This is a genomic window from Promicromonospora alba, assembly GCF_042654905.1.
Lineage (GTDB): Bacteria > Actinomycetota > Actinomycetes > Actinomycetales > Cellulomonadaceae > Promicromonospora > Promicromonospora alba.
The window spans coordinates 607,700-664,515 of record NZ_JBHSFI010000004.1; the positions used below are offsets into that span (position 1 = coordinate 607,700).

A 56,816-nucleotide genomic window follows, 5' to 3' on the forward strand; every position below is an offset into this window, starting at 1 on the left:
CTTGCATGACAAACCGCATGACATCCGTCGCTCGCCGCCCGCTCGACACAGCCTGGCGCCTTGCGCTCCTTGGCGACGTGGCCATCGCGCTGGTTGCGGCCCCCGCCAGCTCGACACGATGCAGAGCGCGCGGTCCACAACGGCTGCGACAGACGTAGCGGACCGGATCCGCCCTCGTTGACGCCTACGCGCCAAGGGCTGGCAGGGTTCACCCACCCAAGTGCACCGTCCTCCGGTTTCCTCGCACCTCAGACATAGGGCCACCCCTAGCATGAGTTCGGAAGGCCGCGGGTCGAAGCACACCGCACGCATCGCGTCTGCCTACTGCAGCTCCGTCGCGTTCGACAGGTGCCGCTTGATCGTGCCCGGCCGCGTTCCGAGGGTTGCCGCGATCTGCGGCACCGTCATGTCCTCGAAGAACCGCAACACCACCACCTCGCGCTGCCGCGGGGAGAGCCGTGAGCTGGGGACTGTCCAGATCGACGACCTGCCGTCCGCCGTCGCCCATCTCGGGCGGACGGCGGAGGCGGGAGTAGACCTTGACCAGCGCGTCCTGCACCAGGTCCTCGGCCTGCCGCTTGTCCCGGGTCAGCGAGTACGCATACCCCACCAGCGCACCGCTGCGCCGCATCACGAGCTCCGTGAGCTCCGTCTCCCAGTGCGCCATGTCGGACGCCCCTCTCCCTCTCATGCATCCTGACGGGTGGGGAGAGGAGAACGATGATGCTCCTGACGAGAGTGTCTACGAGCACGCCGGATCGAGCCCACCCTCGGCTGGCGGGCACCACTCGTCGTCGCCCTCGTAGAAGGTCGACCAGGTCGGCCCGTATCCTCCATCGCTCCGGATGCTGAGCTGCCACCCCGTGTACGTCCCGGCGGCACGGTCGACGTCGGCCTGCTCCGCACTGACAGCCCCCGCGTCGACCGCCTCCTGCCATGCGGTCTCGTTCTTCACGTACGTGGCCACCCTGGGCCAAGTCACGGCGTCCCCGTCGTCGGCGTTGACCGGCTCGGTCTCGGTCAGGAGCCGCGCGATCGTCGCGTAGGGAGTGCGATCACCCGACTCCGGTAGCGCGAAGACGTCATTGACCGATCGGGCAGCCTCCCACTGGGATCTCGGCGCCGTCTCCAGCTCGTTGCCGGCCAGCTCCACGGCCAGCCGCTCGTCGCAGGTGGTGACCGCCTCCAGCAGCCGCGCGGCGACGGCCCGTAGGCCCTCAGGTGAGCCCGGCGCGACCAGGTCCCGCCCGGCATAGGCGGCCCCGCTGCAGTCGTCGGACGGCGGGGCGAACTCCGGTGGTGGTGCCACGCCGCTCCTCAGGTTCACGGTGACCGGGTCACTGACGAGCAAGCGCCGTGCGTTGTCCTCCGGTTTGTCGGCTCGGTCGGGGTCGGCGACGATCGCGATCAGCTCGTACCGCCCACCCGCGCGTTCATTGTCGTAGTAGCGGGCGAGCGGCTCGTCCTCCTCCCCTACCAGGGTGTCCGCACGGCAGGACGACGCGTTATCCGCCTCCGCAAGGCCCGTCCAGGTACCGTGCTCGACGAGCTCCGGGGGAGCCTCGGCGTTGGCAGCCTCTGCCCAGTAGCGCGGGAGGTCGACGATCCTCCCCTCGTGCGTCCAGACGATCAGCGGATAGGTCATGGAGGCGAACTCCTCGTCGAAGACGCCGTCCGGTACCTCGCCCGAGATCGTCACAGGCAGGCTCCAGAACGAGGTGAGCCCGCGCGGGTTGGCCGCCAGGTCGCCGCTGATCTCGATGTCGAGGGTGCCCGTGTCCATCGCCAGGAGCTGCTCGACGGGCATGCCGCAGTAGACGCCGGTGCTGTCGTTCCAGTGGACGGGCACGTACCCCGGCGTGTACTCGACGCTGTCGATCGCAGGCAGCGGCTCCGACCGGATCCACGGCTTGACCGCGAACGCGCCCCACGCGAGCGCCACGGCCAGCACCATCGAGACGCCTGCGACGGCGCCCACCTTCGCCGTCCGACGGCGACGCACCGCACCCGTCACGGCGTCCAGCCGCTCGTCCAGCGAGGTCTCCAGCTCCGGCGTCGCCATCTCCACGAGCGCCGTGCGCAGCAGCTCGATCGCGTTCGACAGGTACCGCTTGATCGTGCCGGGCCTGGTCCCCAGGGCCGCCGCGATCTGCGGCACCGTCATGTCGTCGAAGAACCGCAGCATCACGGCCTCGCGCTGCCGCGGGGAGAGCTGGGCCAGCGCGGCTCCGACGTCGACCCGCGCGGTGGCCACCCGGTCCGCGCCGGGCGACCAGTCGTCGTCGGCCAGGAGGTGCTTGAAGCTGGACCAGCTGCTCTGCCGCCGGTAGCCGTCCAGGTAGATGGTCAGGATCGCCCGCCGCACGTACGCCTCGGCGTTGGTCAACCGGGGCTGGTCCAGGTCGACGACCTGCCGCCCGCCGTCGGCCGTCCCGGGCAGGCGGCGCAGGCGCGAGAACACCTTCACCAGCGCGTCCTGCACCAGGTCCTCGGCCTGCGCCCGGTCGCGGCACAACGAGTATGCGTACCCGACCAGTGCCCCACCGCGACTCGTCGCGAGCTCCGTGAGCTCGTTCTCCCACTGCGTCATCCGAAGACGCCTCCTCTCCCTGCTCATGCTCCCTGACGGGCCGGGAGGGAAGAACGATGCTTCCGGCGGCGAGAAAGCTCACCGTCAGCCTCCGATGACGTACTCGGACGAGACTTCCACGGACATGAACTGCCGGTCGCCGCCCGAGCCCGGATCGAGCTCTGTGAGGACATACAGGACGTATTTACCGCTCGGCAGACCGGCCTCCGGGTCTTCCAGGCAGGTACTGTCGGGCTCGAGAGGCACGGTGGTCGACACCTTTCCCTCGGCGCCGACCTGGAGGTCCTCCGCGGGATCGGACCAGACATCACTGCCGGCCCCAACCACGCGCCCATTCTTGAGCCAGATCTGCGATATCGGTGTGCGGGTCGTGTCGACGGGGTCGCCCTCGGTCTCGGTGAACGTGACCGTTACCCCGACGGCGGTGTCTCCGTCGTCACCGGTCGCCTCGGCCTCGAGTCTCAGGCCCGAACGCTCTGAGCGCACCTGCGGGCCGCCCGGGATACTGCTGTGCCCGAGGGTCCGAGACACCTCTTCCAGCGGACCCTCTCCGGCCGACATCACCGACGTATAGGTGTGTCGCCAGCCGCGCGGCGTCCACTCGTCCGGGGACGATCCCCGGCACCTTGGCGAGCGCTCGGCGAACGTTGCGGGAGGCGTTCCGGGAACTCATCATGGCTCCGTTGCGGGTAGAGACATCACCCGCCCGAGCACTCCAATGGGATGATCGTCCTCGGGCAACTCCAAGGCAATTCCTTTCAGTGAATGTCCATTCGCGCACGGTTCCCTTCATCGCTTTTCCTCGGAGCCACGCCGCGCCAGGAATTGCCCCATGCGCACTTGACCTGTTGAGTTGTCCTCAGCGGCGCAGTTACGAAAACGGCGGCACGGGAGGGCAGATGATCGAGAACGTGAAGATCGACAGCCACACGGGGGCAGCAAGCGGCGCCCCGACAGGTACGCCGGAACCCGAGCGACCCGCGTCACTGGGGAAGCTCGTCGAGCAGATCTCCGACCAGGCGTCCCGGCTCGTACGCGCGGAGATCGCGCTCGCCAAGGCGGAGCTGGCCGAGAAGGCGAAGAAGTCCGGCATCGGTATCGGACTGCTGGTCTTCGCGCTACTGATCCTGGTCTACACCGTGGGCGTGCTGCTCCTGGCCGCCGTGTACGGCCTGGGGACCGTGTGGCCGCTGTGGCTGTCCGCGCTCGCCATAGGCGGCTTCATGCTGCTCGTCACGGCCGTCCTGGCACTGGCGGGCGTGCAGCTCCTGAAGAAGGGCACCACCCCGCCGGAGAGCGTCCAGCGGGTGAAGGACGACATCGCGTCGATCAAGGAGGGGATGCACCGATGAGCACTCCGACAACACCGCCGCCCAGCAGCCACGAGCTCGAGGCCGAGGTTCTCCGCACCCGTGCGGAGCTCGCTGCGGCCATCGACGAGCTGACCACCCGCCTGAGCCCGAGCTATCAGGCCTCCCGCATAGCGCGCGAGGCCAAGCAGGCCGCCAGCGACGCCGGCGCGATGGCCACCGGCACGTTCGGCAACAAAAACGGCCCGGCGCAAGATCCGCGCCGGGCCCGCAACGCCAAACTCCTGATAGGAGCCACGCTAGGTCTGGTGGCCCTCGGTACGGCAGTTGCCGTGACCGCTGTACTCAGGCGCGCGCGGGGCTGAGCTGGGGGGCAGCACCCGGCGCGCCTTCGTTCTGCTTGCCGACCAATCCGTCAACGACGCCTGACTAGTTGTCAGAGTCGCCCGAGCTGTCCGCTGCCGCACCGAGCAGCGCCCGTACCTCGGACTCCTTGTAGCGGCGGTGACCGCCAAGTGTCCGGATCGACGAGAGCTTTCCCGCTTTTGCCCAACGCGTTACTGTCTTGGGGTCAACACGGAACAAGCTCGCTACCTCGGCGGGCGTGAGCAGGACCTCGGATTCTCCGTGGATGGACATCCCCGCACCTCCTCCGGAACGGTGTCGGCCTGGCCGTACCAGGCGGTTGACGACACCCGCTCTTGCACCATTGTTAGCAGCAAACGGGATTTAGGCGACTTGGGGGAGCGGTTTATTTCCTCACTTTCTCCAGGCCTCGCCACGCGCGCCCGTTTCGGGCGTGTCTCGGACACGTGCGACACGCCAATGGCACTATCCGACCGCACCTCGTCGCCGCGTACGGTCCGCGGCAGGGGCGGGACCGGTCTACATCCGTGCGTCAACCAGGAGTCGGCAAAGCGCCAGAGAAAGACGTCCCGGCCCGGCGAGCGGGAATCTCCCGGTAGGCGGCACCAGTACTGACCGGCGGCCGGCCATGGTAATGCGTCAGTCTTGTACCAGTCATCCACCCGTCAAGGCATGGAGAGCACCCGAGCGAGACGCGCTGGGCCCGGTGATCCGAATGTCACATCAGGCGATCGGACGAATCACGTCCACGGACTGGAAGAAACGCCGTACCAGCATGTAACGTTGGAACCTGGACAGACGAAACGCTACGGGGCCGCACGTCCATGCACGGTGCCGCCCCGCTCCTACGTTGAGGGGGGTCGGAGCCATGGGCCGCGGCCGTCAGAAGGCTAAGCAGACCAAGGTTGCTCGCGAGCTGAAGTACTACAGCCCGGACACCAATTATCACGCCCTCGAGCAGGAGCTCAGCGGAAGCTCCCGCACGGATGTTGCGACACAGTCGCGGTGGGACGCCCCGGAGGACGAGGAGTACGACAATAGGTACTCCGACTGGGTAGAGCAGGACGGCAACACGCGTTAAAGGTGCCGGCGCCTTAGCGCCGGCACCGCGCTCAGCCCTCGATGAGGTCTCGGCTCCGCATCATCAGCGGTAGTCGTTCACGAGCCTGACAGCGCCGCCGGAAACACCCTTTGTCCCTGCGACCAGGTCTTCCTGCGCCACAGAGGCATCCAGGGTCTCGACGCTCCCGAGCGTCCACGCGGGCACGCCCAGCGTGGACAGGCGGGAGAGAGCCGCGGCGGCGCCGTCAGCGCCCACTACCGCCACCATGCCCACACCCAGGTTGAGGGTGTTCTCCAGGTCGCGGTTCGGCACGCCGCCGAGATCGCGCACCATGCGGAACACCGCCGGCACGTCCCAGGACGCACGGTCGACCGTGGCGACCAGCCCCGCGGGCAGCACGCGCGCCAGGTTCGCGGCGAGGCCGCCACCCGTCACGTGCGTGAACGCGTGGACCTGTGCCGCCTCGTCCGCAGCGAGGGCCAGGCAGTCCGTCGCATAGACGCGCGTCGGCTCCAGGAGCTCCTCGCCCAGTGCCCGACCGAGGTCGTCCACGTGCCGGTCGAGGGACCAGCCCGCGTGCTTGATCACCGCGCGTACCAGCGAGTACCCGTTGGAGTGCAGACCGCTGGACGCCATACCGATCAGCACGTCGCCGGGCTGGACCCGGTCCGGGCCGAGGACCTTGTCGGCCTCCACGATGCCTGTGGCAGCCCCCGCGACGTCGTACTCGTCCGGCTTCAGGAGGCCGGGGTGCTCGGCGGTCTCGCCACCGACCAGCGCGGTGTCGGCCACCTCGCAGGCCTGCGCGATGCCGCGGACGATGTCCGCGATCCGCTCCGGCACCACCTTGCCCGTCGCGATGTAGTCCGTCATGAACAGCGGCTTGGCGCCGATCACGACGATGTCGTCGACGACCATGCCCACCAGGTCGAACCCGATGGTGTCGTGCTTGTCCATCGCCTGTGCGATCGCGACCTTGGTGCCGACGCCGTCGGTGGACGTCGCCAGCAGGGGCGCGCGGTAGCCCTTGAACGCCGACAGGTCGTAGAGGCCGGCGAAGCCGCCCACGCCGCCGAGCACGGCCGGACCCTGCGTGCGGCGCACGGCGTCCTTCATGAGTTCGACGGCCTTGTCGCCCGCCTCGGTGTCGACGCCGGCGGCGGCGTACGTCAGGCCTTCGGATGTCACTGGTGCTCCATGAGGGTGGTCGGGGCGGGTGAAGCGGTGTTGCTGGTGAAGCGGTGTGGTCACGGGTGTTCGAGCGCGGTCGAGCCGCCCCTGCTCACGGCGAGCTGCTTGAGCCCGTCCTCGGGCGGGCCGAGCGGCAGCTCCGCCTGCTCGAGCAGGTGCTTGCCGAGCTGGTCGTCCGGGGGCAGCTCGATCGGGTACTTGCCGGTGAAGCATGCGGCGCAGAGCTGCGAGCTGGGCTGCTCCGTCGCGGCGATCATGCCCTCGGTGGTGATGTAGCCGAGGCTGTCGGCGCCCAGCGACTGGCCGATCTCGTCGACGGCCAGCCCGTTGGCGATGAGCTCCGCGCGCGACGCGAAGTCGATGCCGTAGAAGCACGGCCACTTCACCGGCGGCGAGGAGATGCGCACGTGCACCTCGGCGGCGCCCGCCTCCCGCAGCATCCGGATCAGGGCGCGCTGGGTGTTGCCGCGCACGATCGAGTCGTCCACGACCACGAGGCGCTTGCCCTTGATGACCTCGCGCAGCGGGTTGAGCTTCAGGCGGATGCCGAGCTGCCGCAGCGTGTCGGACGGCTGGATGAACGTGCGGCCCACGTACGCGTTCTTCGTGAGGCCCTGCCCGAACGGGATGCCGGACTCCGCCGCGTAGCCGACGGCGGCCGGGGTGCCGGACTCCGGCGTCGGGATGACGAGGTCGGCATCGACGGGGTGCTCGCGCGCCAGCTGGCGACCCATCTCGACGCGCGCGGCGTGCACCGAGCGGCCGTTGATGGTGTTGTCGGGGCGAGCCAGGTAGACGTACTCGAAGACGCAGGCGGCCCGCTCGACCTCGGCGAAGCGCTCGGAGCGCATGCCGTCGGCGTCGATGCAGATCAGCTCGCCCGGCTCGACGTCCCGCACGTAGGACGCACCCACGATGTCCAGGGCAGGGGTCTCGCTGGCGACGACCCAGCCGCGGTCGAGACGACCGAGGACGAGCGGGCGCACACCCTGCGGGTCGCGTGCCGCGTACAGGGTGTTCTCGTCCATGAAGACGAGGGAGAAGGCACCGCGCAGACGCGGGAGCACCTCCAGCGCCGTGGCCTCCAGGGTGCGGTCCGCGTCGCCGGCGAACAGTGCCGTGATGAGCGCTGTGTCGGTCGTGTTGCCGCGGGCGAGCTCGCCCCGGCGCTGCGCGCCGTAGCGCTCGGCCACGAGGTTGACGAGGTCCGCCGAGTTGGTCAGGTTGCCGTTGTGGCCGAGGGCCACCGTGCCGGACGCCGTCGCGCCAAGGGTCGGCTGGGCGTTCTCCCAGGTCACGCCACCAGTGGTGGAGTAACGGCAGTGCCCGACGGCGATGTGGCCGGTCAGGGCGTTCAGGGCTGTCTCGTCGAAGACCTGGGAGACGAGTCCCATGTCCTTGTAGACGAGGATCTGCTCACCGTTGCTGGTGGCGATGCCCGCGGACTCCTGTCCGCGGTGCTGCAAGGCGTACAGACCGAAGTACGCGAGCTTGGCGACCTCCTCGCCGGGTGCCCAGACCCCGAAGACGCCACATGCGTCCTGGGGGCCCTTCTCGCCGGGCATGAGGTCGTGGTTGAGTCGGCCATCTCCGCGCAGAGGCATGCCCCGAGTATCCCATGCGGTCGGATCGAAGTCGTCTGCCCGACCTGTGACCTCTGTGTCAGCGGCCCGCCGCGTCAGCGACCGCGCAGGCTCCGGCGGTCGGCGATCACCGCGAACAGGCCTGCCAGCAGCGTGGTCACCATCGTGACAAAGGCCGTCAGCACCGTGACGTACACGCCGGGCTTCATCATGGCCGCGCCGGAGGGCGAGTTCACCAGGTAGAGGGACAGCGCCAGCCCGAGAACTATCCCGATCAGCGCGCCGGTCCAGAAGAAAGCCTTGTACCGCGGAGCCCGGCGAACGCTGGCCGGGTCGATGACGTCGCGCACCTCCACGTCGTCGGCGGAGTCGCTCGGTGCCTGGGTTTCACTCACGAAACCAGGGTACGCGCCGCCCGGAGTGCCGGAGTAGAACTGTGGCGAGGTAGAACCCTGACGAAGTAGAACCGCAGCGCACCCGTCGAGGGTCGCGCTGCGGTTCTATTTCGCTGCGGTTCTACCTCGCCACAGTTCTATCTCCGCGAAGGCGGCGGGCTAGTCGACCAGCTGCCAGGGGCTGCGCTTTCCGACGCCCGGGATCTGAAGGATCGTCGGGCGGGTCGCCTCGTAGACCAGGCCCTTGTAGGTCACCAGGTCACCCCACCAGTAGAGCTTGAACGGCCGCCAGGCGGGCGCCTCAGGCTCCACCGGATCCGCTGCCTCGACGGTCAGCGGCAGGCGGGCGGTGGTGCCGGACGGCGCTGCCTGCACCAGGAGCTGGTACGCCCCGGGTGCCGTGCCTGCCGGGACGGTGACGGTCGCCGACGTCGCGCCGCCGGTGACCGGGCTAGTGCCGAGAGAGACGCCGTCGGCCGCCGCGCCGCCCGACGGGACCAGGAAGGTCTCGACGGCGGTGTTCTGCGGGGAGCCGAGCGAGGTCAGGTCCAGGCCGGACAGGCTGACGTCGGTCGAGGCACCGGCCTTGACCGTGCCCGGCAGCGCCGGGGTGACCGTGCGGGTGCGGGCGAAGCTCGGCGTGATCGGCGAGGAGCTCTTCAGGTACGAGATCCAGGCCTCACGGTCGACGAGACCCGAGTCGCGTCCGTCCGTGCCCTCGGTGAAGACCCGGAAGTTGTCGCCTCCCGAGACCAGGAAGGAGAACGTTCCGACGCGGTACTCCGCGGCCGGGTCGACGGGCACGCCGTCGATGGTGATCGACGAGACGTTGTCGCCCGGCGTCGCGTTGGGGTCCGCCGTCCGAGCCGTGTACGAGACGTTGTCCGACAACCCCAGCGCCAGGAACGGGCGCGAGGGGCGGTTGCCGTTGGCGTCCGTCTGCCACTGCTGCTCCAGCAGCGTGTCGAGCTGCGCGCCCGTGAGGGTGGTTGTCCACAGGTTGTTGACGAACGGCAGCACCGCGTTGGCCTCGGCGTAGGTGATCACGCCGTCCTCGCCGAAGTAGAGCTCGTTGCGCAGGCCGCCCGGGTTCACGACGCCGATGTCGGCGCCGCCCCGCTCCTCGGCGGCGAGCGACTCGCGCAGCGAGTTCGCCACCAGGTTGCCGAGCGCCGACTCCGACGAACGGTCGTCCCGGTTGCCGCCGGTGTAGACGCCGTCCGTGTAGGAACCGCCCGCGAACGCCGTCGTGACGTCGGCCGTGACCTTACCGACCGGCTGCGCGCCGATCTCCTGGGCCTCGGCCAGCGCGGCGTCGACGATCGAGTCGACCTCCGCGACCGCCGGGTACGTCGCGATCAGCTCGGCGGCCGGGGTGGTCGTGCGCGCCACGTTCTCGGCGGTGTAGTCGGTGACGTCGAACGTCTCCGTGTCCACCGTGAGGGAGACGTGGCCCAGGAACTCACCGTAGTTGCCGGTCTGGATGATCGGGCGGGTCTCCCCCGCCGCACCCGGGACCGGGGCGTCCCACGCGTACTGCTTGTGCGTGTGGCCGGTGAAGATGGCCGCGATGCGCGGGTCGGTGTCCTGCACCAGGGCGGCGAAGGGGCCGCCGGCGGCGATCTCCTCCTCGACCGTGGCTCCGTCGGGCGTGCCCGCGCTGGCACCGTCGTGCGCGAGGGCCACCACCACGTCGGCCTCACCGTTCGCGGCGTCGCCGTCGAGCAGCTCGTCGGTGACGCGGTTGAGCGCCTCCACCGGGTCGCCGAACTCGAGGCCCTCGATGCCCGTGGGCGTGACCAGCGTCGGGGTCTCCTGCGTGACGACACCGACGAAGCCGACGTCGACACCGTTCACCGGCACCACGTCGTACTCCGGCAGCGCGGGCTCGCCCGTCGCCTCGTCGTAGACGTTCGCGCCGAGGATGCTGAAGTCCGAGGCGGGGACGACGCGGTCGGTCAGGTCCGTCATGCCCTGGTCGAACTCGTGGTTGCCGACCGCAGAGGTCTTCAGACCCAGCGCGTTCAGCACGTCGAGGGTCGGCTGGTCCTGCTGCAGCGCGGAGGCGAACAGCGAGGCGCCGATGTTGTCACCCGCCGAGACGAAGGCGGTGCCGTCGGGGTTCTGCGCCCGGATCTGCTCCACCGTGCCCGCGAAGTTGACGGTGTTCTGGTCGATGCGGCCGTGGAAGTCGTTGATGGCAACGAGGTCCAGGTCGACCGAGCCGGGCTCGGAGGCGCCCAGGTCGAGCCCGACGATCGCCGGGTCGTGGTCCGAGGACCGGAACGGCGTCTCGTCGTAGAGGATCGACGCGTTGTAGTTGTGGCGGCTGTACTCGTTCGCCACCGGCTCGTACGCGTTGATGTTCCAGATGTCCACGCCGGTGACCAGCTCCGCCGCCGCGGGCGAGGCCAGCTCGTGGTCGAGCGAGCCGACCATGCCACCGAAGTTGTAGGAGTACTCACCGGTCTCGGCCGCGAGGTCGACGTAGCCGGCCTCGGCCAGGACCTGGATCGGGTCCTCGTGCTCGTAGGCGTTGAAGTCGCCCACCAGCAGGACCTTGTCCGTCCCTGCGGCCTGCGCCTGGGCGTCCGCGAAGGCGACGAGGTCGTTCGCCTGACGCACGCGCGACTCGTTCGAGGCACCCTGGCCGTCGCCCTGGTCGGCGTCGCCCGGCCACGGGCCGGCCGAGCCCTTCGACTTGAAGTGGTTCGACACCACGAGGACGTCGTCGGCCGCGTCGGCCGCACCACCCGCGGGCTGGAAGACCTGCGCGAGCGGACGCCGGGCGTTGTCGAAGGCGTCGCCCGTCAGCAGGATGTGCGACTCGCCCACCGGCTCGGCAGAGGCCGTGCGGTAGATGAACGCGTTACGGATCACGTCCTCGTCGGCCGGTACCTCGGCGGGCGAGGCCACGTAGGCCCAGGTCCCGGCACCCGCGGCGGCGTTGAGCGCGTCCACCAGGTCGGACACCGCCTGGTCCCGGGACTTGCCCAGGAAGTAGCGGGAGTTCTCGACCTCGAGCAGCGAGACGACGTCCGCGCCGAGCGCGTTGATCGCCGCGACGATCTTGGTCTGCTGACGCTGGAAGTCCTCCTCCTCGGCCGCGCCGCGGACGTCGCAGCCGCCCGAGACGGTGACCGGGTCACCGGCACGGTCCGTGTAGTAGGTGCAACCCGTGAGCTCGTCGCCCGTGGTGCTGAAGTAGTTCAGCACGTTGAACGTCCCGACCTGGAGGTTGCCGCCCACCTCCGCGGGCGCGTCCTCACGCGTGTCCTCGAAGGTCGCGGGCTGCACGGCGTCGGCGACGTCGGGCGTCAGCTGGGACGTCGGCTGGAAGCCCCACGCGTCGAACCGGTAGTCGAGCACGACAGGACGCGTGAACGTGACCGCGGCGCCCACGCGCAGCGGCGCACCGCCGGTCAGGTAGGGCAGCGGCTTCGACTTGTTGGCGGTCGAGTTGTAGTTCAGCGACGAGCCGTCGTCGAGGAGCACGCTGCGGGCCGCGTTGTCCGCGATCTGGGCGTCGTACTCCGCCGACCCAGGCCGGCCCGCCGTCGTGGGCTGCACGAGCGGGCTCTCACCGGCCGCCAGGCCGATCGTGCCGTAGTAGTTGGTGTCGTAGTTGTCCGTCACCGTGAAGGAGCCCTGCGGGGCGAGGAGCATGCCCTCGAGGGCCTCGCGCTCGGCGGCGGCGGCCGGCCAGGCGGTCACCGTCGGCTCGACCGTCGCGGGCTCGCTCAGCGCTGCCCAGCCGCCCGACGACGGGGTGATCTCCGTCAGCCCGTTGTGCTCGGAGACCGCGCCGGTCACCTCCACGTGGTCGCCGGCCGAGAGGTCGGCGGCTGCCGCCGCGGAGAACACGAAGATGCCGTCCGACGCACCGGGCGTCGGGTCCTGGCTGCCGCCCGTGCCGGCGGTCTGCAGGTACAGGCCGTTGAACCCGCCGGTCGGGTAGACGGCGGTGACGACGCCACGGGTCGTCACCGTCTTGCCCGCGAGCGGCGAGGCGTCGCCGGTACCCTGGATCTCGGCGATGGGGGTGACCTCGCCGGGCTCGGTCGGCACCGACGGCGACGGGGTGGGGCTGGGCTCGGGCTCGGAACCCCCGCTGTTGACGGGGGTCACCGCGGTGGAGAACACGAAGTCCGCCGAGTTATCACCGGCGTCGCCGGTGCGCTCCAGGGACCCGACCACGCCGGTGCCCTGGCCGGCCGGACCCTGAGCGGTCTCGAACGTGTCGGCGGTGCCGTAACCGAGCAGGTCGACGACGCCCGCGGCGCCCTCGGCCGGCACGGCGCCCTTCGCGGGCGTGACCGCGGTGGCCTGCGACGCGAGCGCCACGACGCCGGCCGTGCCACTCGGGTTGAGGGTGCCGACGGCGTCGGGCGTGGGGAGCGGCTCGCCGTTGGCCGCGTTCGAGGCGCCCTGCACGAGGTAGCGACCGCCGGCGGCGATGGTGCCGCTCAGCGCGGTGACGCCGGAGAACGTCGCGCCCGTCGCGGACTTGTACTGGACCGACCAGCCGTCGACGCTGACTGGCTCGTCGGTCGGGTTGTACAGCTCCACGAACTTGTTCCGGTACGGCTGGCCGGTGCTGCCACCGACGAGGTAGGCCTCGCTGATGACGACGTGCCCGGAGTCCGGGCCGTCTGCGCTGGCCGCGGGTGCGGCGAAGGCCGCCGTCGCGGGCACGGCGAGCGCTGCGGAGAGGGCCACTGCGACTGCGGCCCTTCCACGGTGGTGGGGGTGCGGTCGCGGGGACCGGAGCGTGGTGGGTCTCACGCTGACTCCTTCTGCAATAGCCGACCGAAGGCCGGGCTGGGAGTGCACTGCTGCTGGACGTCTTGTTCGGCGGCATCGCCGTGGCCGGGCGCGCATCAGTTGCGCAGGCGGTCCGGCACGAGTGTCACCAAACCAATCACTGCCTCGTGAACCAGCGGTTACAACTGGGCACCTGTCGGGAAAACTGCTGTTCCAGCACCGGGTGAACCTGCCGCAGCCGATCTACGAGATCGACGCCGAGGCTAACGGGTGTCACCGACATCCGTTACCCCGCGCGCCCCGGTTCACCCGGGAGCGACCGGGGACTCCGGGTCTCCGGCCACCCCGGACACCGCCCGACGCCCGACCGTCAGCGGCAGCAGGTCCGAGATGTCGGAGCGCTCGCCCGAGGCGTGCACGCGGCCGTCCGCGACGGCGTCCGCCCAGGTCACGGTGCCGGTGGCGAGGCCGAGCCAGGTGACCGGGTCGGTCTCGACCACGTTGGGCGGCGTGCCGCGTGTGTGCCGCGGCCCGGCCACGGCCTGCACCGCGCCGGCGGGCGGCACGCGCACCTCCACGGAGTTTCCGGGGGCGGTGTCGGCCAGCTCCTCCAGCGTGAACCGGACGGCGGTCGTCACGTCACGCCGATCCACCTCGCCCCGTGCCCATGCGGCAACGGCGGTACGCCCGGCCGCCGGGTCGGTCCGGCGCCGCGGGGGCACTACCGCACCGCCGGTAGGTCGCCGAGCCGCATCCGGGCGGCAGCGGGAGCTGCGTGCTTCATGGAGCCAGTATCGCGGACCGCGATGTCAGTAGCGGTAGACGTCCGAGCCCGGGCCCTCGACGGCGAGCAGGTCCGCCGCCACGACCATCGGCAGCTCGAGCGAGGCCACCGACGGGTAGTCCACGTGCGTCACGTCCGGGAACGCGTCCCCGCGTACCGCGGCCACGGGCTGTGACGGCGTCGCGAGCCGCCGGGGCGACCCGCTCTGCGGTGCGTGCCGCGGCCAGGGCTCGGACAGCGGCATCTCGTCGCGGACCTGAGGGCGCACGGGCCGCCGCATGGGCGGGTAGCTGATGCCGTGACCCGGGTGCCGTGGAGCCGCCTCCACCTCGCCGTCCGGCCGCGGCTGCGGGGTCGGCTGGGGACGCTGCGGGACCGGTCGGGGCCGGGGAGTCGGACGTGGCCCGGGGCTCGGGCTCGGCTGCGGGGCCGGCTCGGGGCTGGCCGCGAACGCGGGTTCGACGGTGGACCGCAGGACCCTGCCGTGCGCCGGTACCGGGCCGTCGGCGACCGGGACCGAGAAGGCCGCGGGATCCGCCGCACGTCGTGCCACGCCGGCTGCGGAGCGCGGGCCGGTGGTGGAGCGCGGGCCGGTGGTGGAGCGCCGTCCGCCGCCGTCCCACGTGTCGGCCCGACCAGCTGCGGTTCCGGCGCCGGCACCCGTACCCGGGTCGACCGCGCCGTCACCGAGCAGCGTGAACATCACTCGGCGCTCGGACACGTCCGCCTCGGCGAGCTTGACCCGCACCTTGTCTCCCAGCGGGAGCCGCGGACCCGTCACGCGCGCACGTACGGCGGGGTCGCGCAGCACCACCAGGCCGCGCTGCATGTCCTTGGTGTCGTCCTCGACGTCGACCACCACGCCGTCGAACTCCTCGCCGATCCGGGCGGCCAGGAGGGACGCCTCGACGATGTCCACGCACTCACGCTCGAACGACGCGGTCCGCCGGCCGGTCTCCGCCATCACGGCGGGCAGGTGCGGCAAGGCGTCGAGCACCCACCGGGGGACGGCGGTGCCGGCAGAGATCGCGAGGCAGACCTCCGTCGCGTAGCGGTCCACCAGGCGCCGCAACGGTGCGGTGACGTGCGCGTAGTCGGCGGCGATGGCGGCGTGGCGCGTGCTCTCGGGCGGCGGGACGGGGGCGCCGTCGGGCCCCGGCATGCCGAACGCGACGTAGCCGGCACCACGGAACAAGGTCGTCGCCTCGTTGAGGAACGCCGCGTGCTCCGGGACCCGCGAGACGAGCGTCGGAACGAGACGCGAGTACGGGACGCTGTCCGCCCAGTCGATCCCGAGTGCTCGGGCGGTGCGGTGCAGGCGGGCCAGGTCGCGCGGATCGGCCTCGGGGAGGGTACGCAGGATGCCGACACCCGCCTCACGCATGAGATGGGCCGCGGCGATGCCCGTGAGCAGGGAGATCTGCGCGTTCCACTCCTCGACCGGCAGGTTGCGGCGGAACGAGAGCGTGTACGTGCCGTCCTCGCGCCGCTCCACCTCCTGCTCGGGCACCTCCAGCGAGACGCCGCCGCGCGCGGCCTCCAGCGACTGGCGCAGGCGGCCGACGTCGGCCAGCAGCTGGAGGGACTCGCTCGCCGTGCCCGCGTCGAGGGCCGACTGGACCTCGGCGTAGGTGAGCCGTTCGCGGCTGCGTACGAGCACCCGCTCCAGCGAGGCGCCGGTGATGATGCCGCGCGCGTCCAGCGTGACGGTCCACAGCACCGCCGGGCGGTCCTCCTCGGGCAGGAGGCTCGCCGCACCCTCCGACAGGATCTTCGGGTGCAGCGGTGTCCGGGCGTCCGGCCCGTAGACGGTCATGCCCCGCTTGCGCACCTCCATGTCGAGCGCGCCGCCGGGTGTCACGAAAGCGCCCAGGTCCGCGATCGCGTAGTGCACCACGTAGCCCTCGCCCGACTGCTCCACCTGCACCGCCTGGTCCAGGTCCTTCGAACCCGGCGGGTCGATGGTCACGAACTCGATGTCGCGGCGGTCGTTCCGGCCGACGGAGAGGTCCTGGTCGGCTGCGGCCCGAGCCTCCTCGAGAACGTCTTGCGGGAACATCGCGGGCAGGCCGACCTCGGCGCGGAGCGCCGCGAGGGCACTGCTCACGTCGTCGGTGGCGGCGGGCGCGAGGCGCATCTGACGAGTGGGCACAACTGCGAACATAAGCCGGTTTCGCCCTCCCCGCGCGGTGTCGCTGTGTTGCCGGCCGTGCAACCGGCCGCTCGGGCGGCCGCGCTACTCGACGACGACGGTGGCCAGGACCGCCCGGTGGTCGGTGCCCGGCACCTGCATCGTGACGACGTCGGAGACCGGCATGTCCCGCTCCACCACCACGTGGTCCAGGGCGAACAACGGGGGCACCTGGCTGCCTTCCGGCCAGGTCACGGCGGGTCCGGCGCCCCACTCGCGCGTGGCGTCGGAGAAGCGCGAGCCGAGCAGGTCACGGAACCCGGCGTGGTCGTAGGTGGCGTTGAAATCGCCGGCCAGGATCTGCCGCGCGTCGTCCGCGTGGACGTGCTCGGTGAGCTGGGCCAGCTCCGTACGCCAGGCGGTGATGTCCGTGGGCATCGGCGGGTGCGGATGCACGACAGTGACGCGAACGGAGGTGCCGTCCACGCCGACGAGCGCGGACGGCATCGCGAAGCTCGTGCCGGGCAGCTCTTCCTCCTCCGCCAGCGGCGTGGAGGACCAGAGGCCGCTCCCCGCGGGGCTGTCGTCGGCGGCAACCGTGAAGCTGTGCGGGAGCAGCTCGTCGAGGCCCGCGGCCGTCAGCGCCTCCTCGAAGGCGGGCGTCAGCTCCTGGACCGCGAGCACCTCGACGTGCTGGGACTCCACGAGGCCGACGACGGTCTGGGCGTCGGCCTGCCCGTACAGGACGTTGACGGTCATGACCCGGAGCGTGCCGGGGTGGGCGGGGTCGGCCGGCGACGACGTGCTCGGCGGCACGAAGAAGGGCGCCAGCCAGTACACGTAGCCGGCCAGCGCGGCCGCGAGCAGCACCGCCAGTACCTTGCGCCGGGCGAAGAGCGCGACGATCAGCAACGGCAGCGTCGCCAGTGTCGCCCACGGCGTGAGTGCCACGAGGTGCGGCAGCGGGATCATGCCGTCGAACGGCAGGAGCCGGGCGACGGCGATGAGGAGCAGGGGGATCGCGATGATCCAGAGCACTGACGAGATGAAGCCGTGGACGAATCGCACTCCAGGACCTTACCGGCATATGCCGAAGTAGAGCGTATGTCCGGACACCCGCTCTACTTCGGCGGCGCTGATGCACCGAAGTAGAGCGGGCGTCCGGACGCCCGCTCTACTTCGGCGTCAGCGGGTCAGCCGAAGATGCGCGGGAGGGTGGCCTCGTGCGCCTCGCGGGCCTCGGCCAGCGGGATCTCGAACTGGCCCTCGATCACCACGGCGTCGCCGCCCGTGGTGCCGAGGCGGAGCACCGGCACACCGGCGTCCTCGGCGAGGTGCGTCAGCTCGCCCTCGTGCTCGGGGTCGACCGCGACGATCACGCGCCCCGTCGACTCGGAGAACAGCGCCACGAACGGGTCCACCTTGTCGCGACCGGTCACGCCCTCGAGCGCTACCGACGCGCCGACGCCGAAGCGCAGCGACGCCTCGAGCAGCGCCTGGACCAGGCCGCCCTCGGACAGGTCGTGCGCGGCAGCGGCGAGGCCGGTCTTCCGCGCCTCGACGAGCGCCGAGGCCAGTGCCTTCTCGGCCGCCAGGTCCACGCGCGGCGGCAGACCGCCGAGGTGCGAGTGGACGACGTCGGCCCACGCCGAGCCGTCGAGCTCGTCCCGCGTCGTGCCGAGCAAGAGGAGCGACAGCCCCTCGGTCCGCCAGCCGGACGAGAGCGCCGTGCTGACGTCGTCGAGCACGCCGAGCACGCCTACCACGGGGGTGGGGTGGATCGACGAGTCGATCTGGCCGGGCTCGCCCGTGCCGTTGTAGAGCGAGACGTTGCCGCCGGTCACCGGGACGCCGAGCTCCTGGCAGGCGTCGGCGAGGCCCTCGATCGCCTCGACGAGCTGCCACATGGAGTCGGGGTGCTCGGGCGAGCCGAAGTTGAGGCAGTCCGTCACGGCGAGCGGCTCGGCGCCCGACGTGGCGACGTTGCGGTACGCCTCGGCGAGGGCCAGCGCGGCGCCCGTACGCGGGTCGAGCTTGCCGTAGCGGCCGTTGGCGTCGGTCGCGAGCGCGACGCCGAGTCCGGTGGACTCGTCGACGCGCACGACGCCGCTGTCGTCGGGCTGGGCGAGCGCCGTGTTGCCCTGGACGAACCGGTCGTACTGGTCGGTAACCCACGCCTTGGAGGCGAGGTTGGGCGAGGCCAGCAGCGTCAGCGCGGTCTCGCGCAGCTCCTCGCCGGACGCCGGACGGGCGAGGCCCGCCGCCGTCGTCGAGTCGGCCTGGAGCGCGTCCTGCCACTCCGGACGCGCGTAGGGCCGGTGGTAGACGGGCCCTTCGTGCGCCACCGTCTTCGGATCGACGTCCACGATCCGCTGGCCGTGGTGGTCGATGGTGAGGCGGCCGGAGCCGTTGACCTCGCCGATGACGGCGGTCTCGACCTCCCACTTGCCGGTGATCGCGAGGAACGCGTCGAGCTGGTCCGGCCGCACGACGGCCATCATCCGCTCCTGCGACTCCGACATGAGGATCTCGCCGGCGTTCAGCGTGGGGTCGCGCAGCAGGACGTCGTCGAGGTCGACGTGCATGCCGCCGTCACCGTTGGAGGCGAGCTCCGAGGTGGCGCAGGAGATGCCCGCGGCGCCGAGGTCCTGGATGCCCTCCACGACCTTCGCCTGGAAGAGCTCGAGGCAGCACTCGATGAGCACCTTCTCCATGAAGGGGTCGCCCACCTGCACGCTCGGGCGCTTGGCGGGAACGCCGTCCTCGAATGTCTCGGACGCGAGGATCGATGCGCCGCCGATGCCGTCGCCGCCCGTGCGGGCGCCGAACAGCACGACCTTGTTGCCGAGGCCGGTGGCGTTGGCGAGGTGGATGTCCTCGTGCCGCAGCACGCCGAGGCACAGCGCGTTGACCAGCGGGTTGCCCTGGTAGGAGCCGTCGAAGACGAGCTCACCGCCGATGTTCGGCAGGCCGAGGGAGTTGCCGTAGCCACCGACGCCGGAGACGACGCCGTGGACGACGCGTGCCGTGTCGGGGTGGTCCACGTCGCCGAAGCGCAGCTGGTCCATGACCGCCACGGGGCGCGCGCCCATCGAGATGATGTCGCGGACGATGCCGCCCACACCGGTCGCGGCGCCCTGGTAGGGCTCCACGAACGAGGGGTGGTTATGCGACTCGACCTTGAAGGTGACGGCCCAGCCGTCGCCGATGTCGACGACGCCGGCGTTCTCACCGATGCCGACGAGGAGGTGCTCCTTCATCTCGTCGGTCACCTTCTCGCCGAACTTGCTCAGGTGCACCTTCGACGACTTGTAGGAGCAGTGTTCGCTCCACATCACCGAGTACATCGCGAGCTCGGCCGCTGTGGGGCGGCGGCCCAGGATGTCCTTGATGCGCTGGTACTCGTCCTCCTTGAGGCCGAGCTCTCCGTACGGCTGCACCTCATCAGGGGTGGCCGCGGCGGTCTCCACCGTGTCCAGTCTCGGGACGGCGGGAGTCGTGCGGGAGGGTGCCTGGGACGCGGGCGCGGTCATGTAGTTCCTCGCGTGCGGGGTAGGTTTCTTGGCGCCGGAGCGCCCCGCCAGTCTACGACGCGTCACGTGCCGGGGCGGTCGACCGCCATCAGATGTGGTCGGGGTCAGAGCTGGGAGTCGTAGACGCGGACGTAGTCGACCACCATCTGCTGCGGGAGCTGCGTGGTCCCGTCGGGGTATCCGGGCCAGTTGCCGCCCACTGCGACGTTCAGCAGGAAGAAGAACGGCTGGTCATAGACCCAGGGGTTACCACCGACGTCGGCGGTGGTGCGGGTCTGGTAGACGGTGCCGTCCACCGACCAGCTGATCCGGCCGGGCGCCCAGTCGATGGCGAAGGTGTGGAAGTCGTCGGCGAAGGACCAGCCCTGCGGGTGCGTGTACGCCGCGCCGATGCCCGCGCCGCCCGAGTAGCCAGGGCCGTGCAGGGTGCCGTGCACCATGTGGGGCTCGAAGCCCACGTTCTCCATGATGTCGATCTCGCCCGAGTCCGGCCACGGGACGCCGTTGCCGATCTGGCCACCGAGCATCCAGAACGCCGGCCAGATGCCCTGACCGCGCGGAATCTTGATCCGGGCCTCGAGGTGCCCGAACTTCGGCTGCACCTTGCCCTGTGTGGTCAGCCGGGCCGAGGTATAGCCGCCGTTGCCGTCGCGGCGCGCCGTGATGACGAGGTTCCCGTTGCCGTCCAGCGCGGAGTTCTCGCGCGAGCTGGTGTAATTCTGCAGCTCGTTGTTGCCCCAGCCGCCCGCGCCCGTCTCCAGGTTCCAGTTCGCGGGGTTCGGGGCGCTGCCCGCTGCGCCGTCGAACTCGTCGGACCAGCTCAGGGCGCCGACGGCGGCGGGCGCGGCGGCAGACGCCGGTGCCGAACCGGCGTCGGGTGCCTTGGGCGCCGCCGCGGAGGCCACGAGCGACGCCGCCAGGACGAACGTCATGGCAGCGGCGGCCGTGGCCGTGGTGCGGATGGTGCGGTGTCTCGTGCTACGCATCGGACGCTCCTTCGCGAAGATGTGTTTCCCCCGCCACACGGGGGCGGGACGTGCATGCGGCCGGTCGCACCGGCATGGTGGGGCGACGCTACTTTTCACCCGGTCGGTGGGACAAGATGGTGAAAACACGTAGCCAGAGCCGCCGCCGACCCTTCAGTCCGGCTGAACGGTCAGCCAGTGATATGCGATAGACGTGCACGGTTGCTCGGAACGACGATGGCCGCATGCCCCTGCGCCACTCGCTCCTCGCCGTGCTCGTCATGATCATCTGGGGCGTCAACTTCCTGGCCATCGACTTCGGCGTCGACGACGTACCGCCCGTGCTGTTCGTCGCGATCCGCTTCGTCGTGGTCCTGATCCCGGCGATCTTCCTGGTACCCCGGCCGGCGGCCGCCCTCAAGGACGTGCTGGTGGTGGGCCTGTTCCTCAGCCTCGGCCAGTTCGCCCTCCTGTACACCGCCATCGCGCTCGACCTGCCACCCGGCCTGGCCTCGCTCGTGCTCCAGGCGCAGGTGGTCCTCACCGTCCTGTTCGCGAGCGTCGCGCTCCGCGAGCGACCCACGACGCCGCAGCTCGTCGGCGTCCTGCTCGGCGCGGTGGGCCTGGTGATCGTCGGTGTCGGCCGCTCGGCGGCGACGCCTGCGCTCGCGTTCCTGCTCGCCATCGCGGCCGCGGCGTCGTGGGCGACCGGCAACGTGATCGTGCGGCGGCTGGGTTCGGTGACGCAGGCGGCCGGCACCCGGCAGAGCCCGCTGGCAGGCCTGTCGATGACCGTGTGGTCGGCGCTCGTCGTGCCGGTACCGATGTTCGCCTTGTCCCTGGCGCTGGACGGTCCTGCCGCCGTGGGGTACTCGCTGACACACCCGACCTGGGCCGCCGTGTTGTCGACCCTGTACACCGCCTGGCTGGCGAGCCTGGTCGGCTACGGCATCTGGAACACGCTGCTGGACCGGCACCGGGCGAGCGCGGTGGTGCCCTTCACCATGCTGGTGCCGGTAGTCGGGATGACGGCGGCCTGGCTCGTGCAGGGTGAGGTGCCCAACGTGGCGGAGGCCGGCGGTGGCCTGCTGCTCCTGCTGGGTGTGGCGATCACGTCGGGGCTGCTGCGGTGGCCGGACCGGCGGCGCTACAGCCCCGGCACGTAGCTACAGCTCCAGCACGTAGACGAGCAGGTCGACGCCGGGCACGGGCGCCCAGTCCCGGCTGGGCTCGCGCACGAACCCGAGCCGCTCGTAGAGCCGGTGCGAGCCGTGCGCGACGGGCTGGGTGGACAGGACGATCCGGCGTGTCCCCGCGGACCGCGCCATGCACTCGCGCATCAGCGCGGTCCCGGCTCCCCGGCCCTGGGCGTCCGGCGCGACGCCCAGCATGCGGACCTCGGCCTCGCCGTCCCGGGCGATGTCGGTCATGGGACCGCCGTGCGGCACGAACGTCACGCCGCCGACCACCACGCCGTCGTCCAGCGCCGCGATGATCTCGGCGGCGTCCGCCCGGCTCGCGACGTCGCGCAGGACGTCCGCGTAGAACTCGGAGCCGGGGGCGTCGAGCTGTCCGTCAGCGAAGAACGCCTCCGCGACGATCTTGCCGATCGCCTCGTACTCCGCCGGCACGGCGTCCCGCACCTCGATGGGCCTTCGTTCGCCGGCCCGCACCTCGCCGGTCCGCACCTCGATCGCCTGTCCCTCGTCGCTCATGCGACAAAGGTAGGCCGCGCCTCTGACAGTGTCCGCCGCATATCCGGTGCAGCACTCCTGCCCGCGCCGCGGGGCGCGCCCTGCGAGCGCCGCCGCACGCGGCCGCCCGGCTTGTACACGGAGAGCACGGTCGCGACCGCGAGCAGGGTGAGCGACACCGCTGGCGGAAACACGAGGAACGAGATGTCCGTCGCGGGGAGCCTGCCCGCCTCCGTCGCGACACCGGCGGCGCCGACGTCGGCCATGCCCGGCCGCAGCGCCACGACGATCAGGACGCACAGCAGCACGTTCAGGACGAGCTTGACCGCGACCCACCAGTAACGAACCAGGCCCCACTTGGTCGCGAGACCGAGCAACAGGCCCGAGCCGAGGCAGACCAGTGCCGAGACGAGCATCGGGGTCACCACGAACTCGGCGAGAGCCCGCAGGGCGAGGCCCCGGACGGCGTCCGAGCCGCCGCCCAGACCCACCCCGACGAGCACGGCCACCAGCACGTCGATGCCGATCCACGCACCGGCGGCCACGAGGTGCACGGTGAGCACCGCCTTGCGTGCCCGTGGCGCCAGCCTCATGACGTCACCTTCCGCGTACGAGGTGCGGAGTCCGGCCGTACCACCAGCAACGTCCCCGCCACGAGCACGACCAGGACGCCGATGGCCCGCAGTGCGGTACCCGCGCCGAGCAGCGGCTCGGCGAAGCCGAGGTTGCCGAGGCTCCCCGTCAGGATCACGCCGGCGGCCTCGGCGACCGCCACGACCACTGCGACGACGGCGGGCCAGGTCCGGGTGCGGAACACGGCGAGCAGTACTGCGGCGACGACCATCAGCACGACGGCCGGCGGCACGATCGGCACCGGCGCCCCGCCGGCCCGCACGACGTAGATGCCGATCGTCGCGACGACGAGGCCGGCGACGGCGACTCCCCTGAGATTCATGATCCTGTCCCTCCTCGGACGCCGGGCGGCGCCTCTGCGTCCCAGCCTCCCGGCCAGGGCCCGGCACGGAATCGGCTGTGGGACGGCAGTCGCGCTGCGTCGTCCGACGTGGTGGCGGTGGCCCGTCTACGCTCCCGGACGTACGGCGGTGTACGGCGCGCAGGGGGTGACGCCCGGTCCGCCGTCGGACACAGTGGGGCCGGAGGTGAGGAACATGGGGAAGCCACGTCTCGTGGACGTAGGAGTGACAGCCGCGCTGACGGCGCTCACGCTGGTGTCGTTGCCGTTCCTGGAGGCGTCGGCCGGGGTGCGCCCGGTCGACGGCCTCGCGTACGCGCTGGCGGTCACCGCGGCGGTGGGGACGCTGTTCCGCACCCGCTGGCCGGTGGTGACGCTCGGTGTGGTCACCCTCGCGACGGTCACCTACCTGCTCCTCGACTTCCCGTACGGCCCGGTGATGGTGTGCGTCGTGGTCGCGGTCTACTCCCTGGCCCGACGGCGTCCGCTCCGCGCCGCCCTCCTGTGGGGCGCTGCGACGCTGGCCCTCCTCCTGCTGCACGTCTTCACGCATCCGGGCGCGCTTCCCCTGCCGACCGGGCTGATCCCGGCGAGCGCCATCGTGGCGGTGCCGTTCAGCATCGGCGTGGCCCGGCGGATGTGGCACGAGGCCCGGTCCGCCGAACGGGACGCGGCGGAGCAGCAGGCGCGCGACGACGAACGGCTGCAGCTCGCGCACGAGGTGCACGACGTCGTCGGGCACGGGCTCGCCGCCATCCAGATGCAGGCGGACATCGCGCTCCACCTGGGCCGGCCGGAGGACGCCACCACCGCGCTGGAGGCCATCTCGAAGGCGGCGAACGAGGCGCTGACCGAGCTGCGCACCACGCTTGCGGAGATCCGACCGGGTACCGCGTCCGGCACGGGTCCCGAGCGTGCGCCGACGGCCGGGCTCGCCAACCTGGAGGTGCTGGCGCAGCGGGTGCGTTCGGCGGGGGTCGCGGTCGACCTCGCGATCGGCGGCACGTCCCGGCCGCTGCCCGACGCCGTGGACCTCGCCGCCTACCGCGTGCTCCAGGAGTCGCTGACCAACGTGGTCAAGCACGGTGCCGGGGCGGCGGCGCGGGTCGAGGTGGGTTACGAGCCGGACCTGGTCCGGCTGTGCGTCAGCAACCTGCGCGTCCGCGACCCGCGCGCCCCCGACGGCGGCTTCGTCGCCGGTTTCGGCATCACCGGGATGCGGCATCGGGTCGAGTCCCTGGGCGGACGGCTCGACGCCGGCCCCGTCGACGAGTATTTCGAGGTGCGGGCGACACTGCCCGCCGGAGGTGTCGCATGATCTCTGTACTGCTCGTGGACGACCAGGACCTGGTGCGGATGGGCCTGCGCGCCCTGATCTCCGGCGAGGCGGACGTCACGGTCGCCGGTGAGGCCGCCGACGGCATAGCCGCCGTCGCGGAGGCCCGCCGCCTGCGGCCCGACGTCGTGCTCATGGACATCCGAATGCCCGGCATCGACGGCATCGAGGCGACCCGGCGGATCGCCGAGGACCCTGCCCTGACCGCAACGCGCGTCGTGGTGCTCACGACGTTCGAGCACGACCAGTACGTGGTCGACGGCCTGCGCGCGGGGGCCAGCGGCTTCCTCCTGAAGAACACGCCGCCGGCGGACCTCGTCACCGCGATCCGCACGGTGCACGACGGCGGCGCGCTGCTGGCGCCGTCGGCCACGCGCACGCTGATCAGGGAGTTCACCGCCTCGTCGCCGCGCGCGCCCGTGCCGCACCCCCGGATCGGGGACCTGACCGATCGCGAGCACGAGGTGGTCTGCCTCGTGGCCCAGGGGATGAGCAACCACGAGATCGCCGAGCACCTCGTCCTGAGCCCCGCGACCGCGCGGACGCACGTGTCGCGCGCGATGATCAAGCTCTCCGCGCGGGACCGCGCCCAGCTCGTCGTGTTCGCCTATCAGTCGGGACTCGCGTGAGCCCATGCCGCTCTGGGTGCCGCTATTGAGTAATCGCGTAACAAAGATGTCATCGGGGGGTTCCCGGCGTTTACCCGACAGTGGTTTCATTCGGACATGAAGCTGCTTCGAACTTTTCCGAAGGTTTCCTTCGAGTTCGGGCTCTCCTCATGGCAGTGGTTGGGGCTTCGCGAGCAGACCCCGCGCTTCGCGACCTGTTTCGGCGACATCTTCCTCGAGTCGCTGGACGGATGGTGGTTCCTGGACACGGTCGAGGGCACGCTCGAGCTCCGCTGGGCCTCGGCAGTCACGATGTACGCCGAGCTCGAGTCGGCAGAGGGCCGCGCCACGTATCTCATGGACGACCTGGTCCGCGACGCCCGGAACCGCGGCATCCACCTCGGCGAGGAGGACGTCTACGCCTTCAACCCGCACCCAGCCCTCGGCGGTGAGCTCGGCGTGAACGGGCTCAGCGCCGTGCGTTTCGAGCTGGCGGTCAACTGGGTCGGGCAGATGCACGACCAGCTGCTGCACAGCCCGGGCGAGATCCGCCTCCCCCCGATGCCCGACGACGGCCGCCGCACCGGCGCGTCCCGGGCCACCGCGGCCTGGGACGGCGCGTGGTCGGAGGACGAGACCTTCGACGTGCCGTTCGAGCAGTACCTCGCCACCACCACCTTCGCTGCGGTCGCCGCGCCGGGCCAGAGCACCGGCACCCGGACCGACCGCACCCGGCCGTACAAGGCCAAGAGGTACGCGGCGCCTGCCGAGCCGGAACAGCCCGCGCCACTCCCTTCCTCGCCCGCGCCGTCCTGGTCGGGACAGAGCGAGGCCGCCGCCTGGTCAGAGCAGACCGAGGCCACCGCCTGGCCGGGACAGACCGAGACGGCGCAGCAGTGGCCGGAGCCGAGCCAGGCGCACGAGCTCGCGACGCCGCTCGACGGGTACGCGGTGGAGTACGACCCCTCGCACCCCACCGCATACGCCGCCGCCGAACAGTACGGAACGGGATCAGACGATCGGTGGACCGGCGGGTCCGACGCACCCCAGGACTGGCTCCCGTACAACAACGACCAGGGCAGCGGCGGCCAGGATCACCCCGGCCAGGCCGGCGCCACGTGGAACAGCCCCGGCTGGGGCAGCTCGCCGTGGGCCGGCACCACGTGGGACAACCAGGCACCGGCCGTGGCGGCCGGCGGCAGCCCGCAGCAGGCGCCACGGACCGCCGACCCGTTCACCGCGTGGGACGACCTGTGGGGGAAGCGCTGAGCCGCTGCCGCCGAGCGGCCGCTGCTTGACGTACCACCGGTGCCGCCGTCGGCCGTTCCGGGCGGAGTCGACGCTCACGTTCGATCCGCGCGACAAGGCTCAGCTCGCCCGGCGTGGTGCTGCGCGCGTGCTTCAGCAGGCGGGTCTCCAGCGCCACCCGGTTGCTCCGCCCCAGCCCGTCCGTATAGCCGAGGATGGTCTGCGCATGCGCGTGGGTGATGTGCCCGCCGCGCAGTGCGGCAAGCGTGCGGGGATGCTCGTGCACCAGCGCACGGGACTCCTCGATGAGCGCGATCGCCGAGCTCTCCGGCATCCGCAGGACCCTGGCCAGCCGCTCGACGAGCTCGGGTGCCAGCCCGGCCGGTTCCTCCGCGTCCACCTCAGGAGCGTCGAACAGCTCGGGCTGGTCGGCCACCCACTCCCGGACCGATTCCATGAGAACTGCCCGGGAGGCAGCGAGCGAGGCAAGGAGCGCGTCGACCGCAGCCACGGCGTCGACCGCCTCCGTAAGATCCGCGAACCCGTTCGCGAACCCTGACTCGCGCGGTGCCGCAGCACCACGCGGAGACTGGCCCGGCACATCGGCGGGACCACGAGTCACCAGCACCTTGTTCGAACGCATGTTCTAAAGATAGGGGCTGACGCCGACACGCGCCACCCAGCGCGCCGTCCCGTGTCGATCACCCGCACAATGGGGAGGTGCCGATCCGACGAGCCGCCCAGTCGCCCCTCGCCGCGTGCGTCGCACTGGCCACGCTCCTCGCCCTGAGCGGCTGCGGCCTCGCCGACCGGGCAGGCGGCGCACGGGGCGCGGACGCGGAACCGACGCCCACGGCGACGCGTTCGGCACAGCCACCCGGACGGTCGCAGACACCCGCCGGCGGCCGGCCCGAGCAGCGCACGACCACGGTCACCCTGGGCGACGTGGTCCTCGAGGTCGTCACCCTGAAGGCCGCCGACGTACGGGCGGACGAGGACGGACCGGGCACCCGGACGGTCACCCTCACGCTCGCCCCCGGACGCTCAGCACGCCTCGCGCTCGCGTCCCCCGGCGCACTCGACGTCGACACGGACGGCAGCATCACCGTGCTGGACGGCGACGGCGACCCTGTCGCGGCGATCGGCCCGCCCGCACCGCCGTCGGACACGGAGGACGACGCGCCCCGCATCGAGGTCACCGACGTCGACGCCACCCACGCCCTCGTGGAGGTCGAACCGGTCGCGCCGCTCCAGGAGTCGGAGTCCCCCGCGCCCACGGACCGGGCCGAGCTGCTGCCCGTCACGTTCGTGGTCGGGACACAGGCGATCGAGAGCGCGACCTGGGGCGAGAACGAGGGCGGACGCTCGCTCGCCGTCGACCCGACGGACTGGGCGCGGTACGCCGGCCAGGCGGGGCTGGACCTGATCCGCACCCAGCTGGTGGCCGCCGAGCCGGACGCGGACACCTCGACGATGGGCGACCAGCTCGTGTGCCACGCGGTGGGGGCACCCGACAAGTCCACGTGGAACCTCGAACCTTGGCGGCCCGACGTCGGGCTGATCCTCACCGCCACCGCCCAGTGCAACCCCGTGTGATCACGACGGGCAACCAGTCCTGGCGACCCGCGCCGTGACCTGTTCGTGACCATCGACGTCGCGGTTCGGCGTGCGAAGGTGCCCGGCTTGAGGTTTCCTGGAAACGAGGCGAGGCAGGCTCGCCACACAATCTGATGAGCCCCAGCTCGGCCGGACCCCGCTCATGTGGTCGTGTGCACCAGGCGTCCGACCGCCATCCGCAGGCGCCCAGCGATCCACGGGAGTCCCCTGGGGTCAGGCATTGCTCCTCGGAGATACCTTGGCAGGGAGGCTCCTGATGACCCGTGTACTAGTCCGTGGATCAGTCGTCGCGGTAGGTTGCGGCGCACTGCTCGGATACACCGTCGCGTACCAGCTCGTACCGCTCGCCGTGCTCGCCGCCCTCCTCGGGCTGGCGGGCACCTTTTTCGCCGTGCGGGCGACACCTGAGCCGACGACGGAGCCGGGCGAGCCCGTGACGCTCGGCGGGCCGCTCGCGCGCGGGGCCGAGGACGACGAGCCCTCGAACGAGCCCGTCCAGGCTCCCGTGCAGCAGCTTCCCGTGCCCGTCGTGGCGGCGGTACCCGACGCCGCGTGACCCTGCCCGGAGCATGACGAAGGGGTCTCGACGGGCTCGACCACCGGTGGTCGAGCCCTTCGAGACCCCTCGCCTGCCGCGGCCGCGACGCCGTCAGGCGCTCTTCGCGTCCCGCTTGCGCAGCTCCTTCTCGCTGACCGGTGCCGTGCCGCTCGCGCGCAGCTGGCGGTAGTACGCGGCCGCCTCGTCCTGCCGGACCTTCTCGGAGCCGTCGGCGATCGGGGCGCGCAGGTGGTCCTGCGTGAAGCCCCAGGCGTCGATGACGTCGAGCACGTGGGGACGGAGCTCCTTGAGCATCCGGTCGATCGTCGAGGTCACCGCCTTGGCGCGGCCCGTCGAGAGGCGGCCGTTGGTCAGGTGCCAGTCGAGGTGACGCTCGATGGTCGTGAGCCCGTAGATGTCGCGGAGCAGGGTGAGGACCTTGCGGGTGCCGGCGTCGGACACCTTGCCGATGGCCTTCGTGAACGCGTCCCAGCGCACCAGCTCTGCCCACGCGGCGGCGGACCCGATGAGGCTCACCTGGTTGTCGTCGAAGATCTCCTGTGCACGGATCGAGTCGGCCTTGAGCGCGGGGCGCATGCCCATCGCGGTCGAGGCGACCATGCCCTCGAAGCGTCCGGCGATCAGCTCGCGCTGCACCTCCGCGTCCAGCAGGCGGCCCGCGGCGCGCGCACGGCCGCCGTCGGCCACGGTCTGGCCGAGCCGCTTCAGCGGGAGCTTGTGCAGCACCGCGTCCTTGGCCTGCCCGGCGACGATGCTCGCCACGCCGCCCGGCGACTTCGCCACGTCGGCCATCCGCTTGCCGTGGTCGCCGACGAGGCGCTTGGCCGCGAGCTGCAGCAGCACGTGGTTGTCGCCCTCGAACGTGGTGTAGATGTCGAGGTCGGCACGCAGGCTCGTGAAGCGGTTCTCCGAGAGGAAGCCGGCACCTCCGCAGGCCTCGCGGCACTCCTGCAGCGTGTCCAGCGAGTACCAGGTGGAGGTCGCCTTGAGCGCGGCGGCCGTCGTCTCGAGGTCCTCGCGCATGGCCGGGGTGTCCTCGCGGCCGGAGAACACGGCGTCGAACATGTCGAGCAGCTCGTCGTGCGCGAAGTGCATCGCGTACGCCTCGGCGATCCGCGGGAAGAGACGGCGACGGTGCGTGGCGTAGTCGAGCAGCGTCAGCTCGTCGGCGCCCGCGGACGGCGAGAACTGGCGGCGCTGGTCGGCGTACTTCGTGGCGATCGCCAGGCCGATCTTCGCCGCGGAGATCGCCGCGCCGTCGAGCGATACGCGACCCTGCACCAGGGCACCCAGCATGGTGAAGAACCGGCGGCCGGGGCTGTCGATGGTGGACGTGTAGGTGCCGTCCGGGGCCACCTGGCCGTAGCGGGCGAGCAGGTCCTGCCGCGGCACGCGCACGTTCGTGAAGTGCAGCTTGCCGTTGTCGATGCCGTTGAGGCCGCCCTTCTGGCCGTCGTCCTCGCCACCGACGCCCGGCAGGAACTCCATGGTCTGCGGGTCACGGATCGGCACGTAGAAGCAGTGCACACCGTGGTCGACGCCGTTGGTGATCAGCTGGGCGAACACCGTCGCCGCGACGCCGTGCTTCGCCGCGTTCCCGAGGTACTGCTTCCACGCCCCGCGGAACGGGGTGTTGAGCACGAACTCCTCGGTCTCGGGGTCGTACGTGGCGGTCGTGCCGATCGAGGCGACGTCGGAGCCGTGGCCGGTCTCCGTCATCGCGAACGCGCCGGGCACGCTCAGGTCCATCGCGCCGGGAAGCAGCCGGTCCTGCTGCTCCTCGGTACCGAGGTGCAGGATGGCGGAGCCGAACAGGCCCCACTGCACACCCGCCTTGATCTGCAGCGACGGGTCGGCGGCGACCAGCTCCTCGAACCCCACGAGGTTGGCGCCCGCCTGCGCGCGGCCGCCGAGGCGCTCCGGGAACGCCCGCAGGACGTGGCCGTAGGGCACCATCTGCTTCATCTGGGCGAGGGCGATCTCCCGGTGCTCCTCCTTGGTGATCCCCTCCCGCTTCCAGAGCTCGGGGTGCGTGGCCACCATGTGCCGAGCCTCGGCACGCTCCTCGGCCCAGCGGCCGAGCAGCATCTGCTCCAGGGCAGGCACGTCCACGCGGGTACCCGACGCCGGCCGGGTCGCCACGGGTGCGGGCGCAGCGGCCTCGGTGGCCGTGGGGGTGGTCACGGGCTCGGAGGTGGTCGTCATCGGGTTCTCCTCGGTATTTCGGCCGGCGGGCCAGGTGCTGGGTTTCGGGAGGGTGGGTCGAAGAGCGTTCGGGGTCAGGCGGTAACTGGTGCGGAACCAGGACGGTTGTGGTGCAGCACGCCCACCGGGCCGGTCCAGAGCCAGAGCGTCACGCGCTCGGTGAGCTCTTCCCGGGTCAGCGGGCTCGACTCGACGTTGCGGTGGCCGAGCCACCACTCGCCGGAGCCCCGCACGAAGCCGACGGCGCCGGCCGCCCAGGCGGCAGCATCGGCCTGGGGGACGTCGGTGGCCCGCGCGAACGGCTCGGCGACGAGCTCGATCACCGAGTCGAGGTAGGCACCCAGCGGGTGCAGGTCGACCGGCGTCGTCGGGACGGCGGCGTCGGCCGCCTCCTCGGCGGCCGTGGCACGACGGCCACGACGTCCGCTCTCGACCGGCGCCGGCTCGTTGCCGCCGATGGCGGTGCGGGTGACGAACCAGTAGACGTTGGGCGAGCTCTCGATCATCTCGAGGTAGACCCGTACCATCTCGCGCAGCGCCATCTCAGGGTTGTCCGCGCGCTGCGCCGCGGCGCGCAGCGCGTCGTGCATCTGCATCACCACGGTCTCGGCGACGGCGAGCCGCAGGCCCGCCTTGTCGTCGAAGTACCGGTAGACGATTGACTTCGACGTACCCGCCGCGGCGGCGATCTCGTCCATCGAGACAGCAGGTCCGAGGCGGTGCACAGCCTTGCGCGCGGCCCGGACGAGCTCCGCCCGGCGTGCCGTGCGGTGGTCGTCCCAGCGGGTCGAACGACCGTCGACTCCGATGCTCATCGGTCCGCCTCCCCACCGTGACTCGCTAGAGGTCTTGTGATTCGTCTCACGAGACTGAGAGTATCAGGTACTGTGAGTCCTGGGCACCACCCCGGGTGCGAACCGGGTAGCGGCCTGTCCTGGCCTCGACGAGGCTCGATCTACGAAGCCACTTGCCCGACGACGAAGTGAGAAGGAACAGCGACGTGTCCACTACCCCCTCCCCCGTCCCGTCCACGCGCGAAGCCGTGATCATCGGCGGCAACCGCATCCCGTTCTCCCGCGCCGGCAAGAAGTACGTCCGGACCAGCAACCAGGACATGTTCACCGCAGCGCTCGAGGGCCTCGTCGCCCGGTTCGGCCTGCAGGGCGAACGCCTGGGCGAGGTCGCGGGTGGCGCCGTCCTCAAGCACAGCAAGAACTTCAACCTGATCCGCGAGTCGGTGCTGGGCTCCTCCCTGTCGCCGACGACGCCCGCCTACGACGTACAGCAGGCGTGCGCCACGGGTCTCGAGGCCGCCATCGCGGTGACCAACAAGATCAAGCTGGGCCAGATCGAGTCGGCGATCGCCGGCGGCACGGACACCGTGTCGGACGCGCCGATCGTCGTCAGCGACCGCCTGCGCGCCGCACTCCTGGACGCGAACCACGCCAAGACGACCAGCGCGAAGATCAAGGCGCTGCTCAAGGTCCGCCCGAAGGACCTGGCCCCCGCCACCCCCGGTACCGGCGAGCCGCGCACGCACCTCTCCATGGGCGAGCACCAGGCGATCACGACCGCCAAGTGGGGCGTGTCGCGCGAGGCGCAGGACGAGATCGCGTTCAACTCGCACCAGAACCTGGCCCGCGCCTGGGAGTCCGGCTTCTTCGACGACCTGGTCACCCCGTACAAGGGCCTGACCCGCGACGACAACCTGCGTCCCGACACGTCCCTCGAGAAGCTCGCGAAGCTCAAGCCGGTGTTCGGCACCAAGCTCGCCGAGCCGGCGAGCATGACGGCCGGCAACTCCACGCCGCTGACCGACGGCGCCTCCGCCGTCCTGTTCTCCTCGCGCGAGTGGGCAGAGGAGCGCGACCTCCCGATCCTGGCGAAGTTCGTGGATGCCGAGACGGCCGCCGTCGACTTCGTGCACGGTCACGAGGGGCTCCTCATGGCGCCGGCCGCCGCCGTGCCGCGTCTGCTGGCCCGCAACGGCCTGACCCTCGAGGACATCGACTTCTTCGAGATCCACGAGGCGTTCGCCTCCACGGTGCTGACCACGCTCGCCGCGTGGGAGGACGAGGAGTACTGCCGCACCGAGCTCGGTCTCGACGGCGCGCTCGGCAAGATCGACCGCAGCAAGCTCAACGTGAACGGCTCCTCGCTCGCGGCGGGCCACCCGTTCGCGGCGACCGGCGGACGCATCATCGCCACCGCCGCGAAGCTGGTGGCCGCCAAGGCCGCCGAGACCGGCCGTCCGGCACGCGCGCTCATCTCTGTCTGCGCGGCGGGCGGCCTCGGCGCAGTCGCCGTCGTCGAGTCCGTCTGAGCCCAGCGCGCAGCGAAGGGTGAGGGCCGAGGAACGGGGCACTCGCCCGTAGCGAAGCAACGGGCTCAGACGGTAAACGACACTGCCTGACCCTCGCTCCACAGATCGGAAGGAATTTCGTGGCTGACCAGCCCGCCCCGTCAGACAAGTACACGGTGGCCGTGAACCGCGGCTTCACCAAGACCATCGCCAAGAAGCTGGGCCTCCCCCGCCCGGCGATCCTGCGCCGCTACGCCGCCGACGCCCCGCTCACGGTGGGCCCGGTGCTCGTCGTGTCGGACGGCGCCTCGGCCGGCGACGCCGACGCGATCGCCAAGTCACTCGGATCGTGGGACGTCGACGTGCGTCGTTCCACCGAGGGCGCCGACGACGTCCGCTGGGGCGGCGTCGTGCTGGTCGGCACGGCCGCCGAGTCCCCGGAGGCCGTCTCGGAGGCGGTGCTCACCCTCGGCGGCACGCTCCGCAGGCTCGCGGGCAACGGCCGGGTGGTAGTCATCTCCCGCGCGCCGGAGGCCGGCGACTCGCCGGCCGTCGCCGCCACCCGGGCCGGCTTCGAGGGCTTCACGCGTTCGGTGGGCAAGGAGCTGCGGGCCGGCGCCACGGCGAACGGCGTGCAGCTCACCGGTGGTGCCGCCGCCGACTCGATCTCCGCGCTCGGCGCGCTCCGCTTCTTCCTGTCCGCCAAGTCGGCGTACGTCGACGGCCAGGTGCTCCCCGTCGGTCCGGCGGACGACCTCGACGACGTCGACTGGCAGCAGCCGCTGGCCGGCAAGGTCGCCGTCGTCACGGGTGCCGCACGCGGCATCGGCGCGGCGATCGCGCGCACCCTGGCCCGGGACGGCGCCAAGGTGGTGGTCGTGGACGTGCCGGCCGCCGGTGAGTCGCTGGCCGCCGTCGCGAACGAGATCAAGGGCACCGCCGTGCAGCTCGACGTGACCGCCGCCGACGCGGGCACCAAGATCCTGGAGGCGACGCGGCACCTCGGCGGCCTCGACATCCTGGTGCACAACGCGGGCATCCTGCGCGACAAGCTGCTCGCGAACATGAAGCCCGCCCAGTGGGACGCCGTCATCGCGGTGAACCTCGCGTCGCAGCTGCGGATCAACGAGCAGCTGCTGGCCGCCGGGGTGGAGGGGCTGCGCATCGTGTCGCTGGCCTCGACGTCGGGCATTGCGGGCAACAAGGGCCAGACCAACTACGCGTACTCGAAGTCCGGCGTGATCGGCCACACGGCCGCCACCGCGCCGCTCGTGGCGGAGCTGGGCGGCACGGCCAACGCGGTGGCGCCGGGCTTCATCGAGACGGAGATGACCCGGTCGATCCCGTTCGCGACGCGCGAGGTGGGCCGGCGCATCATCCCGTCGCTCCAGCAGGGCGGTCTGCCGATCGACGTCGCGGAGGCCATCGCCTTCCTGTCGTCCCCGGTGGCTCGCGGCGTGAACGGACAGGTGCTGCGCGTCTGCGGCCAGTCCATGCTGGGCAAATGACAGAGCTGACAGTTCCGGGAGCACCGGCGTCGTACGACGTGACAGAGCTGGCCCAGCTGCCGAGGCTGGGCGGCCTGTTCGCCAAGGGCCTCGCCGGCTCCGCGAGCAAGCGCCCGAAGGGCGCTGTCCGGCTGCCCAAGCTGGCATACCAGGTGGCGGACGTCGACACCGCGGGCGAGGTGGCGCACCTCGCGGCGTACCAGCGGCTGCTCGGTGAGCCGTCGTCCGAGGTGCTGCCCGCCGGGTTCCTGCACGTGCTCGCGTTCCCGCTGGCGACCGCCGTCATGGTGCGCGGCGACTTCCCGCTGCCGCTGCTCGGCATGGTGCACCTGCGCAACACCGCACGGGTGCTCCGGCCGGTGCGGCTCGGCGACGCCCTGACCGTGCGGGCCTGGGCGCAGGACGCCCGGGCCCACCGCCGCGGCGTCCAGGTGGACCTGGTCGCCGAGGTGCTGGTCGGCGGCGAGCTCGCCTACCAGAGCGTGTCGACGTACCTCGCCAAGGGCTTCAGGGCGCCCGACGGCGCAGCACCCGACGCTGAAGCCCCGCGCGAGGAGTGGACGGCGCCCCTGCCGACCGCACGCTGGAAGCTCGGCGCCGGCACGGGCCGGGCCTACGGCGCGATCTCGGGCGACCAGAACCCGATCCACACGTCGAGCCTGGGCGCCAAGGCGTTCGGGTTCCCCCGGGCGATCGCGCACGGGATGTACACCGCGGCCCGGGCGCTGGCCGAGGTAGGACCCGCACGCCGCGGCGAGACGTACGAGTGGACCGTCGAGTTCTTCAAGCCGGTCCTGCTCCCGAGCACGGTAGACGTGGCGATCCGCTACGCCTCGGAGGTCTCGACAAGCTCGACCAACGGGGTGGGCTCGACCGAGGGAGCTGGTTTCGTCTACGAGGGCTGGCGCTCTGGCAAGAACACCCGCCACTTCCGAGGCACCGTCACCCCCCTCTGACCACCCCAGGGATCCACGAAGTAGAGCGCTTGTCCGGACGCCCGCTCTATCTCGGCGCAGCACGGCGCGCGAGGTAGAGCGGGCGTCCGGACAAGCGCTCTACTTCGCGGAGGAGGTGGGGAGGACGGGGAGGAGCACCTCTTCCCAGAGGATCGCCCGCTTCGGCCGGAAGAAGCCCGAGTGCCCGATCCGGCTCAGGCCATGATCGGCAGCCCGCAGCTCGACGAACTCGATCGGCGCGTTCGGGAACTCCTTGCTCCAGTACCGGATCGACTCCGGGGAGATGAGCTCGTCGTCGGCGGTCCAGAGGGCGGTGACCGGCGTCTGCACCTTCACGAACCGGTCCCGCAGCTCGGGGTGCTCGCTGAACAGGTAGTCCCGGTGCAGGCACCAGCGCCCCCACTGCCGCATGACGCCGGCCGGCAGGTCGTCCAGGATCCGGAGGCGCCGACCCGGGTAGTAGCCGACGGCGGCGATCGCCACGGGCGCTATGGCTCGCCACAGGAGCGGCGACCAGCGCTTGATCATCGGCACGGCCTTGCCCCGCCAGCCCGTCCCCGAGGCGACCATGACGCAGCTGTCCACGCCGACGTCGGACAGGAAGCCCAGGCTCTGGCCGCCGAACGAGTGCCCCACCCAGGTGAGCGGGACGCCGGCGGCGTCCGCCCGGGCGTGGGCGTGCCCGGCCGCGAGCTCCGCGTCGTGGTACCAGTCCAGGGCGGTCGCCGACGAGTCCCGCATCGGGCCGTAGAGCTCGGGCTCCGAACCGCGGTACGAGAAGGTCAGCACCGCGAAACCGCGTTCCGCGAGCCAGGCCGCGAGGTGCCGGTAGAACCGCATCGGCATGGCCATCGCGGGCGCGATCGTCACGACGCCGACCAGGTCGCCGTCCGGCAGGAACCAGCGGGCGGCGACCGACTCGCCGTCGTCCGCGGGAAGCCTCACGTCCTCGGTGCTCACGTGCCGGAGGGTATCCCGTATCCTCGCCAGGGCGCTGCGAACTTCATCCGGCGGGAGGACCCCATGCTCGGCGACGTGCTCGGCCTGACGAAGTCGCAGTCCCTCGCGTACCGCGACCTCGTGGCTTCCCCGTCCCTCGACGCGGCGGAGCTGGGTCGCCGCCTCGACTGCGACCCCGGCGACGCGCTCGACGTGCTCCGTGCGCTGGAGAGCCACGGCCTGGCCACCCGGCAGAGCGCCGACGACTCCCGCTTCCAGGCAGCGCCGCCCGAGATCGCGCTGGGCGCGCTGCTCGCCCGGCGCAAGGACGAGATCCGCGCCGCGCAGGTCGAGCTGATCGAGCTCGAGGAGGAGTTCCGGCGCTCGTCCGCGCTGCGGCCGGCCACCGACGTCGTCGACGTCGTGCGCGGTGCCGACGCCGTGAAGCACCGCATCATCCAGCTCCAGCTCGGCGCACGCGAGACCGTCGAGTCGTTCACCAAGCCGCCGGTGTTCGTGATGCCAGCCGACGAGAACACCGCCGAAGACCAGGCGGTCGCCCGCGGCGTGCGGTACCGCGTGGTGGTCGACCGCGTCTTCCTCGACACCGGTGTGCTGCGGGTGGACGACATCGCCGAGGCCATCGAGAACGGCGAGGACGTGCGGTTCTCGGAGCGGGTGCCGATCAAGCTGTTCATCATCGACCGCCGGCTCGCCTTCGTGCCGATCCAGACCGTCGTCGAGGCGGGCACCGAGGGATCCGACCTCGCGCCCGACCTGGTGGGCGCACTGATCATCCATCCGTCCGGGCTGCTGGACGCCCTGATCGCCCTGTTCGAGAGCGTGTGGCGGGACGCGACGCCCTTCGCACCGCCGGGCGAACGCGCCGAGACCTCGGAGCTCGACGAGGAGGACAGCCGGATCCTCGCGCTCATGCTGGCCGGTCTGACCGACCAGTCGGTGGCCAACCAGCTCGGGCTGTCCCTGCGCACCGTGCAGCGACGTGTCAAGGTCCTGATGGGCGTCGCCGGCGTCTCGACCCGCATCCAGCTCGGCTGGCACGCCGCACGTAAGGGCTGGATCTGACCGGTCGCTCCATGACAGCGTGAGTCCATGACCACGCTGGCGTGCATCATCCGCCCCTCGACCCCGCCGTCTCGCATCGTCCCGCTCGCCCGCGCCGTCGAGTCGGCGGGCATCAAGGAGATCTGGCTGTGGGAGGACTGCTTCCAGACCGGTGGTATCTCCGCTGCCAGCGCGATCCTCTCCGCCACCGACCACGTCCGCGTCGGGATCGGCGTCATGCCGACGCCCCTGCGGAACGTGGCACTCACCGCGATGGAGGTCGCGACCGTCGAGGGGATGTTCCCGGGCCGGCTCGTCCCCGGCATCGGGCACGGCGTGCAGTCGTGGATGGCGCAGGTCGGCGCCAAGGCCGCGTCGCCCCTGACCCTCATGCGCGAGTACTCGACGGCGCTGCGCGCGCTGCTGGCGGGTGAGCGGGTGACGACGTCGGGCCGGTACGTATCCCTCGACGACGTCGCGCTCGACTGGCCGCCGGCCCAGCCCGTGCCGGTTCCGGTGGCGGCCACCGGACCGAAGTCGCTGCGGCTCGCCGGCGAGATCGGCGACGGCGTCGTCCTGGAGGGCTCGGTCGGCCTGGCCGGGCTGCCCGCCGTGCTCGAGCGGGTCGCCGAGGGCCGGGCGGCCGCAGGCCATGACGCCGCCGCACCGTTCCCGGTCATCCAGAACGTGTCCGCCGCGACCGGCCCCGACGCGGCCACGCGGCTGCGTGCCGAGCTCACCGCCTGGGGCATGGACGTGGCCGGTGACGACGGCCTCGGCTCCTACGCCCTGTGGGGCGACGCTCAGGCGCTGGCCGACGGCGTGCTGCGGTACGGCAAGGCGGGCGCGAGCACAGTGGCCCTCCAGCCGACGGAGGACGAGCCGGACATGGAGCGGTTCATCGAGGTGGTGGGCGCGGCTCAGGAGCTGCTGGCCAGCGCCTAGCACACCGGCGCCGTCGAGGCCTCGACATTCGGCGTCGGCCAAAACTCGTTGAGTCGCGGGGCGCCTTGCCTCAACGTGGTCGCGCCGGGGGACCGCCCTTCCGGCGACGAAGGAGGCGCACCATGAAGAAGTCCGCACGAATCGCTGCCGCGGGCGCCGCAGCTGTCCTGACCGCGGCTGTCGGTGTCCTGGGTGCTGCGTCGGCCACGGCCGCCGACATCTGGGAGTGGAGCACCGACGGCACACGCGTGACGTCAGTTCCGGACAACCGGGAGTTCGGGGACAACCGGGAGTTCGGCACGGACGGCACCCGCGTGACCTCGGTACTGGACAACCGCGACTTCTGAGTCGCACACGACACGACGCCGGGGTCGTACCGTCACGGACGGTGCGACCCCGGCGTCGTGGTGTGCCGGCCGGTCAGGCGATCAGACGTCGCGCGGCGGCGGCGCGAACGAACCCGCCGTACCGGGAGCACCGTCCGGGGCGGCGACAGGCTGGGCCACGGGTGCGGCTGCGGCGCCGACACCCGACAGGTTGTCGAGGACACCTTCGACACGCGAACGCATCGGGCCGATCAGCGCACCGCCGACACCGACGATCAGAATTCCCGCCACGGTAGCCAGGAATGCCACGAGCACAGGCATTGTCACGGTGGTACCGATGCCGATCTGGTTCACCGCGGCGATAACACCGAGCGCGATGATGAAGAACGAGACGACCTTCGCGACGAGCGGGCCGTAGGAAACGCCGCCCATGGAGCCCTGAATGAGGTCCTTCACCGCATTCGCGATGGCACCGGCGATCACCACGATCACGATCGCGACGACCAGGCTCGGGAGCCAGGCGACTATGTCGTTCACGATCGCGCTCACCGGGTTGGTGGGCCCGAACGCGCTCAGCGCGAGCTGTAGCGTGATCAGCAGGATGAAGTAGTAGATGATCTTCGTGAGCAGCGAGATCGGCTCGATGCCCGAGCCGGCGAGGAGCCTGTTGGCCCCTGCCCTCTCCAGCACCCTGTTGAAGCCGATCCGCGTCAGGATCATCCCGACGAACCGGGCGACCGCCTTGGCGATGAAGTACCCGATGAGGAAAACGATCAGGAACACGAGCAGCTTCGGGATGAAGCTTGCGATCGCACCGAGAGCGCTCGTGAGCGGCTCCAGCCAGTCGACCGCGCCCGGCACAACGAGACCTGTATTCAGGAATGGCATATTTCTCTCCCCCTTGCGATCTTTCTCGTCACCTCCTGCACACCGCTGTGGTGCGCCTTAAAAGGTGACAGCACTCCACGAACATATGCCGCAGAAGCACATTCTGCGCGACGGGATTTGCCGCCGCGGCGCACCATCAAGACATTCAGGATCTTTCTCCGTGCGTCAGCCGAGCGCCCGGCCGACGGCGGCGGAACACATAGCCTGGCCGGATGGATGCCCTGCATGAGCGGACCGCCGTCGAGCTCCGCGACCTCCTCGCCTCCGGAGAGCTCACCCCTGCCGAGGTCACCGACCATTTTCTCGAGCGCGTGGAACGGCTGAACCCCGGCGTCGGGGCCTTCGCGACGGTCACTCCGGAGCTCGCCAGGGAGCGGGCGGCAGCACTCCTGCGGGACGGCGACGGGCCGCGCCGTGACGCGTCCCCGGCGTCGGGCAGCCTGTGGGGACTGCCCACCGGCGACAAGGACCTGTGGAACCGCGCGGGCGTGCCCACCGGATTCGGGTCGCGCGCGTTCGCGGACCTGCCGCCGGCCCAGGAGAGCGACGAGATAGTCCAGATCCTCGATGCCGCGGGCATCGTCAGCCTCGGCAAGACCGCAGCGCCCGAGCTCGGTTTCCCTGCCTACACCGAGCCGGTCCACGCCCCGCCCGCGCGCACGCCGTGGGACCTGACCCGCGGCGCCGGCGGTTCGAGCGGCGGGGCGGCAGCGGCGGTGGCGGCCGGCATGCTGCCGTTCGCCCCCGGCTCCGACGGCGGCGGATCGATCCGGATCCCTGCGGCGGCCTGCGGCGTCGTCGGGCTCAAGCCGACGCGAGGGCTCCTGCCCGCGGGCAGCGGCGTCGACTCGCTGGGTGGGCTGGTCGTGAACGGACCGATCGCGCGCACGGTCGCCGACGCCGCGCTCCTGCTCGAGGCGATGCTCCCGAGGCGCGCCGGGGGCGACGTCGCGCACCCTTACTCGCTGCGGGCGCCGTCGTACGAGGCCGGAACCTACCTGGCGACGGCCCAGCGCGCGGCGCTGCCCGCGCCGGGAACGGGCGGACGCGGGCCGGGGGACAGCCGCGCACGCATCGGCGTGACCACCTCGTCGGCCTGGGACGGGTTCTACGACATCAGCGTGTCACCCGAGGCACGCGTCGCGCTGGAGGCCGGCATGCGGGCGCTGTCCGGGCTCGGGCACGACGTCGAGGAGACCGCGCTGGCCGAGGCTCCCGAGTACGCGCCGGCGTTCCGGACGCTGTGGATGGGCGGCGCCTCCGCGGTGCCGATCGACGACCCGGAGACGCTCGGCAGGCTGGAGCCGCTGACGCAGTGGCTGATCCGGTCGGGTCGCGAGGTGCCCGCGCGGCAGCTCGCCGAGGCGGTACGCACGCTCACCGCCTTCGAGCGGTCCCTGGTGGCGCAGATCAGCGCGTACGACGCCGTAGTAACGCCCGCACTCGCCCTCACGCCGAGGCCCATCGGGTGGTACGACGCCGAGAACCCCGAGCGGAACTTCGAGCAGCAGTGCCAGTACACGCCGTTCACGTCGATGCTCAACGTCGCGGGGCTGCCCGCGATCACCGTGCCGACGCACTGGACCGAGGCCACCCCCGAGGCGCCCGCTGGGCTGCCGATGGGCGTGCAGATCATCGGCAGGCCGGGCGGGGAGCTCACGCTGCTGGCGCTGGCGGCCCAGCTGGAGGCGGAGCTCCCCCGTCCGGGGAAGTTCCCGCTCTGACGTGTCAGACGCGCAGGTCACTCGCGTGACCTGCGCGTCTGACACAGGTCAGTCCGCGTCCGGGAGGCAGCCGAAGTCCTCGTCGAAGCCCAGGGCGGCCGTGGCCAGCAGGCCCGCGAGCCCCGAGCCCTCCGGGACGGGGCGCGGGTCGTCGGTCACGACCCAGAGCCCGTCGACGACGTCGTACCCGGCCTGCGGGCCGTCGGCCACCAGCCGGCCGACCGCAGCGATCAGGCGCTCGACCTCCTCGCCGGCGGTGCCGACGCCGACCGAGGCGCGCACCGCACCGGCGTCGAACCCGAGACGGCCGAGCAGCGGGTGGGCGCAGAACCGGCCGTCGCGCACGCCGATCCCGTGCTCGGCGGACAGGTAGGCGGCCACGAGGCCCGGGTCGTAGCCCGTCACCGTGAACGTGACGACGCCTACCGGGTCGACGGCGTCGGCCCACACGCGCACGACCTCGACGCGGTCGATCGCCTCGAGCCCCGACACGAGGCGACGGCGGAGCGCGTTCTCGTGCGCCGCGACGTCGGCGGGGGCGAGCGCGGCGAGCTCCTCGCACGCCGCGGCGAGGGCCACGGCACCGATGACGTTCGGGGACCCGGCCTCGTGCCGGGCGGGACCCTCGTGCCATTCGGTGCCGGCGACCCGCACGCGCCGCACGGCGCCGCCACCGGCGAGGTAGGGCGTGCCGGCGTCGAGCCAGTCGCGGCGGCCCACCAGCGCGCCCGCACCGAACGGGGCGTAGGTCTTGTGCCCGGAGAAGGCCAGGTAGTCGACGCCGGTGGTCTCCAGGGAGATGCGGCGGTGGGGTACGAGCTGGGCGCCGTCGAGCACCACGCGCGCGCCGTACTCGTGGGCGATCGCGACGATCTCGTCGACCGGGAGCGACTCCCCCGTCACGTTGGAGGCGCCGGTGAGGGCGAGGAGGGCGAACGGGCGTTCCGCGGCGGCGGCGTCAGACAGCTCCTCGCGGATCTGGTCGAGCGTCTCGGCAACCGTCGCGCCGCCGGTCAGCACGGTGGCGTCGGTACCGCGCTGCCAGGGCAGCAGGTTCGCGTGGTGCTCGACGTCGAGGACGAGCACGCGGCCGGGCTCGCCGTCGGGCTGCGCCGGGACGCAGCCCGCGAGCAGGTTCAGGGAGTCGGTGGTGTTTCGCGTGATGATCGTCAGGTCGTCCTCGCGGGCGCCCACGAACGCCCCGATGGTGCGCCGGGCGGTCTCGTAGAGCGCGGTGCTCACCTGGGAGAGGTACCCGGCGCCGCGGTGCACGCTGGCGTACAAGGGCAGCACCTGGGTGACGCGGTCGGCCACGGCCTGCAGGGCGGGTGCCGACGCGGCGACGTCGAGGTTCGCGTACGGGACCCGGCTGCCGTCCACCAGCGGGACGAGGGTCGCGCCGCCGACGACGGGCCGCAGCGGGGCGACGTCGGCGACCGCGTCGTTGTGGGCGAGGGTGGTTGCAGACATGACGTCCTCCAGCACAGTCCTGGGGGAGGTTCCCCCGCGCTTGCCACGCGCGGCTGCGCGCGGCCAGGTCGTCACCCGGGGCACCCCACCGCGGTAGGAGGGTTGCCGACCAGCGAGCCGGGGCTTGACGCTGGCACTCATGACCTGACGTCATCCTGTGCTGCGGCAAAATTCCTGTCAACGCTCGTCTCAGATATTGGTCTCACGATCCGGTCGCTCCGGCTGTGAGACGAGCGCGGCGATCCGGTCGGCGTCGGCCCGGTACATCGCGGCGTGCTCGCGCAGCTCGGGCGGCCCGTCGGCGTCCGCCCGGGCCTCCGACCAGGCCGCCAGGTCGCGGAGCCTGCCGGCCATCGCGTCCAGCACCTCCGCACGCCGGAACGGCGCTCCGTACGCCTCGGTCAGGGTGTCGAGCCGCGCGATCGGATCCACGTGCCCGATGTCGTAGGTGGCGCCCGCGAAGGCGTCCGAGGAGAAGGGCGCGATCCGGTAGGCGAGGTACGCCAGGTCGCGGACCCGCGGGCCGGGCGAAGCGGTGTCGAGGTCGAACAGGCCCGCGAGACGGCCGTCGCGGAAGACCATGTTGTACGGCGCGGCGTCGTTGTGGCAGATCACCTCGGCGGGTTCGGTCGCCGGGAGGCGCCATACGGCGTCCGCCCGCGGGAACCCGGCGGTCGCGTCGTGGAAGCGCCGCAGGAGGCGGCCCGCCTCGGCCAGGACGCCCTCGGACCAGAGCCATGCCGGAGCGGGCCAGCCGGGGACGTCGCCGGGCAGGTACGAGACGATCTCCCGGCCCTGGCCGTCGAGGCCGAGGGGCTCGGGGACCTCGGTCATCCCGGCGGCGCGGACGTGGGCGAGCAGCCGCTGGACGGTGGGCGTCCACGGGCCCGCCTCGCGGTGGACCGTGTCGCCGATCCGTACGACGCCGGTGGTGTTCCCACCTGCCAGCTCCAGCTCGTCCACAGCGTCATCCACAGCTTCCACAGGCTTGTCCACAGCGTCATCCACACTCCGACCGTAGCCCCCGACCAGTGTGCGAGACACCATCCCACCTAGCGGACGTCGTGTCGTAGGATCGCAGCGACCATCCCGAGCGGCCGAGTGACGTGGCACGACGACGCCGCAGCAACCCAGCGTTCCCGCCCCTGGCGAGGACGGACGAGGGTGCTACCGCCACGACCGATGGAGGAGCACATGAGCGTCCCCGCGCACATCGAAGCCCACCCCGCCGACGGCTACGCCGGCGACATCACGCCCCAGCAGGCCTGGGACCTGCTCGCCGCCGACCCGGCCGCCACCCTCGTGGACGTCCGCACCGAGGGCGAGTGGCGCGCGATCGGCATCCCCGACACGGCATCGCTCGAGAAGCAGCCGGTGTTCAGCGAGTGGGTGCGGGCCGGCGGCCGCCCCAACCAGCAGTTCCTGGAGGAGCTCAAGGCCGCGGGCGTCACCGATGGCCCCGTCGTCTTCCTGTGCCGCTCCGGCCAGCGTTCGATCGGCGCGGCGCGGCTCGCCACGGCGGCCGGCATCGCGCCGTCGTACAACGTGCTGGAGGGTTTCGAGGGCGCGCCGGGAGCCGACGGCGTCCGCGACCAGCAGGGCTGGAAGGTCGCCGGGCTGCCCTGGACGGAGGGCGCCCAGTGACGGTCACCGGCGCCTTCCCGGCCGACGCGACCCCCGGCGGGTCCGGCCGCAAGCCGCTGCCCCGGAACGTGCGACCCGCGACGCTCGCCGTGCGCGGCGGGCACCAGCGGACCGAGTTCCAGGAGACGGGCGAGGCGCTGTTCCTCACGCAGGGCTACGTCTACGACTCGGCGGCCGAGGCGGAGGCCGCGTTCGCCGGCGACATCGACCGGTTCGTCTACTCGCGCTACGGCAACCCGACGGTCCACACGTTCGAGGAGCGCCTGCGTCTGCTGGAGGGCGCCGAGGCCTGCTACGCGACGGCCACCGGGATGTCCGCGGTGTTCACGTCACTCGCCGCGCTCGTGCAGTCCGGATCGCGGATCGTCGCTGCCCGGGCCCTGTTCGGGTCCAGCGTCGTGATCTTCGAGGAGATCTTCAAGAAGTGGGGTGTGCGCACCGACTACGTGGACGGGCACGTGCTCTCCCAGTGGGAGGAGGCGCTCTCGACGCCGGCCGACGTCGTGTTCTTCGAGACGCCGTCCAACCCGATGCAGGACATCGTGGACGTGCGCGCCGTCGCCGACCTCGCGCACGCCGCCGGGGCGACCGTGGTGCTCGACAACGTGTTCGCCACCCCGCTGCTGCAGCGGCCTCTGGAGCTCGGCGCGGACGTCGTCGTGTACTCCGCGACCAAGCACATCGACGGTCAGGGGCGGGTGCTGGGCGGCGCGATCCTCGGCACCACCGAGTACGTGACCGGGCCCGTGCAGACGTTCATCCGCAACACCGGGCCGTCGCTCTCGCCCTTCAACGCGTGGACGCTGATCAAGGGGCTGGAGACGCTGCCGGTGCGGCTCGCGGCGCAGGGCGCTGGCGCGCTCGCCGTCGCGCACGCCCTGGAGGAGCTGCCCGGGGTGGGCGCCGTGCGCTACCCGTTCCTCGACTCCCACCCGCAGGCCGAGCTGGCGCGCGCGCAGATGAGCGGCGGCGGCACGGTGGTCACGTTCGACCTCGCGGTGCCGGAGGGCACGGACGCCGAGACCGCGAAGAAGCGGACCTTCGGGTTCCTCGACGCGCTCCAGGTGATCGACATCTCGAACAACCTCGGTGACGCGAAGTCGCTCATCACGCATCCCGCTACTACCACGCACCGGAAGCTCGGTGCGGTGGGGCGGGCTGTCGTCGGCATCGCGGAGACTACGGTGCGGCTGTCGATAGGCCTGGAGGACACGCTTGATCTGATCGAGGATCTGGAGCAGGCGTTGGCTTCGGGGCGCTGAGTTTTTCTGGTTCCGGTCTGGTTCGGTCCAGTCCGGGGTGGGGGAAGGGAAGGTGCGGCCGGCCTCGCTCACGGGCCCCAGGGGGCCCTCCGCTACGGCTTGACGGCTGGCCGCACCTTCCCTTCCCCCACCCCTCGTAGGTCAGGTCGGGTCAGTCTTCGCTCGCCTCTTTCAGGAGGCGGAGGGCTTGGGCCTTTTTGCCTTCCAGGAGGGCTACGTCGGACTTGGCTATTGCCTGTGCGGCCTGGGGCGGGACGCCGTGGGTCGGGTCCAGGACCGCTTCTTGGAGGTCTAGGCGGTGGTGGTCGAGGGTCGACTTCTGGCCGCCTGTGGAGAGGCCCCAGCCGAAGGGGAACAGCGGGTCGTAGTTCTTGTCGCCGACGTTTGTCACCGGGTCGTCGGCTGAGCGGGGCCAGGAGAGCGGGAGCTTGCCCGTGAAGCGGCGGTCGCCGAAGAGCACGTCCGCTACGCCGTCGCCCTCTGTGCCTGGGAGCCAGGAGGCGACCAGGGCGTCGATCGAGCCGAGCTGTTCTGTGATCACCTGCGGCCTTCCCGACACGATCAGGACCACGCAGGTCTTGATCTCGGCGCAGACCTTCTCGACGATCTCTGCGTCGCGGGGCTGCAGGGACATCGACTTCTCCTCGCGGGGGACGCCGCCGTCGGCCGGGTCCCAGGCCCACTCGGGGCCGCCTACGTCGCCGAAGCCCTCGGCATAGGGGGTCTCGCCTATGACGACGACGCCGACGTCGGCCCCGTCGGTCGGGGCGGAGGCGTCCTCGCTGAAGGTGACGTCGTCGGCCGCGGCCTCGATGCCCTCCAGGATCGTGGTGCCCTCGGTGACCTCGCCCGAGAAGCCCTGCCAGGTGCCGGTCCAGCCGCCGGCCTGGTTGCCGAGGTCGTCCGCGTTGCGGCCGGCTACGTAGATGCTGTCGTCGTCGTCCAGCGGCAGGGCGCGTCGGCTGTTCTTGAGCAGCACCTGCGACTCCGCCACCGCCGTGCGGGCGATCTCCCGGTGCGCTGCCGAGCCGATGTCGTCGGCGTGCGACCGGTCGGCGAAGGGCTCCTCGAACAGCCCCAGCTCGAACTTGGCGGCGAGGATCCGGGACACGGCGTCGTCGATGCGCTCGGGCGTCACCGCGCCGTCCTGCACCGCCGCCACCAGCCGCGTGTGGAACCGCTCGAACTGCGACGGCTCCATGAACATGTCCACGCCCGCGTTCACGCTCGTGACGATCTGCTGGGTGGTGGGCGAGTCGGCCGCGAGCGGCGGGATCTGGTGGATGCCCTGGTAGTCGCTGATGACGAAGCCGTCGAAGCCGTGGTCCCGCTTGAGCCACCCGTTGATCAGCTCGTCGTGGGCGTGCATCTTCACGGGGTTGCCGAGGCCGTCGTCGGTCCAGTCCATGCTGGAGTAGCTGGGCATGACCGAGCCGACGCCGGCCACGATCGCCGCGGCGTACGGCGGCAGGTCCACGGACTCGACGTGCCTGCGGCTCTGCTCGGTGATGCCCTGGTCCACCGTGTACTCGCCCTCGCCGGTGCCGTAGGCGGTGTCGCCGTCGGCCACGAAGTGCTTGGCCGTCGCGAGGACCGACCGGCTGCTGTCCAGGCGCGAGCCCTGGAACCCGAGCACCGCGGCCGCGCCGAGCACGCTCGCCAGCGCCGGATGCTCCCCGAACGACTCGTAGGTCCGGCCCCAGCGGTCGTCGCGCACGACGCACAGGCAGGGCGCGAACGTCCACGGGATGCCCGTGGCCCGCGTCTCGGTGGCGACCATGCGCTCGGCCCGGGCGACGAGCAGCGGGTCGCGCGTGGCGCCGAGCCCGATGTTGTGCGGCAGGATCGTCGCGCCGGCCAGGTTGCCGTGCCCGTGCACCGAGTCGACGCCGTAGAGCAGCGGGATCTGCAGGCGGGTCACGAGCGCACGCTCCTGGAAGCCGTCTATCGCGTCGGCCCAGCCCTCCGGCGTGTTGTCGGCGGGCGTGGAGCCGCCGCCGCTGAGGATCGAGCCCAGGCCGAGCTCCGTGATCACCGCCGGGGAGCCGGCCACGTTGCCGCGCTCCGCCTGCGTCATCTGCCCAGCCTTCTCCTTGAGCGTCATCCGGCTCAGGAGGTCAGCGACGCGCTCGTCGACGGGCAGCCGCTCGTCCAGGTAGGGCAGGTCGTGCGCCCGGACGACGACGGTGGGCTCGGCGGTGACCTCCGCGTCGCGAGATGCCAGCGCCAGGGGGACGGTCTCCGCCGTCTCACCCGCCTCGGACTCCCTGGTCCGGACGGTGATCGTGCGTTCGGTGCCTGACGGCGTACCCGCCGCGAACTCGAGGGTGCCCGAACCTGCCTCGTAGTCCGCGTCGGCGGTAGCGGTGCCGGAGCCCGTGCGCCAGTCGACACTGACCGGCTCGGCGAGGACCGCGCTGCCCGCCTGGAGGGTGACGGTGACGGTCGCGGTGTCGCCGTCCTCCACGAAGACGACCGGACCCGCACTCACGACCACCTCGGCGTTCGCGGCGGACGCCGCACCCGAGACGGGGGTGGGCACGAGCAGGGGGGTCACGGCGAGGGCCGTTGCTGCGAGGAGTGCCGTTGCTGCGTGGAGCGCGGTGGTGCGGGCGCGGGGGTGCTGCGCTGTGCCGCGGATGGCAGACATCCTGGGTTCCTCTCGACCTTGGGAGGTGATTTACCGATCTCACACCGGAGTTCGCACTCGCACAAGCCCTGTTGACCACTGGATAACACAAGCCCTGTTGACCACTGGATAAGGTGATGCGGTGGACTTCGTTGCCCCCTTCGTGTGGATGCTGCGCGCCGACAACCCCGGCCCGATGACCCTCGACGGCACCCGGTCGTACGTGTTGCGCGCGCCCGGCTCGTCGAGCTGTGTGGTCGTGGACCCGGGCCCGGCGCTGGAGCCGCACCTCGCCGCGCTGGCCGGGGCCGGCCCGGTGGAGCTGGCGCTCGTGACCCACAGGCATCCCGACCACACGGGCGGGCTGGCCCGGTTCCGGGAGCTGACCGGGGCGCCGTCGCGGGGTGGGCTGCCTGAGTTCAGCGTCAGTGGCGGCGGCGGTGGGCGTGTCGACCCGCTGGCCGACGGCGAGGTGCTGGACGTCGCCGGTCTGCGCATCGAGGTGCTGGCCACGCCCGGCCACACCGCGGACTCGGTGTGCTTCGTGGTGTCGGACGGGTCGTCGTCCGTGGTGCTCACCGGCGACACGGTGCTGGGCCACGGGACCACCGTGCTGGCCGAGCCGGACGGCTCGCTGCGCGACTACCTGCGCTCGCTGGACGGGCTGAGCGCGCTGGACCTGCCAGGGCCGGTCCTCGGCCTGCCCGGGCACGGGCCGGTGATCCAGGACCTCGGCTCGGCGGTGCAGGCGTACCGCGCGCACCGCCTGGAACGGCTGGAGCAGGTGCGGTCAGCGCTCACGGGCCTCGGGGCGGAGCTGCCCGGCGCCGGGTCACCGCTGCCGGACACACTCCTGGACGCGGTGACCGGCGCCGTCTACTCCGACGTCGACCCGTCCGTCCTGATCGCGGCCCGCTCGTCGGTGCGGGCGCAGCTGGAGTATCTCCGGGGGCGGTGAGCCCCGCCCGAGCGTGCAGGGTCAGAGGGACTTGCCCAGGAAGAGGAGCAGCGGGTCGTCCGCGGCGGCGTGCGGCGGGAACGGCAGCACCGGCCGGTAGCCGAGCTTCACGTAGAGCCGCAGCGCCTCGGGCTGCCGGACGCCCGTCACGAGGTACAGCGCGAGCCCGCCCCGGCGTCGGGCACTCTCCTCGATCTGCCGGACCAGAGCCTTCGCGACGCCCGCCCGCCTGGCGGACGGGTCGACGAACACACTCCGCATCTCGAAGCCGCGCGGGTCCTCGGCGCCGGAGCCGACACCCGACTGCGCGAGCCCGGCATAACCGATCAGCGGATCCGTCGTGAGGTGGGCCGGTCCCACCTGCGCCGCCGCGAGCGTCGCGCAGCCCACCGGCTGCCCGTCTAGCGTCGCCAGGAAGGTCGCCCGCGCGTCGCGCCCTCGCTCGGCGTCAAAGATGTCGTACCCGCCGCGTGCCTCGACGTCGCGCACGAGCTCGGGGTAGCGCTCCTGGTGAAAGGCCCACATGCCGCGGCGCAGGGCTGCGGCGTCAGGGTGGTCCCAGGGCACCTCGCGGATCTCCGGGGTCTCGACGAGCTCGTCCAGCGAAGAGGGCTCGACCACCGGACGCGGCTCGACGTCTTCCGTCGGTCGAGCCTGTCGAGACCCGGACACCAGCCACTTGCCGAAGCACCGTGAGTCGGGCTCGTCCGCGAACACGCCGAACGGCTCGACCGGGTCGTAGCCCAGCCGCAGGTACAGCCCCAGCGACTCGGGCTGCATGAGCCCGCTCTCCAGGATCAGGTGCCGCACGCCCGCGGCGCGGGCCACGTCCTCCGCCGCGGTCATCAGGGTGCGGGACAGCCCGCGACCGCGGAAGTCCGGCGCCACGTACACGCGCTTGACCTCGGCGGTCCCGTCCGGGTGTAGGCCGCCCTGGTGGTCGTCGCGGCCCGACAGGTCGCGCATCGCGGCATGCCCGGCGGGCTCGCCGTCGACCCGCAGCAGCAGGGTCGCGAACACTATCGAGGGATCCACCTGGTCCCGCGGGTCCGGCCCGGACGTCACCGGGGGCGTGCCCGGCTGCGCGTACCGCGCGTCGATCTCACGCTGCTGCTCGGCGCGCAGCCGGACGGCCTCGCCGTGGTCCCAGCCGACGTTCTCGACGCTGATCCCCGTGAGGACCTCAGCGGTCATGCGCGCCTGCCCGGACCGGACCGACGGTCACGCGTGGACCAGCGAGGACAGCACCGACGTGAAGAACGTCAGCCCGTCGACGCCGGCGCGCGGCCCCTCGGCGGACGCCGGGCCGAAGCCCGCCTCGACCGCGTGCTCGGGGTGCGGCATGAGCCCCACCACGTTGCCGCGGTCGTTGGTGATGCCCGCGATGTCGCGGCGGGAGCCGTTCGGGTTCCAGCCGTCGTAGCGGAACACGACGCGGCCCTCACCCTCGAGCTCGTCGAGCGTGCGCTCGTCCGCGACGAACTGGCCGTCCTGGTTCTTCAGCGGGATCTTGATCTGCTGCCCGCGGCGGAACTCGTTGGTCCAGGCCGTGCGCGCGTTCTCGACGACCAGCGACTGCTCCCGGCACACGAAGTGCAGGTGGTCGTTCTTGACCATCGAGCCCGGCAGCAGGTGCGCCTCGGTCAGGACCTGGAAGCCGTTGCAGATGCCGAGCACCGGCATGCCGCCGTTGGCGGCGTCGACCACCGCGGCCATCGCCGGCGCGAACCGGCTGATCGCACCCGCGCGCAGGTAGTCGCCGTAGGAGAAGCCGCCGGGCAGCACCACGGCGTCGACGTCCTGCAGCGACGCGTCCGCGTGCCACAGGGACACAGCTTCAGCACCGGCCAGGCGGATGGCGCGCGCCGCGTCACGGTCGTCGAGCGTGCCGGGGAACGTGATGACGCCGATGCGGGCGTCCTCGATCCCGGGCATCGGCGTGGCGGCCGACGTCGGCTCGGTCGCCGACATCAGGCGCTCACCGGCGCGCCGCTCGCCTCACCGGCGACGTCGGCGTCCTCCGTGGCCTCGGTGACGGAGACCACGTCCTCGATCACCGGGTTGGACAGCAGGGTGGCTGCGGCTTCCTGAGCGGCCGCGAGGATCTCGGGCGTCACCTCACCGTCCACCTCGAGCTCGAACCGCTTGCCCTGACGCACACCGGAGAACTGGGTGAAGCCGAGGCGCGGCAGCGCTCCGACCACAGCCTTGCCCTGGGGGTCCAGGATCTCGGGCTTGGGCATGACCTCGACGACAACGCGTCCCACGAAAGCTCCTAGCTGACTGGCGAAAGGCGATGGGGATTCCGGGGAGAGTCTACTTGTGCGCCAGGGCGCCTCGCCGCCCAGGGGCAGTGACCTGCGCCGCGCCGTCAGACCGTCAGGTACTGGTCCGCCCAGGCGCTGATGATGCGGGCCGCGCGCTTGGCCTGGCCCGGCGCCGTGAGCAGGTGGTCCGCGCCCTCCAGCGACACGAACGAGCGCGGGTGCCGCGCCTCCCGGAAGATCTCTCCCGCGTTCGAGATGTCGACGGTGCTGTCGGTGGGCGAGTGCATGACCAGCAGCGGTGAGCCCATCTCGCGGATCTTCGAGCGCAGCTCGGCCCGCCGGACGTCCTCCACGAAGTGCCTTTTGAGCGTCAGCGCACGCCCGCCCACCATCCACTGGGCGTGCCCGTCGTCGAAGACGCGGCCCAGGACGGCGTCGTAGTTGTGCTCGGCGTGCCGCGGCTGGACCGGTGCGCCGATCGTCGCGACCGCCTGCACGCCGGGGACCTCCCCGGCGGCCGCGATCACTGCCGCGCCGCCGAACGAGTGACCCACCAGCAGGTGGACCGGCCGCCCCTGGTCCTCCATGAACCGCGCGGCCTGCACGGTGTCGGCGACCTTGTGCGTGAACGAGCCGTCACCCCAGTCGCCCTCGGAGTCGCCCAGGCCCAGGTTGTCGAACCGGAGCATCCCGATGCCCTCGACCGCGAGCTGCTTGCAGATCCGGGCGGCGGCCGGTGAGTCCTTGCCCAGCGTGAACCCGTGGGAGAACACCCCCCAGCCGCGCACCTCGCCCTCGGGCAGATCGACGATGCCCGCGAGGCGCGGCCCCGTGGTGCTCTCGAACGTGACGCGCTCAGCCACGACAACTCCCCTGTCGACAGGCGGCGATATTAACGTCACCCGAGTTTCGTGGAGATGACGCCGACACGCAGCGAGACGGTCTCGGCAGGCTCGACCGGTGCACGTGTCAGACGCGTGCGCACGTGTCAGACCCCCAGGTCACCCGAGTGACCTGGGGGTCTGACAACTGCGGGAGCGTCTGACAGCTCAGCTCAGCAGGCGCCCAGGTCCTGCCACACTCCCCACTCGCCGGTGGTGCCCGGTGTCTGGCCCTGCGTCCACCACTTGGCGCGCCACTCGTGCCCGGCGTGCGACACCGTGTTCCCGCCCACGTAGACGGCCGACGCGCTCCAGGCCGCCGCCGTGCACACCTCGACCGGCGGGTCGGTCGGGTCGGTCGGGTCCGTCGGGTCCGTCGGGTCCGTCGGGTCGGTCGGGTTGATGGCCGGGTACGCGTTGGCGACCAGCATCTCGAACTGGGCCTGGAACCAGTGGCCCGACAGCGGCGCGCCCGCCAGAGCGCCCGTGAGGTTCCCGCCCAGCTCGCTGGACTGGTAGGTCGGGTCGCACATCCGGTCGAGCCGCTTGCCCTCGTCGTTCGGGATCTCGGTCGAGGCGCCGTCCGACTCACCCGGGGGCTTCACCCAGACGTAGGCGTCGAGGTGGGACTCGGGGTAGCCCGACGGCGTGACGGTCGGCCGCTCACCGATCCCCGCGCCCGACGGGTTGCACCAGGCGCCGCGGTGGTTGCGGCGGTCCACCTTGGACTGGTTCACGTAGGTGTTGCGGTCGGTGGACGTGCTGACCGCCGTCGGACGGGCCGAGCCGCCCCAGCCGTTGCGGCCGGTGTCGATCAGCATGCCGATGCTCGCCGGTGCGCCCTGCGCGACCATCAGGTCGTAGAGGTGGGCCGTCCAGTCGGTCTCGTCGAAGTCCGGGTTCCACTCGAACCAGCCGGCCGACTTGATCGGGCTGCCGCCGACCTGGAGCTCAGGGTTCGGCAGGAACGGCTCCTCGAGCGGCGTGGTGTTCGCCGTGTTGGTGATGAACCCGGAGACAGCGCTCCAGCCGTAGGTGCCGGCCTCGATGACGTTGGCGAACTCCTGCGCGGCACCGCTGGAGTTGTTCGGCCAGCCGAGCCAGCCCGAGTGGCCGGCGTCGATGTACGAGTACACGTTGCCGACCTCGTACAGCTCGGTCAGGGCGTACTGCACGCCCTCGCGGTAGTACGGCGCCGAGGCCGCGCAGTCGGCGTCGGACTGGTTGGTCACGAGGTTGGGGAGCGAGTCCGGCTCGATCGTGGCGACGATCCGCAGGTTCTCGTACTCCGGCTGGTTCAGCAGCGCGGCGATCGGGTCGATGTACTCGGTCTTGTACCGCTGCATCCCTGCCGCGGTGGCCGGCAGCTCACCGTTCGAGGCGAGGGCGTGGCAGTCGCGGCCCGGCAGGTCGTAGATGACCACGTTGAACACGAAGGGCGAGCCACCGGACTGGGCATCCGCCTGGTCGAGGTGCCACTCCAGGCCGTGCTGGCGTTCGGTGCCCGCGATCGCGGCTATCCGGTCCATCCAGACCGACGTCGGCTCGTCGGCGATCGCCAGCATGTCGGCGGCGACGCCTGCGTTGCCGACCTGGCCGGCGGCCGTCTCGACCAGGTCCGCCCAGTCCGGGTTGACGTACTGCTCAGCCCCGACGAACGGGTTGTCCTCGAGCGCGACGGCCGGCGCACTCCCGGCTACCAGTGCGGGAGCTGCGAGGAGTGCACCCACTGCTGCCGCCGCCACGGTGCGGGACCTGCGTGGGCGGGATCTGAGTGCGGACGTGCCGCGCGTGCGGCGTTGTGCTGTAGACACGGTGACCTCCGTTGGCCGTACCGAGCGCGTCCCGCACCGGCACTGGAGGCCGGATGGCGACACGCGCACCGCGGCGGCTCGTTCCGCCGTGGCATGTCGCTACTTTGCCTACCGTTAGGCTCCGGCAGAACCGCCTTAAACGATTAGTCGCCGGCCGGAGGCGCGGTCGAGCCGCGCACGACGAGCCTGCCCACCGGCACGGTGCCCGACGGCGGTGCCTCGCCCTCCGTCGGGTCCACCCCCACTGCCCGCCGGGACACGGCGGTGCCGAGCGCCGCGCGCAGGGCCCAGCCGGCGGCCCGGCCGAGCTCCTCGACGGGGTACGGCACCGCGGTGAGCGACGGCGTCGTCAGGTAGCACGCCGGCGAGTCGGTCCCGGCCACCACCGACAGGTCCCACGGCACGCCGAGCCCCAGCCGCCGGGCGACGTCCAGCACCAGTCCGGCCGTCGCGTCGTCGTCGGTCACGATCGCCGTGGGGCGGTCGCTCGCCGAGAGCAGGGGGCGCAGCGCCGCCGACGCCCGCTCGGGGCCGTCGCCCGCTACCGTGCGCAGCTCGATGCCGTACCGCACGAGAGACGCCTCCAGGGCGGCGGCACGGCGGACCGGCGCGAGAAGGTGCTCGGACCCGGCGACCATCGCGATCCGCCGGTGCCCCAGCTCGGCGAGGAAGACACCCACCTGCGCGAAGGCATCGCCGTCGTCCAGCACGACATGCTGCCAGGTGGCGGGGGCGCCGTCGGCGACAGCACCCACCACCACCGTCGGCGCGGGGAGGGTGCGCAGGGCGGCGAGCCGGGCGTCGTCCTTCCGGACGCCGGTGACGACGAAGGCCGCGTAGCGGCGCTCGGTCCACCAGCGGTCCATGAGCTGGGCGGCGTCCGCCGGCGACTTCGCGACGTGCACCGCGAGGGTGAGCGTCTCCGGGCCGAGGGTCTGGAGCGCGCCCGCCACAAGGTCGAGCGGGAACGCCGCACGGGTGCCGAAGGGCTGGTCGTGCACCACGACGAGGGCGGCCGCCGCCGGGCCGATGCGGAGCGAGCGGGCGGCCGTGGCGGGGCGCCAGCCGAGCTCGTCCGCGACCCGGAGCACGCGTTCACGGGTCGTCGGGGACACCCCGCTGCGCCCGTTCAGGGTGTACGAGACGACCGCCGTGGACACGCCGGCGGCTCTGGCGACGTCAACAATTGTCGGTCGGCGCCGATGAGTCGAAAATTCTGACAGTTCAGGATCATTCGGTCGCGACGTTGGGACCATAACCACGTAGCATGCACCCTCGGGTGAATTTTGCACAACGTCAACGAAGACGGGTGTATTTGCATGTTTATCGGAAAGCGCAGGTATGTGATCGGGGTGCTGTCCCCGGTGGTCGGCGGCTACTACTTCGGCCGGGTGCTCGCCGGGATCGCACGCACCGTCCGGCCGGACGGTCACCGCGTGGTGGCGGTGCAGACCTACCCGGCGGACCTGGAACGCGAGCAGTTCCCGGACCGGCCACCGGGTACGGCGTCCGTGAGCCTCGGCCAGGTCGACGGCGTCATCGTCATCACCTCGGCCGTGAACGAGGCGACCCTGCTCCAGATCGAGGAGGACGGCACGCCCGTCGTGCTGATCAGCGGGCGCACCACCAGCATCGACGCCCCGGTGGTGACCCCGGACAACGAGGGCGGCACGCGCGCCGCCGTCGAACATCTCATCGCGCACGGACACCGGCAGATCGGGTTCCTCGGCAGCCTGCGGCAGGCCGACATCGTCCAGCGCCACGACGCCTACCGCGCCACGCTGCTCGCGCACGGCATCACGCCCCGGCCCGAGTGGCTCTACCGCACCGCCGACAACCAGGAGGCGAGCGCCGCCACCGTCGCGCAGGCCGTCGTGGGCGGTCCGGGGTTGCCGACGACGGCGACGTTCGCCGCGACGGACCGCAACGCGATCGGGTTCTCCCGCGCGCTGCAGGCCCAGGGCCTGTCGCTCCCGGGTGACCAGGCGATCGTCGGGTTCGACCACTCCGAGGCGGGGGCCCGCGTGCGGCCCCGGCTCGCGTCGGTGGACCCGCACCACGACCAGGTCGGGGAGCTCGCCGTCTCGCTGCTGCTCGCCCGGATCCGGGGCGAACGCGTCGCGGGCCAGCACCTGTCGCGCTCGACCCTCGTGACCCGCGAGTCGTGCGGCTGCCTCGACGCGCGGACGGGCGCGCTCGTCGAGGGGCTGCCCGCTCAAGACGGTTCGACGGCGTGGCGGCGGCTCGGCGAGGTGGCACGCGCGACCTTCGACGGGGCGGAAGCACGTCTCGGACCCGGCGCCGACCTCGACTCGTGGCTGCG

The 56,816-nt window shown here is 71.6% G+C and carries 50 protein-coding genes, 1 pseudogene and 1 riboswitch (1 of these 52 cut by a window edge); of the genes and pseudogenes, 20 read left to right on the top strand and 31 right to left on the bottom strand.

The genetic code is table 11. The features are described 5' to 3' along the window. Window positions 1–321 precede the first annotated feature (321 nt). The 4 genes and pseudogenes from ACFO6V_RS13705 to ACFO6V_RS13720 all read right to left on the bottom strand — a co-directional run bounded on the left by ACFO6V_RS13705 (window position 322) and on the right by ACFO6V_RS13720 (window position 3,121). Complete coding sequence (locus ACFO6V_RS13705) at window positions 322–426, bottom strand: sigma factor-like helix-turn-helix DNA-binding protein (protein ID WP_377136228.1); 105 nt, start codon at window positions 424–426, stop codon at window positions 322–324. 148 nt (window positions 427–574) lie between these two features. Beyond that, window positions 575–691: pseudogene (locus ACFO6V_RS13710) on the bottom strand (hypothetical protein); the annotation flags it as partial. Between the two features lie 51 nt (window positions 692–742). Then, window positions 743–2,590, bottom strand: a complete 1,848-nt coding sequence (locus tag ACFO6V_RS13715; RefSeq protein ID WP_377136230.1) for an RNA polymerase sigma factor — start codon at window positions 2,588–2,590, stop codon at window positions 743–745. Between the two features lie 84 nt (window positions 2,591–2,674). Beyond that, entirely contained in the window at window positions 2,675–3,121 is a 447-nt protein-coding gene (locus ACFO6V_RS13720; protein ID WP_377136232.1) for a hypothetical protein, read from the bottom strand. 368 nt (window positions 3,122–3,489) lie between these two features. On the opposite strand from ACFO6V_RS13720, the gene ACFO6V_RS13725 reads away from it, so the two are divergent. Both ACFO6V_RS13725 and ACFO6V_RS13730 read left to right on the top strand, forming a co-directional pair. Then, the gene (locus ACFO6V_RS13725) at window positions 3,490–3,942 is read left to right on the top strand and encodes a phage holin family protein (RefSeq protein ID WP_377136234.1); all 453 of its coding nucleotides are present in this window, start codon (window positions 3,490–3,492) and stop codon (window positions 3,940–3,942) included. Beyond that, window positions 3,939–4,265, top strand: coding sequence for a DUF3618 domain-containing protein (locus tag ACFO6V_RS13730; protein WP_377136236.1), 327 nt, complete (start codon window positions 3,939–3,941; stop codon window positions 4,263–4,265). The genes ACFO6V_RS13725 and ACFO6V_RS13730 overlap by 4 nt, the downstream gene beginning before the upstream one ends. Window positions 4,266–4,329: 64 nt before the next feature. Here the strand turns inward: ACFO6V_RS13730 and ACFO6V_RS13735 are convergent, their stop codons facing one another. Beyond that, on the bottom strand, window positions 4,330–4,539 hold the full coding sequence (locus ACFO6V_RS13735; RefSeq protein ID WP_108495333.1) for a BldC family transcriptional regulator: 210 nt from the start codon (window positions 4,537–4,539) through the stop codon (window positions 4,330–4,332). Window positions 4,540–5,134: 595 nt separating this feature from the next. Between ACFO6V_RS13735 and ACFO6V_RS13740 the strand changes: the two genes are divergently transcribed. After that, entirely contained in the window at window positions 5,135–5,347 is a 213-nt protein-coding gene (locus tag ACFO6V_RS13740; protein ID WP_377136238.1) for a DUF3073 domain-containing protein, read from the top strand. 63 nt (window positions 5,348–5,410) lie between these two features. Here ACFO6V_RS13740 and purM read toward each other — a convergent pair whose 3' ends face one another. From purM to ACFO6V_RS13785, 9 genes are all read right to left on the bottom strand, one after another. Continuing rightward, window positions 5,411–6,517, bottom strand: a complete 1,107-nt coding sequence (gene purM, locus ACFO6V_RS13745) for a phosphoribosylformylglycinamidine cyclo-ligase (protein WP_377136240.1) — start codon at window positions 6,515–6,517, stop codon at window positions 5,411–5,413. A 59-nt stretch (window positions 6,518–6,576) separates the two neighbouring features. Next, the gene (gene purF / locus ACFO6V_RS13750; protein WP_377136242.1) at window positions 6,577–8,124 is read right to left on the bottom strand and encodes an amidophosphoribosyltransferase; all 1,548 of its coding nucleotides are present in this window, start codon (window positions 8,122–8,124) and stop codon (window positions 6,577–6,579) included. A gap of 74 nt (window positions 8,125–8,198) precedes the next feature. Then, window positions 8,199–8,498 (bottom strand): hypothetical protein, encoded by a 300-nt coding sequence (locus ACFO6V_RS13755; protein ID WP_377136244.1) that lies wholly within the window; start codon window positions 8,496–8,498, stop codon window positions 8,199–8,201. A gap of 159 nt (window positions 8,499–8,657) precedes the next feature. Further along, entirely contained in the window at window positions 8,658–13,283 is a 4,626-nt protein-coding gene (locus ACFO6V_RS13760; protein WP_377136246.1) for an ExeM/NucH family extracellular endonuclease, read from the bottom strand. 284 nt (window positions 13,284–13,567) lie between these two features. Continuing rightward, complete coding sequence (locus ACFO6V_RS13765) at window positions 13,568–13,984, bottom strand: sterol carrier family protein (RefSeq protein WP_377136248.1); 417 nt, start codon at window positions 13,982–13,984, stop codon at window positions 13,568–13,570. Window positions 13,985–14,071: 87 nt separating this feature from the next. Continuing rightward, entirely contained in the window at window positions 14,072–16,198 is a 2,127-nt protein-coding gene (locus tag ACFO6V_RS13770; protein ID WP_377136250.1) for an RNB domain-containing ribonuclease, read from the bottom strand. An 84-nt stretch (window positions 16,199–16,282) separates the two neighbouring features. After that, window positions 16,283–17,245, bottom strand: a complete 963-nt coding sequence (locus ACFO6V_RS13775; protein WP_377136252.1) for an endonuclease/exonuclease/phosphatase family protein — start codon at window positions 17,243–17,245, stop codon at window positions 16,283–16,285. Between the two features lie 125 nt (window positions 17,246–17,370). Continuing rightward, entirely contained in the window at window positions 17,371–19,710 is a 2,340-nt protein-coding gene (gene purL, locus ACFO6V_RS13780; protein WP_377136254.1) for a phosphoribosylformylglycinamidine synthase subunit PurL, read from the bottom strand. A 104-nt stretch (window positions 19,711–19,814) separates the two neighbouring features. Further along, the gene (locus ACFO6V_RS13785) at window positions 19,815–20,696 is read right to left on the bottom strand and encodes a glycoside hydrolase family 16 protein (RefSeq protein ID WP_377136256.1); all 882 of its coding nucleotides are present in this window, start codon (window positions 20,694–20,696) and stop codon (window positions 19,815–19,817) included. 224 nt (window positions 20,697–20,920) lie between these two features. Between ACFO6V_RS13785 and ACFO6V_RS13790 the strand changes: the two genes are divergently transcribed. Continuing rightward, window positions 20,921–21,841: an EamA family transporter gene (locus tag ACFO6V_RS13790; RefSeq protein ID WP_377136258.1), complete on the top strand. Its 921-nt coding sequence runs from the start codon at window positions 20,921–20,923 to the stop codon at window positions 21,839–21,841. Here ACFO6V_RS13790 and ACFO6V_RS13795 read toward each other — a convergent pair whose 3' ends face one another. Genes ACFO6V_RS13795 through ACFO6V_RS13805 form a run of 3 tightly spaced genes read right to left on the bottom strand, consistent with a single transcriptional unit; the run spans window position 21,842 to window position 23,324 of the window. Further along, window positions 21,842–22,390, bottom strand: a complete 549-nt coding sequence (locus ACFO6V_RS13795; protein WP_377136260.1) for a GNAT family N-acetyltransferase — start codon at window positions 22,388–22,390, stop codon at window positions 21,842–21,844. It lies immediately after the preceding gene. Continuing rightward, complete coding sequence (locus ACFO6V_RS13800) at window positions 22,387–22,962, bottom strand: hypothetical protein (protein ID WP_377136262.1); 576 nt, start codon at window positions 22,960–22,962, stop codon at window positions 22,387–22,389. The genes ACFO6V_RS13795 and ACFO6V_RS13800 overlap by 4 nt, the downstream gene beginning before the upstream one ends. Beyond that, window positions 22,959–23,324, bottom strand: coding sequence for a hypothetical protein (locus ACFO6V_RS13805; RefSeq protein ID WP_377136264.1), 366 nt, complete (start codon window positions 23,322–23,324; stop codon window positions 22,959–22,961). Before ACFO6V_RS13805 ends, ACFO6V_RS13800 begins: the two co-directional genes overlap by 4 nt. Window positions 23,325–23,538: 214 nt before the next feature. Between ACFO6V_RS13805 and ACFO6V_RS13810 the strand changes: the two genes are divergently transcribed. The 3 genes from ACFO6V_RS13810 (at window position 23,539) to ACFO6V_RS13820 (ending at window position 26,555) form a co-directional block, all read left to right on the top strand. Beyond that, on the top strand, window positions 23,539–24,660 hold the full coding sequence (locus ACFO6V_RS13810) for a sensor histidine kinase (RefSeq protein ID WP_377136266.1): 1,122 nt from the start codon (window positions 23,539–23,541) through the stop codon (window positions 24,658–24,660). Next, complete coding sequence (locus ACFO6V_RS13815; RefSeq protein ID WP_377136268.1) at window positions 24,657–25,307, top strand: response regulator transcription factor; 651 nt, start codon at window positions 24,657–24,659, stop codon at window positions 25,305–25,307. Before ACFO6V_RS13810 ends, ACFO6V_RS13815 begins: the two co-directional genes overlap by 4 nt. 96 nt (window positions 25,308–25,403) lie before the next feature. Then, the gene (locus ACFO6V_RS13820) at window positions 25,404–26,555 is read left to right on the top strand and encodes a T6SS immunity protein Tdi1 domain-containing protein (RefSeq protein ID WP_377136270.1); all 1,152 of its coding nucleotides are present in this window, start codon (window positions 25,404–25,406) and stop codon (window positions 26,553–26,555) included. Here ACFO6V_RS13820 and ACFO6V_RS13825 read toward each other — a convergent pair. Further along, entirely contained in the window at window positions 26,521–27,177 is a 657-nt protein-coding gene (locus ACFO6V_RS13825) for a hypothetical protein (protein WP_377136272.1), read from the bottom strand. The genes ACFO6V_RS13820 and ACFO6V_RS13825 overlap by 35 nt on opposite strands. A 77-nt stretch (window positions 27,178–27,254) precedes the next feature. Here ACFO6V_RS13825 and ACFO6V_RS13830 point away from each other — a divergent pair, with 77 nt between their 5' ends. Both ACFO6V_RS13830 and ACFO6V_RS13835 read left to right on the top strand, forming a co-directional pair. Then, window positions 27,255–28,130 carry a DUF2599 domain-containing protein gene (locus ACFO6V_RS13830; RefSeq protein WP_377136274.1) on the top strand — a complete coding sequence of 292 codons (876 nt, stop codon included), beginning with the start codon at window positions 27,255–27,257 and terminating at the stop codon, window positions 28,128–28,130. Window positions 28,131–28,407: 277 nt separating this feature from the next. Beyond that, complete coding sequence (locus ACFO6V_RS13835; RefSeq protein ID WP_377136276.1) at window positions 28,408–28,707, top strand: hypothetical protein; 300 nt, start codon at window positions 28,408–28,410, stop codon at window positions 28,705–28,707. Between the two features lie 93 nt (window positions 28,708–28,800). Here the strand turns inward: ACFO6V_RS13835 and ACFO6V_RS13840 are convergent, their stop codons facing one another. Together ACFO6V_RS13840 and ACFO6V_RS13845 are read right to left on the bottom strand one after the other, a co-directional pair. Beyond that, window positions 28,801–30,915, bottom strand: a complete 2,115-nt coding sequence (locus ACFO6V_RS13840; protein ID WP_377136278.1) for an acyl-CoA dehydrogenase family protein — start codon at window positions 30,913–30,915, stop codon at window positions 28,801–28,803. Between the two features lie 74 nt (window positions 30,916–30,989). After that, window positions 30,990–31,730 carry a TetR/AcrR family transcriptional regulator gene (locus tag ACFO6V_RS13845; RefSeq protein ID WP_377136280.1) on the bottom strand — a complete coding sequence of 247 codons (741 nt, stop codon included), beginning with the start codon at window positions 31,728–31,730 and terminating at the stop codon, window positions 30,990–30,992. A 185-nt stretch (window positions 31,731–31,915) separates the two neighbouring features. On the opposite strand from ACFO6V_RS13845, the gene ACFO6V_RS13850 reads away from it, so the two are divergent. From ACFO6V_RS13850 to ACFO6V_RS13860, 3 genes are all read left to right on the top strand, one after another. Continuing rightward, the gene (locus ACFO6V_RS13850) at window positions 31,916–33,238 is read left to right on the top strand and encodes an acetyl-CoA C-acetyltransferase (protein ID WP_377136282.1); all 1,323 of its coding nucleotides are present in this window, start codon (window positions 31,916–31,918) and stop codon (window positions 33,236–33,238) included. A gap of 119 nt (window positions 33,239–33,357) precedes the next feature. Then, entirely contained in the window at window positions 33,358–34,725 is a 1,368-nt protein-coding gene (locus tag ACFO6V_RS13855) for a 3-oxoacyl-ACP reductase (protein WP_377136284.1), read from the top strand. Further along, window positions 34,722–35,681: a MaoC family dehydratase gene (locus tag ACFO6V_RS13860; RefSeq protein ID WP_377136286.1), complete on the top strand. Its 960-nt coding sequence runs from the start codon at window positions 34,722–34,724 to the stop codon at window positions 35,679–35,681. The genes ACFO6V_RS13855 and ACFO6V_RS13860 overlap by 4 nt, the downstream gene beginning before the upstream one ends. Before the next feature lie 99 nt (window positions 35,682–35,780). Here the strand turns inward: ACFO6V_RS13860 and ACFO6V_RS13865 are convergent, their stop codons facing one another. Continuing rightward, window positions 35,781–36,641, bottom strand: a complete 861-nt coding sequence (locus tag ACFO6V_RS13865) for an alpha/beta hydrolase family protein (RefSeq protein WP_377136288.1) — start codon at window positions 36,639–36,641, stop codon at window positions 35,781–35,783. 63 nt (window positions 36,642–36,704) lie between these two features. Between ACFO6V_RS13865 and ACFO6V_RS13870 the strand changes: the two genes are divergently transcribed. From ACFO6V_RS13870 to ACFO6V_RS13880, 3 genes are all read left to right on the top strand, one after another. After that, on the top strand, window positions 36,705–37,706 hold the full coding sequence (locus tag ACFO6V_RS13870; RefSeq protein WP_377136290.1) for a helix-turn-helix domain-containing protein: 1,002 nt from the start codon (window positions 36,705–36,707) through the stop codon (window positions 37,704–37,706). Between the two features lie 27 nt (window positions 37,707–37,733). Next, window positions 37,734–38,630: an LLM class flavin-dependent oxidoreductase gene (locus ACFO6V_RS13875; RefSeq protein ID WP_377136292.1), complete on the top strand. Its 897-nt coding sequence runs from the start codon at window positions 37,734–37,736 to the stop codon at window positions 38,628–38,630. A gap of 122 nt (window positions 38,631–38,752) precedes the next feature. Then, window positions 38,753–38,977, top strand: a complete 225-nt coding sequence (locus ACFO6V_RS13880) for a hypothetical protein (protein WP_377136294.1) — start codon at window positions 38,753–38,755, stop codon at window positions 38,975–38,977. An 81-nt stretch (window positions 38,978–39,058) separates the two neighbouring features. Here the strand turns inward: ACFO6V_RS13880 and ACFO6V_RS13885 are convergent, their stop codons facing one another. Next, the gene (locus tag ACFO6V_RS13885) at window positions 39,059–39,844 is read right to left on the bottom strand and encodes a mechanosensitive ion channel family protein (protein ID WP_377136296.1); all 786 of its coding nucleotides are present in this window, start codon (window positions 39,842–39,844) and stop codon (window positions 39,059–39,061) included. Window positions 39,845–40,056: 212 nt separating this feature from the next. Between ACFO6V_RS13885 and ACFO6V_RS13890 the strand changes: the two genes are divergently transcribed. After that, a complete protein-coding gene (locus ACFO6V_RS13890; protein WP_377136298.1) occupies window positions 40,057–41,568 on the top strand; it encodes an amidase in 1,512 nt (503 codons plus the stop codon). Between the two features lie 48 nt (window positions 41,569–41,616). Here ACFO6V_RS13890 and ACFO6V_RS13895 read toward each other — a convergent pair whose 3' ends face one another. Beyond that, on the bottom strand, window positions 41,617–43,038 hold the full coding sequence (locus ACFO6V_RS13895) for an aminotransferase class V-fold PLP-dependent enzyme (protein WP_377136300.1): 1,422 nt from the start codon (window positions 43,036–43,038) through the stop codon (window positions 41,617–41,619). A 31-nt stretch (window positions 43,039–43,069) separates the two neighbouring features. Then, window positions 43,070–43,183: riboswitch (SAM riboswitch) on the bottom strand. A gap of 44 nt (window positions 43,184–43,227) precedes the next feature. Continuing rightward, a complete protein-coding gene (locus ACFO6V_RS13900) occupies window positions 43,228–44,013 on the bottom strand; it encodes a phosphotransferase enzyme family protein (RefSeq protein ID WP_377136302.1) in 786 nt (261 codons plus the stop codon). A gap of 219 nt (window positions 44,014–44,232) precedes the next feature. Between ACFO6V_RS13900 and ACFO6V_RS13905 the strand changes: the two genes are divergently transcribed. Both ACFO6V_RS13905 and ACFO6V_RS13910 read left to right on the top strand, forming a co-directional pair. Beyond that, on the top strand, window positions 44,233–44,682 hold the full coding sequence (locus ACFO6V_RS13905; protein WP_377136304.1) for a rhodanese-like domain-containing protein: 450 nt from the start codon (window positions 44,233–44,235) through the stop codon (window positions 44,680–44,682). Further along, the gene (locus tag ACFO6V_RS13910) at window positions 44,679–45,944 is read left to right on the top strand and encodes an O-succinylhomoserine sulfhydrylase (RefSeq protein WP_377136306.1); all 1,266 of its coding nucleotides are present in this window, start codon (window positions 44,679–44,681) and stop codon (window positions 45,942–45,944) included. The genes ACFO6V_RS13905 and ACFO6V_RS13910 overlap by 4 nt, the downstream gene beginning before the upstream one ends. Before the next feature lie 151 nt (window positions 45,945–46,095). Here the strand turns inward: ACFO6V_RS13910 and ACFO6V_RS13915 are convergent, their stop codons facing one another. After that, window positions 46,096–48,594, bottom strand: coding sequence for a glycoside hydrolase family 3 N-terminal domain-containing protein (locus ACFO6V_RS13915; protein WP_377136308.1), 2,499 nt, complete (start codon window positions 48,592–48,594; stop codon window positions 46,096–46,098). Window positions 48,595–48,742: 148 nt separating this feature from the next. On the opposite strand from ACFO6V_RS13915, the gene ACFO6V_RS13920 reads away from it, so the two are divergent. Then, a complete protein-coding gene (locus ACFO6V_RS13920; RefSeq protein ID WP_377136614.1) occupies window positions 48,743–49,531 on the top strand; it encodes an MBL fold metallo-hydrolase in 789 nt (262 codons plus the stop codon). A gap of 21 nt (window positions 49,532–49,552) precedes the next feature. On the opposite strand, the gene ACFO6V_RS13925 is transcribed toward ACFO6V_RS13920, so the two are convergent. The 6 genes from ACFO6V_RS13925 to ACFO6V_RS13950 all read right to left on the bottom strand — a co-directional run bounded on the left by ACFO6V_RS13925 (window position 49,553) and on the right by ACFO6V_RS13950 (window position 55,749). After that, window positions 49,553–50,725 (bottom strand): GNAT family N-acetyltransferase, encoded by a 1,173-nt coding sequence (locus tag ACFO6V_RS13925; protein ID WP_377136310.1) that lies wholly within the window; start codon window positions 50,723–50,725, stop codon window positions 49,553–49,555. A 27-nt stretch (window positions 50,726–50,752) separates the two neighbouring features. Beyond that, a complete protein-coding gene (gene purQ, locus ACFO6V_RS13930; protein WP_377136312.1) occupies window positions 50,753–51,502 on the bottom strand; it encodes a phosphoribosylformylglycinamidine synthase subunit PurQ in 750 nt (249 codons plus the stop codon). After that, on the bottom strand, window positions 51,502–51,798 hold the full coding sequence (gene purS, locus ACFO6V_RS13935; protein WP_275002074.1) for a phosphoribosylformylglycinamidine synthase subunit PurS: 297 nt from the start codon (window positions 51,796–51,798) through the stop codon (window positions 51,502–51,504). The genes purQ and purS overlap by 1 nt, the downstream gene beginning before the upstream one ends. Window positions 51,799–51,902: 104 nt before the next feature. Then, window positions 51,903–52,661, bottom strand: coding sequence for an alpha/beta hydrolase family protein (locus ACFO6V_RS13940; RefSeq protein ID WP_377136313.1), 759 nt, complete (start codon window positions 52,659–52,661; stop codon window positions 51,903–51,905). A 191-nt stretch (window positions 52,662–52,852) separates the two neighbouring features. Next, window positions 52,853–54,493 carry a glycoside hydrolase family 6 protein gene (locus tag ACFO6V_RS13945; protein WP_377136314.1) on the bottom strand — a complete coding sequence of 547 codons (1,641 nt, stop codon included), beginning with the start codon at window positions 54,491–54,493 and terminating at the stop codon, window positions 52,853–52,855. A 143-nt stretch (window positions 54,494–54,636) separates the two neighbouring features. Beyond that, window positions 54,637–55,749: a LacI family DNA-binding transcriptional regulator gene (locus ACFO6V_RS13950; RefSeq protein ID WP_377136315.1), complete on the bottom strand. Its 1,113-nt coding sequence runs from the start codon at window positions 55,747–55,749 to the stop codon at window positions 54,637–54,639. Window positions 55,750–55,812: 63 nt separating this feature from the next. Here ACFO6V_RS13950 and ACFO6V_RS13955 point away from each other — a divergent pair, with 63 nt between their 5' ends. Then, on the top strand, window positions 55,813–56,816 hold the 5' portion of the coding sequence (locus ACFO6V_RS13955) for a substrate-binding domain-containing protein (RefSeq protein WP_377136316.1). 1,285 nt of this gene lie beyond the right edge of the window; the window shows 1,004 of its 2,289 coding nt (coding positions 1–1,004); the start codon lies at window positions 55,813–55,815; its stop codon lies beyond the right edge, outside the window.

Coding starts and splice junctions, on each gene's coding strand:
- ACFO6V_RS13905 (WP_377136304.1), top strand. CDS start 44,233: ATGAGCGTCCCCGCGCACATCGAAGCCCACCCCGCCGACGGCTACGCC.
- ACFO6V_RS13870 (WP_377136290.1), top strand. CDS start 36,705: ATGCTCGGCGACGTGCTCGGCCTGACGAAGTCGCAGTCCCTCGCGTAC.
- ACFO6V_RS13825 (WP_377136272.1), bottom strand. CDS start 27,177: ATGCGTTCGAACAAGGTGCTGGTGACTCGTGGTCCCGCCGATGTGCCG.
- ACFO6V_RS13730 (WP_377136236.1), top strand. CDS start 3,939: ATGAGCACTCCGACAACACCGCCGCCCAGCAGCCACGAGCTCGAGGCC.
- ACFO6V_RS13845 (WP_377136280.1), bottom strand. CDS start 31,730: ATGAGCATCGGAGTCGACGGTCGTTCGACCCGCTGGGACGACCACCGC.
- ACFO6V_RS13805 (WP_377136264.1), bottom strand. CDS start 23,324: ATGAATCTCAGGGGAGTCGCCGTCGCCGGCCTCGTCGTCGCGACGATC.
- ACFO6V_RS13790 (WP_377136258.1), top strand. CDS start 20,921: ATGCCCCTGCGCCACTCGCTCCTCGCCGTGCTCGTCATGATCATCTGG.
- ACFO6V_RS13860 (WP_377136286.1), top strand. CDS start 34,722: ATGACAGAGCTGACAGTTCCGGGAGCACCGGCGTCGTACGACGTGACA.
- ACFO6V_RS13815 (WP_377136268.1), top strand. CDS start 24,657: ATGATCTCTGTACTGCTCGTGGACGACCAGGACCTGGTGCGGATGGGC.
- ACFO6V_RS13920 (WP_377136614.1), top strand. CDS start 48,743: ATGCTGCGCGCCGACAACCCCGGCCCGATGACCCTCGACGGCACCCGG.
- ACFO6V_RS13810 (WP_377136266.1), top strand. CDS start 23,539: ATGGGGAAGCCACGTCTCGTGGACGTAGGAGTGACAGCCGCGCTGACG.
- ACFO6V_RS13875 (WP_377136292.1), top strand. CDS start 37,734: ATGACCACGCTGGCGTGCATCATCCGCCCCTCGACCCCGCCGTCTCGC.
- purQ (WP_377136312.1), bottom strand. CDS start 51,502: ATGTCGGCGACCGAGCCGACGTCGGCCGCCACGCCGATGCCCGGGATC.
- ACFO6V_RS13915 (WP_377136308.1), bottom strand. CDS start 48,594: ATGTCTGCCATCCGCGGCACAGCGCAGCACCCCCGCGCCCGCACCACC.
- purL (WP_377136254.1), bottom strand. CDS start 19,710: ATGACCGCGCCCGCGTCCCAGGCACCCTCCCGCACGACTCCCGCCGTC.
- ACFO6V_RS13820 (WP_377136270.1), top strand. CDS start 25,404: ATGAAGCTGCTTCGAACTTTTCCGAAGGTTTCCTTCGAGTTCGGGCTC.
- ACFO6V_RS13735 (WP_108495333.1), bottom strand. CDS start 4,539: ATGTCCATCCACGGAGAATCCGAGGTCCTGCTCACGCCCGCCGAGGTA.
- ACFO6V_RS13795 (WP_377136260.1), bottom strand. CDS start 22,390: ATGAGCGACGAGGGACAGGCGATCGAGGTGCGGACCGGCGAGGTGCGG.
- ACFO6V_RS13840 (WP_377136278.1), bottom strand. CDS start 30,915: ATGACGACCACCTCCGAGCCCGTGACCACCCCCACGGCCACCGAGGCC.
- ACFO6V_RS13895 (WP_377136300.1), bottom strand. CDS start 43,038: ATGTCTGCAACCACCCTCGCCCACAACGACGCGGTCGCCGACGTCGCC.
- ACFO6V_RS13725 (WP_377136234.1), top strand. CDS start 3,490: ATGATCGAGAACGTGAAGATCGACAGCCACACGGGGGCAGCAAGCGGC.
- ACFO6V_RS13885 (WP_377136296.1), bottom strand. CDS start 39,844: ATGCCATTCCTGAATACAGGTCTCGTTGTGCCGGGCGCGGTCGACTGG.
- purF (WP_377136242.1), bottom strand. CDS start 8,124: ATGCCTCTGCGCGGAGATGGCCGACTCAACCACGACCTCATGCCCGGC.
- ACFO6V_RS13715 (WP_377136230.1), bottom strand. CDS start 2,590: ATGACGCAGTGGGAGAACGAGCTCACGGAGCTCGCGACGAGTCGCGGT.
- ACFO6V_RS13785 (WP_377136256.1), bottom strand. CDS start 20,696: ATGCGTAGCACGAGACACCGCACCATCCGCACCACGGCCACGGCCGCC.
- ACFO6V_RS13740 (WP_377136238.1), top strand. CDS start 5,135: ATGGGCCGCGGCCGTCAGAAGGCTAAGCAGACCAAGGTTGCTCGCGAG.
- ACFO6V_RS13835 (WP_377136276.1), top strand. CDS start 28,408: ATGACCCGTGTACTAGTCCGTGGATCAGTCGTCGCGGTAGGTTGCGGC.
- ACFO6V_RS13890 (WP_377136298.1), top strand. CDS start 40,057: ATGGATGCCCTGCATGAGCGGACCGCCGTCGAGCTCCGCGACCTCCTC.
- ACFO6V_RS13880 (WP_377136294.1), top strand. CDS start 38,753: ATGAAGAAGTCCGCACGAATCGCTGCCGCGGGCGCCGCAGCTGTCCTG.
- ACFO6V_RS13950 (WP_377136315.1), bottom strand. CDS start 55,749: ATGGTCCCAACGTCGCGACCGAATGATCCTGAACTGTCAGAATTTTCG.
- ACFO6V_RS13800 (WP_377136262.1), bottom strand. CDS start 22,962: ATGAGGCTGGCGCCACGGGCACGCAAGGCGGTGCTCACCGTGCACCTC.
- ACFO6V_RS13925 (WP_377136310.1), bottom strand. CDS start 50,725: ATGACCGCTGAGGTCCTCACGGGGATCAGCGTCGAGAACGTCGGCTGG.